Annotated in this window: 47 protein-coding genes, 3 tRNA genes and 3 rRNA genes (2 of these 53 only partly in view); 29 read left to right on the top strand and 24 right to left on the bottom strand. The window is 59.4% G+C overall.

The features are described from left to right. The 7 genes from folK to dksA all read right to left on the bottom strand — a co-directional run. Positions 1-383: the 5' portion of a 2-amino-4-hydroxy-6-hydroxymethyldihydropteridine diphosphokinase gene (folK, locus tag ACA041_RS27595; RefSeq protein WP_497438696.1), read on the bottom strand. The gene continues 103 nt to the left of window position 1, outside the view; 383 of the gene's 486 nt are visible here — the first part of the coding sequence; its start codon is at positions 381-383; the stop codon falls past the left edge of the window. A 3-nt stretch (positions 384-386) separates the two neighbouring features. Continuing rightward, positions 387-1,787, bottom strand: coding sequence for a polynucleotide adenylyltransferase PcnB (locus ACA041_RS27590; RefSeq protein ID WP_497438695.1), 1,401 nt, complete (start codon positions 1,785-1,787; stop codon positions 387-389). Between the two features lie 706 nt (positions 1,788-2,493). Further along, positions 2,494-3,930: a sigma-54-dependent transcriptional regulator gene (locus ACA041_RS27585; RefSeq protein WP_497438694.1), complete on the bottom strand. Its 1,437-nt coding sequence runs from the start codon at positions 3,928-3,930 to the stop codon at positions 2,494-2,496. A 22-nt stretch (positions 3,931-3,952) separates the two neighbouring features. Beyond that, positions 3,953-6,907: a sensor histidine kinase gene (locus ACA041_RS27580; protein WP_497438693.1), complete on the bottom strand. Its 2,955-nt coding sequence runs from the start codon at positions 6,905-6,907 to the stop codon at positions 3,953-3,955. Beyond that, positions 6,891-7,067, bottom strand: a complete 177-nt coding sequence (locus ACA041_RS27575; protein ID WP_003176118.1) for a hypothetical protein — start codon at positions 7,065-7,067, stop codon at positions 6,891-6,893. Before ACA041_RS27575 ends, ACA041_RS27580 begins: the two co-directional genes overlap by 17 nt. Before the next feature lie 77 nt (positions 7,068-7,144). Next, positions 7,145-8,041 carry a tRNA glutamyl-Q(34) synthetase GluQRS gene (gene gluQRS, locus ACA041_RS27570; RefSeq protein ID WP_497438692.1) on the bottom strand — a complete coding sequence of 299 codons (897 nt, stop codon included), beginning with the start codon at positions 8,039-8,041 and terminating at the stop codon, positions 7,145-7,147. Positions 8,042-8,254: 213 nt separating this feature from the next. Continuing rightward, positions 8,255-8,695, bottom strand: a complete 441-nt coding sequence (gene dksA / locus ACA041_RS27565) for an RNA polymerase-binding protein DksA (RefSeq protein WP_007902025.1) — start codon at positions 8,693-8,695, stop codon at positions 8,255-8,257. 332 nt (positions 8,696-9,027) lie between these two features. Here dksA and ACA041_RS27560 point away from each other — a divergent pair, with 332 nt between their 5' ends. After that, a complete protein-coding gene (locus tag ACA041_RS27560; RefSeq protein WP_497438691.1) occupies positions 9,028-10,200 on the top strand; it encodes a pyridoxal phosphate-dependent aminotransferase in 1,173 nt (390 codons plus the stop codon). Next, on the top strand, positions 10,200-10,913 hold the full coding sequence (sfsA, locus tag ACA041_RS27555; RefSeq protein WP_497438690.1) for a DNA/RNA nuclease SfsA: 714 nt from the start codon (positions 10,200-10,202) through the stop codon (positions 10,911-10,913). The genes ACA041_RS27560 and sfsA overlap by 1 nt, the downstream gene beginning before the upstream one ends. Here the strand turns inward: sfsA and ACA041_RS27550 are convergent. After that, a complete protein-coding gene (locus ACA041_RS27550; RefSeq protein ID WP_497438689.1) occupies positions 10,910-11,227 on the bottom strand; it encodes a Rieske (2Fe-2S) protein in 318 nt (105 codons plus the stop codon). The genes sfsA and ACA041_RS27550 overlap by 4 nt on opposite strands. Positions 11,228-11,395: 168 nt before the next feature. Here ACA041_RS27550 and ACA041_RS27545 point away from each other — a divergent pair, with 168 nt between their 5' ends. From ACA041_RS27545 to ACA041_RS27530, 4 genes are read left to right on the top strand one after another with little or no spacing between them, the layout of a single operon-like run. Beyond that, positions 11,396-12,268: a heme/hemin ABC transporter substrate-binding protein gene (locus tag ACA041_RS27545; RefSeq protein ID WP_497438688.1), complete on the top strand. Its 873-nt coding sequence runs from the start codon at positions 11,396-11,398 to the stop codon at positions 12,266-12,268. A 50-nt stretch (positions 12,269-12,318) separates the two neighbouring features. Next, positions 12,319-13,302, top strand: coding sequence for a FecCD family ABC transporter permease (locus tag ACA041_RS27540; protein ID WP_497442185.1), 984 nt, complete (start codon positions 12,319-12,321; stop codon positions 13,300-13,302). Then, entirely contained in the window at positions 13,302-14,069 is a 768-nt protein-coding gene (locus ACA041_RS27535) for a heme ABC transporter ATP-binding protein (protein ID WP_497438687.1), read from the top strand. Before ACA041_RS27540 ends, ACA041_RS27535 begins: the two co-directional genes overlap by 1 nt. Positions 14,070-14,089: 20 nt before the next feature. Then, positions 14,090-14,941 (top strand): ChaN family lipoprotein, encoded by an 852-nt coding sequence (locus tag ACA041_RS27530; protein WP_497438686.1) that lies wholly within the window; start codon positions 14,090-14,092, stop codon positions 14,939-14,941. Between the two features lie 243 nt (positions 14,942-15,184). On the opposite strand, the gene ACA041_RS27525 is transcribed toward ACA041_RS27530, so the two are convergent. From ACA041_RS27525 to ACA041_RS27515, 3 genes are all read right to left on the bottom strand, one after another. Then, entirely contained in the window at positions 15,185-15,457 is a 273-nt protein-coding gene (locus tag ACA041_RS27525; RefSeq protein WP_007971093.1) for a TfoX/Sxy family protein, read from the bottom strand. Positions 15,458-15,763: 306 nt separating this feature from the next. After that, complete coding sequence (locus ACA041_RS27520; protein WP_497438685.1) at positions 15,764-16,108, bottom strand: pentapeptide repeat-containing protein; 345 nt, start codon at positions 16,106-16,108, stop codon at positions 15,764-15,766. Between the two features lie 89 nt (positions 16,109-16,197). Then, positions 16,198-17,754, bottom strand: a complete 1,557-nt coding sequence (locus ACA041_RS27515) for a bifunctional aminoglycoside phosphotransferase/ATP-binding protein (protein ID WP_497438684.1) — start codon at positions 17,752-17,754, stop codon at positions 16,198-16,200. A 118-nt stretch (positions 17,755-17,872) separates the two neighbouring features. Here ACA041_RS27515 and mrcB point away from each other — a divergent pair, with 118 nt between their 5' ends. The 3 genes from mrcB to ACA041_RS27500 are packed head-to-tail and all read left to right on the top strand — an operon-like array spanning position 17,873 to position 21,283. Then, positions 17,873-20,197: a penicillin-binding protein 1B gene (gene mrcB / locus ACA041_RS27510; protein ID WP_497438683.1), complete on the top strand. Its 2,325-nt coding sequence runs from the start codon at positions 17,873-17,875 to the stop codon at positions 20,195-20,197. A gap of 16 nt (positions 20,198-20,213) precedes the next feature. Next, the gene (locus tag ACA041_RS27505) at positions 20,214-20,948 is read left to right on the top strand and encodes a tetratricopeptide repeat protein (RefSeq protein ID WP_497438682.1); all 735 of its coding nucleotides are present in this window, start codon (positions 20,214-20,216) and stop codon (positions 20,946-20,948) included. Further along, positions 20,948-21,283, top strand: a complete 336-nt coding sequence (locus ACA041_RS27500) for a YqcC family protein (protein ID WP_497438681.1) — start codon at positions 20,948-20,950, stop codon at positions 21,281-21,283. Before ACA041_RS27505 ends, ACA041_RS27500 begins: the two co-directional genes overlap by 1 nt. Before the next feature lie 5 nt (positions 21,284-21,288). On the opposite strand, the gene ACA041_RS27495 is transcribed toward ACA041_RS27500, so the two are convergent. Continuing rightward, complete coding sequence (locus tag ACA041_RS27495) at positions 21,289-21,711, bottom strand: DUF4124 domain-containing protein (RefSeq protein ID WP_497438680.1); 423 nt, start codon at positions 21,709-21,711, stop codon at positions 21,289-21,291. A 400-nt stretch (positions 21,712-22,111) separates the two neighbouring features. Here ACA041_RS27495 and ACA041_RS27490 point away from each other — a divergent pair, with 400 nt between their 5' ends. The 14 genes from ACA041_RS27490 (at position 22,112) to ACA041_RS27425 (ending at position 37,649) form a co-directional block, all read left to right on the top strand. Beyond that, the gene (locus tag ACA041_RS27490) at positions 22,112-23,836 is read left to right on the top strand and encodes an acetolactate synthase 3 large subunit (RefSeq protein WP_497438679.1); all 1,725 of its coding nucleotides are present in this window, start codon (positions 22,112-22,114) and stop codon (positions 23,834-23,836) included. A gap of 2 nt (positions 23,837-23,838) precedes the next feature. Beyond that, entirely contained in the window at positions 23,839-24,330 is a 492-nt protein-coding gene (gene ilvN / locus ACA041_RS27485; RefSeq protein ID WP_003176102.1) for an acetolactate synthase small subunit, read from the top strand. Between the two features lie 48 nt (positions 24,331-24,378). After that, positions 24,379-25,395: a ketol-acid reductoisomerase gene (gene ilvC / locus ACA041_RS27480; protein WP_007948647.1), complete on the top strand. Its 1,017-nt coding sequence runs from the start codon at positions 24,379-24,381 to the stop codon at positions 25,393-25,395. A 144-nt stretch (positions 25,396-25,539) separates the two neighbouring features. Beyond that, complete coding sequence (pssA, locus tag ACA041_RS27475) at positions 25,540-26,394, top strand: CDP-diacylglycerol--serine O-phosphatidyltransferase (protein WP_497438678.1); 855 nt, start codon at positions 25,540-25,542, stop codon at positions 26,392-26,394. Positions 26,395-26,452: 58 nt separating this feature from the next. Beyond that, entirely contained in the window at positions 26,453-27,466 is a 1,014-nt protein-coding gene (msrP, locus tag ACA041_RS27470; protein WP_497438677.1) for a protein-methionine-sulfoxide reductase catalytic subunit MsrP, read from the top strand. Further along, a complete protein-coding gene (gene msrQ / locus ACA041_RS27465) occupies positions 27,466-28,086 on the top strand; it encodes a protein-methionine-sulfoxide reductase heme-binding subunit MsrQ (protein WP_497438676.1) in 621 nt (206 codons plus the stop codon). The genes msrP and msrQ overlap by 1 nt, the downstream gene beginning before the upstream one ends. Positions 28,087-28,630: 544 nt before the next feature. Beyond that, positions 28,631-30,169: ribosomal RNA gene (locus ACA041_RS27460) — 16S ribosomal RNA — on the top strand. Between the two features lie 165 nt (positions 30,170-30,334). After that, a tRNA-Ile gene (locus ACA041_RS27455) sits at positions 30,335-30,411 on the top strand. 34 nt (positions 30,412-30,445) lie between these two features. After that, positions 30,446-30,521 (top strand) — tRNA-Ala (locus ACA041_RS27450). Positions 30,522-30,770: 249 nt separating this feature from the next. Further along, positions 30,771-33,662 (top strand): 23S ribosomal RNA (locus ACA041_RS27445). A 156-nt stretch (positions 33,663-33,818) separates the two neighbouring features. After that, positions 33,819-33,934, top strand: a 5S ribosomal RNA gene (gene rrf, locus ACA041_RS27440). The 16S, 23S and 5S rRNA genes sit together here with 2 tRNA genes alongside, the layout of an rRNA operon. A 149-nt stretch (positions 33,935-34,083) precedes the next feature. Then, complete coding sequence (locus tag ACA041_RS27435; RefSeq protein ID WP_497438675.1) at positions 34,084-34,743, top strand: paraquat-inducible protein A; 660 nt, start codon at positions 34,084-34,086, stop codon at positions 34,741-34,743. Then, positions 34,730-35,353, top strand: a complete 624-nt coding sequence (locus ACA041_RS27430) for a paraquat-inducible protein A (RefSeq protein WP_497438674.1) — start codon at positions 34,730-34,732, stop codon at positions 35,351-35,353. Before ACA041_RS27435 ends, ACA041_RS27430 begins: the two co-directional genes overlap by 14 nt. Beyond that, complete coding sequence (locus ACA041_RS27425) at positions 35,346-37,649, top strand: PqiB family protein (RefSeq protein WP_497438673.1); 2,304 nt, start codon at positions 35,346-35,348, stop codon at positions 37,647-37,649. Before ACA041_RS27430 ends, ACA041_RS27425 begins: the two co-directional genes overlap by 8 nt. A 223-nt stretch (positions 37,650-37,872) precedes the next feature. Here the strand turns inward: ACA041_RS27425 and mksF are convergent, their stop codons facing one another. From mksF to mksB, 3 genes are read right to left on the bottom strand one after another with little or no spacing between them, the layout of a single operon-like run. After that, entirely contained in the window at positions 37,873-40,713 is a 2,841-nt protein-coding gene (gene mksF / locus ACA041_RS27420) for an Mks condensin complex protein MksF (protein WP_497438672.1), read from the bottom strand. Further along, on the bottom strand, positions 40,710-41,411 hold the full coding sequence (gene mksE / locus ACA041_RS27415; protein ID WP_497438671.1) for an Mks condensin complex protein MksE: 702 nt from the start codon (positions 41,409-41,411) through the stop codon (positions 40,710-40,712). Before mksE ends, mksF begins: the two co-directional genes overlap by 4 nt. Then, positions 41,401-42,675, bottom strand: coding sequence for an Mks condensin complex protein MksB (gene mksB / locus ACA041_RS27410; protein WP_497438670.1), 1,275 nt, complete (start codon positions 42,673-42,675; stop codon positions 41,401-41,403). The genes mksE and mksB overlap by 11 nt, the downstream gene beginning before the upstream one ends. A 207-nt stretch (positions 42,676-42,882) precedes the next feature. On the opposite strand from mksB, the gene ACA041_RS27405 reads away from it, so the two are divergent. Beyond that, positions 42,883-43,623, top strand: a complete 741-nt coding sequence (locus ACA041_RS27405) for an energy transducer TonB (protein WP_497442184.1) — start codon at positions 42,883-42,885, stop codon at positions 43,621-43,623. After that, the gene (gene rimI / locus ACA041_RS27400; protein ID WP_157709556.1) at positions 43,616-44,068 is read left to right on the top strand and encodes a ribosomal protein S18-alanine N-acetyltransferase; all 453 of its coding nucleotides are present in this window, start codon (positions 43,616-43,618) and stop codon (positions 44,066-44,068) included. Before ACA041_RS27405 ends, rimI begins: the two co-directional genes overlap by 8 nt. Before the next feature lie 125 nt (positions 44,069-44,193). On the opposite strand, the gene ACA041_RS27395 is transcribed toward rimI, so the two are convergent. Next, positions 44,194-44,598 (bottom strand): serine kinase/phosphatase, encoded by a 405-nt coding sequence (locus ACA041_RS27395; RefSeq protein ID WP_497438669.1) that lies wholly within the window; start codon positions 44,596-44,598, stop codon positions 44,194-44,196. A 169-nt stretch (positions 44,599-44,767) separates the two neighbouring features. Between ACA041_RS27395 and can the strand changes: the two genes are divergently transcribed. Further along, positions 44,768-45,412 carry a carbonate dehydratase gene (can, locus tag ACA041_RS27390; protein ID WP_154855362.1) on the top strand — a complete coding sequence of 215 codons (645 nt, stop codon included), beginning with the start codon at positions 44,768-44,770 and terminating at the stop codon, positions 45,410-45,412. 6 nt (positions 45,413-45,418) lie between these two features. Here can and ACA041_RS27385 read toward each other — a convergent pair whose 3' ends face one another. The 3 genes from ACA041_RS27385 to ACA041_RS27375 form a co-directional block, all read right to left on the bottom strand. Continuing rightward, complete coding sequence (locus ACA041_RS27385; RefSeq protein WP_497438668.1) at positions 45,419-45,943, bottom strand: lysine methyltransferase; 525 nt, start codon at positions 45,941-45,943, stop codon at positions 45,419-45,421. A gap of 180 nt (positions 45,944-46,123) precedes the next feature. Next, positions 46,124-47,296: a hypothetical protein gene (locus ACA041_RS27380; RefSeq protein ID WP_497438667.1), complete on the bottom strand. Its 1,173-nt coding sequence runs from the start codon at positions 47,294-47,296 to the stop codon at positions 46,124-46,126. Between the two features lie 108 nt (positions 47,297-47,404). Then, a complete protein-coding gene (locus tag ACA041_RS27375; RefSeq protein ID WP_497438666.1) occupies positions 47,405-48,823 on the bottom strand; it encodes a short-chain fatty acid transporter in 1,419 nt (472 codons plus the stop codon). 201 nt (positions 48,824-49,024) lie between these two features. On the opposite strand from ACA041_RS27375, the gene ACA041_RS27370 reads away from it, so the two are divergent. Continuing rightward, entirely contained in the window at positions 49,025-50,362 is a 1,338-nt protein-coding gene (locus ACA041_RS27370) for an MFS transporter (RefSeq protein WP_497438665.1), read from the top strand. An 11-nt stretch (positions 50,363-50,373) separates the two neighbouring features. On the opposite strand, the gene ACA041_RS27365 is transcribed toward ACA041_RS27370, so the two are convergent. Continuing rightward, on the bottom strand, positions 50,374-50,742 hold the full coding sequence (locus ACA041_RS27365) for a cupin domain-containing protein (RefSeq protein WP_497438664.1): 369 nt from the start codon (positions 50,740-50,742) through the stop codon (positions 50,374-50,376). A gap of 76 nt (positions 50,743-50,818) precedes the next feature. Continuing rightward, a complete protein-coding gene (locus ACA041_RS27360; protein ID WP_497438663.1) occupies positions 50,819-51,628 on the bottom strand; it encodes an AraC family transcriptional regulator in 810 nt (269 codons plus the stop codon). Between the two features lie 149 nt (positions 51,629-51,777). Between ACA041_RS27360 and ddlA the strand changes: the two genes are divergently transcribed. Next, positions 51,778-52,872, top strand: coding sequence for a D-alanine--D-alanine ligase (ddlA, locus tag ACA041_RS27355; RefSeq protein WP_497438662.1), 1,095 nt, complete (start codon positions 51,778-51,780; stop codon positions 52,870-52,872). A 198-nt stretch (positions 52,873-53,070) separates the two neighbouring features. On the opposite strand, the gene ggt is transcribed toward ddlA, so the two are convergent. Together ggt and ACA041_RS27345 are read right to left on the bottom strand one after the other, a co-directional pair. Beyond that, positions 53,071-54,903: a gamma-glutamyltransferase gene (gene ggt / locus ACA041_RS27350; protein WP_497438661.1), complete on the bottom strand. Its 1,833-nt coding sequence runs from the start codon at positions 54,901-54,903 to the stop codon at positions 53,071-53,073. A gap of 248 nt (positions 54,904-55,151) precedes the next feature. Beyond that, positions 55,152-55,228 (bottom strand) — tRNA-Met (locus ACA041_RS27345). Between the two features lie 274 nt (positions 55,229-55,502). Between ACA041_RS27345 and ACA041_RS27340 the strand changes: the two genes are divergently transcribed. Further along, entirely contained in the window at positions 55,503-56,720 is a 1,218-nt protein-coding gene (locus tag ACA041_RS27340; RefSeq protein ID WP_497438660.1) for an MFS transporter, read from the top strand. Positions 56,721-56,909: 189 nt separating this feature from the next. Here ACA041_RS27340 and ychF read toward each other — a convergent pair whose 3' ends face one another. Further along, positions 56,910-57,671, bottom strand: the 3' portion of a protein-coding gene (gene ychF, locus ACA041_RS27335) for a redox-regulated ATPase YchF (RefSeq protein WP_134419017.1). Its footprint extends 339 nt past the window's final position; only the last 762 of its 1,101 coding nucleotides appear in the window; the start codon falls outside the window, past its right edge; the stop codon is at positions 56,910-56,912.

Genomic DNA, 57,671 nt, shown 5'->3' with positions numbered 1-57,671 from the left:
GCCAGCGGATACAGCACGAAGGCCCGTTCCTGCAGATGGTAATGAGGCACCTTGAGCCGAGGCTCGTCGATCAGTCGATCACCAAACAGCACGATGTCGAGATCCAGCGTACGCGGCCCCCAGCGTTCCAGGCGCTCGCGGCCCTGTCCATTTTCGATGGCTTGCAGCGCATCCAGCAGCTCCAGCGGTGGCAGCGTGCTGTCGAGGGCGGCGACCGCGTTGGTGTACCGCGGTTGTCCGGGCAGCAGCGAGTCACTCTGATAAAACCCGGAAACCGCGACCAGGTCGGTCTGCGGCAGCTGCGCCAGGGCTTCGACCGCGCTGCGCAATTGTTCGGCGGGGTCAGCCAGATTGCTGCCCATGCCGATGTAGATGCGTTCCATGGGTTACTCGCCCGTGGCGCTCGGCGCGCCGGCCGCGCGTTTGCGCTTGGCGCCACCGCTACGGCGACGTTTGCGCGGCGCACCGGTGCCGTCATCCTTGCCACTGAGGTCGCGGATCATGTCCCGACGTTCGCTGTCGTTGGCGTCCTGATAATCGGTCCACCATTCGCCCAGACCATCGGTCTGTTCGCCGGCGCTTTCGCGCAGCAGCAGGAAGTCGTAACCGGCGCGGAATCGCGGGTTGTCCAGCAACAGATCGGCGCGTTTGCCGCTGCGGCGGGGCAGGCGCTCCTGCATGTCCCAGATCTCGCGGATCGGCATGGTGAAGCGTTTGGGAATCGCGATCCGCTGGCACTGCTCGGCAATCAGCTCGTGTGCCGCTTCCTGCATCGCCGGAATCGGCGGCATGCCACGTTCTTGCAGACGCAGTACGCGGGCTGGCAGGGCAGGCCATAGCAGGGCTGCAAACAGGAACGCCGGGGTCACCGGTTTGTTCTGCTTGATGCGCAGGTCGGTGTTGATCAACGCTTCGCTGATCAAGGTGTGGGTATACGTCGGGTTGTATTCCAGCGCCTCGGCACTGGCCGGGAACAACGGATCAAACAGCTGCAGGTCGACCAGCATCTCGAAGGTGTCCGCGGCATGGCCGGAGAGGAACAACTTGAGTACTTCTTCGAACAGGCGGGCCGACGGGATCTCGCGCAGCATCGGTGCCAGGTCGCGAATCGGCGCGGCGCTGTGTTTTTCGATACCGAAATTCAGCTTGGCGGCGAAACGCACGGCCCGCAACATCCGTACCGGGTCTTCCTGGTAACGTTGCTTCGGATCGCCGATCAGGCGGATCAGGTGATTGCGAATGTCGTGTACGCCGTTGGCGTAGTCGAGGATGCGTTCACTGACCGGGTCGTAATACAGGGCGTTGATGGTGAAGTCGCGACGTTGCGCGTCTTCTTCCAGCGTGCCGTAGACGTTATCGCGCAGGATGCGCCCGCTCTCGTTGCGGGAAGACTGGTTGCTGTCTTCCTCCTCGTCGTTTTGCGGGTGGTTGGCACGGAAGGTCGCGACTTCGATGATTTCGCGGCCAAAGTGGATGTGTACCAGTTTGAAGCGACGGCCGATGATCCGCGCGTTGCGGAATTCGGCCCGGACCTGTTCGGGTGTGGCGCTGGTGGCGACATCGAAGTCTTTTGGCGTGATGCCCAGCAGCATGTCGCGCACGCAACCACCGACCAGGTAAGCCTGGTAACCGGCGTTCTGCAGGCGATCGACGATATTCACCGCATAACGGCTGAATTGCCCCTTTTGCAGCGAATGTTGGCCGCTGTTAAGCACTTCAGGCGTGCTGCGAATGTGTTGCGTATGACGCTTTGGAGAACGGAATGACTGGAACAGCTTCTTCAGCATGGGATGCACTGTTTGAAGGAATGTTCGGCCATAACGAAGAATGACCGCATGATGGGCGGGGATTCTAGCATTTAGTCAGGGGATGGTGTAGGACACAGCAGATATGAGCTGTAGGAGCGGGATTTCTCGAATCGTGGAAACTACAAGGGGAGCCGAAGCTCCCCAAGAAAGTAGTTGCGTGCTCTATTTTTATTTTTGATTCGGGCTTCTTGTTTTTGTTGAGTGCCCTCGCCATGAAGCTTTTCCTTCATGACCCTCCCAATCGGGAGCCAAGAGCAAACGGATTGCTTTGGTCGCTGTGTTGCAGTGATCTTGCGATCCAACCAGTTCAGGCTCTGTCTAGTGACAGTTTTTTGTTGTTCTCGGCCTGGTCGTGGGGCACGCCCCAAATACAACGCCTCTCCAAAAGAATCAGTTAGCTGCGCCTCTCGCCGTCTTGTTTTTATTGTGCGTGAGTCGATTCGTCTTATTTTTATTGTCTTGTGCATTGCTTGTTATTGTTCTTGTACCAAACATATAGCAGGGGGCGTGCCAACTTTTGTGAGACCCAGCAAAACAAGGGCTTGCGTGGTCAGAGCAGGTTTTTCGAGGCCAAAAAAAACCGGGGCTTCGTTACCGTAAGCCCCGGCATCTGTTACGTGAGAAAGCTGAGGTAACAGTTTCTTCACGATTGTCACGTGTTACCCGCACATCAGACAGCTGCGATTCAGCTCTCGCTGGCCACACCGGTCTTGCGCCGCGGAATGCCCAGGCGCTGGCGACGTTCCCACAGGCATTTGCGGCTGACCCCGAGTTTGCGGGCGAGCTCGGTTTCAGTCATGTGGTCCTGGTGTTCGAGAACGAAGTGCTGGAAGTAGTCTTCCAGCGACAGGTCTTCGGTCGGCTCATGGCTGTTGTTCCCGGCATTGTTACCCTGCTGAGGCGCCAGGCCGATGAAGTCGTCTTCTTCCAGATCGCTCAGCTCGATGTCGATACCCAGCAATTCGGCAGAAATCTCCGGGCTCTCGCACAGGATGACCGCACGCTCGACGGCGTTTTCCAGCTCTCGAACGTTACCCGGCCATGAGTAGTGGCGAATCGCCTGCTCGGCGTCCGCGGCGAACCTCAGGTCGGTGCGATTGACTCGCGCACTCTGCCGGGCCAGAAAGGCATTGGCAATTTCGTTGACGTCCGCACCGCGCTCGCGCAAGGCCGGCAGCTTCAGGGCGATCACGTGGAGGCGGTAATACAAGTCTTCACGGAACTGACCGATCTTCGCCAGGCTCTTGAGATCCCGGTGAGTCGCGGCAATCAGGCGTACATCGACCTTCTGCGATTGCACCGAGCCGACCCGGCGAATTTCACCTTCCTGCAACACGCGCAGCAGGCGGGCCTGGGCTTCCAGTGGCAGTTCGCCGATTTCGTCGAGGAACAGGGTGCCGCCATCGGCTGCTTCCACCAGACCGGCACGCCCGGCGCTGGCGCCAGTGAACGCGCCTTTTTCGTGGCCGAACAGTTCGGACTCGATCAGGCTTTCCGGAATGGCCGCGCAGTTCACCGAAATCATCGGTGCCTTGGCGCGCCTGGACAGGTTGTGCAAGGCGCGGGCAACCAGTTCCTTGCCGGTGCCGGACTCGCCCTGGATCAGCACATTGGAATCGGTCGGCGCGACTTTGCGGATCTTGCTGTACAGATCCTGCATCGGCGGGCACGAGCCGATGATGCCGATTTCGCCGTTGCTGTTGTCGATACCCGGTTTCGCCGCGCCATTGCTGGCCTTGCCGGCGACCGGTTCGCTGCTGACCTGTGCCGATTGCCGGTCACGCAGGATGCGCGAGACGGCCTGGAGCATTTCGTCGTGGTCGAACGGCTTGGCGATGTAATCCACCGCACCCATCTTCATCGAGTCGACCGCCGAACGCAGACTGGCGTAGCTGGTCATGATCAGCACCGGAGTGCCCTGACCAAGCTTGATCAGCTCGGTGCCCGGTGCGCCAGGCAGGCGCAGGTCACTGACGATCAGGTCGAACGTGGGAATGGTGAAGCGTTCTTGTGCTTCCTGCACTGAACCGGCTTCGCTGACCTGGTACTGGTTACGTTCCAGCAGGCGGCGCAAGGCGGAGCGGATAATTGTTTCGTCTTCGACGATCAAAATGTGCGGCATTGATTCGATACTCTCGACGGTCTCAGTTCACAGCGGACGTCGCTTCGACATGACGCGGCAAGGTCACCCGGATACGGGTGCCGCGTTGGCTTTGTACATCAGCCGGGCTGTCGATGGTGATTTGTCCATAATGCTCTTCAACGATGGAATAGACCAGTGCAAGGCCCAGACCGGTGCCTTCGCCAGGATCCTTGGTGGTGAAGAAAGGTTCGAACAGTCGGTCCATGATGCTCGAGGGAATACCGCTGCCTTCGTCTTCCACGATCAGGTCGACCGTGTGTTCGCCGGCTTCGCTCTTGACTCGCACCGCGCTGCCGGGAGGCGAGGCGTCGCGGGCGTTCGAGAGCAGGTTGATCAGTACTTGCGCCAGGCGCTGCGGGTCGCCTTCGACCCAATGGTCGGGGTCGCACAGATTGTAGAACTGCACTTCGAAATTGCGTCGGTTCAGGGCCAGCAGGCCTATCGCATCCTGGGCCACTTCGGCCAGACAGACGGGCTCGTCGCTGTGCTGATGACTGCCGGCATGGGCGAAGCTCATCAGCGATTGAACGATGCGCGACACGCGCTTGGTCTGTTCGAGGATCTGCCCGCTGATTTCCTTCAGTTCGCTGTCCTCTTCACGCTCTTCGCGTAGGTTCTGTGCCAGGCAGGCGATGCCGGTGATCGGGTTGCCGATTTCATGGGCGACGCCGGCGGCCAGGCGACCGATGCTGGCCAGACGCTCGGAGTGCACCAGTTTGTCTTCGAGCATCTGGGTTTCGGTCAGGTCTTCCACCAGCAGCACCAGGCCACTGTTTCCCGGTGCGAGGGGTTCATCGATCGCCGCTTTGTGCAGGTTAAGCCAGCGGGTCTGGCCGTCGAGGGCCAGGTGCTGCTTGTGCAAGTGCTCGTCCGGCAGATTGATGAAGCCTTGCAGCAGCGCCTTCCACGGATCGGCGATGGTGCTCAGGCGCGAACCGACCACACGTTGTGCGGCAATCCCGGTCAATTCCTCCATGGCTTTGTTCCACATGAGGATTTCCTGGTCCTTGGCCAGCGAGCAGACGCCCATGGGCAATTCCTGCAAGGTCTGGCGGTGGTAGCGGCGCAGGGCATCGAGTTCGGCGGCAAGGCCGGTCAGGCGCGAGTGGTAATCCTCGAGGCGACTTTCGATGAAGTGGATGTCTTCGGTGACGTAGTTTTCGCCGCCGGCCTTATAAGGCAGGAAGGTTTCGACCATGTCCTGAGCCACGCTCGGCCCCATCAGGCCGGACAGGTTGGCTTCGATCCGGTCACGTAAACGGCGCAGGGCGTACGGTCGGCGCTCGTCGAATGGCAGGTAAAGGTCGCGCAGCGCCTGCTCGACTTCTTTCTGCGCAGCCTTGGCGCCCAGGGGTTTGGCCAGCTGCGTGGCGAACTCCTGGGGCGAGGCGGCGTGCAGTTCGCGGCGTTGCGGGCGGCGCACGTTGTCCACGGCGCAGGCTTCGGCGGCACTGGCTTCTTCGGCGCTGGCGTTGGTGAACAGCGAGATCAGGGTGAACATCAGCACGTTCGCCGCCAGCGAGGCGATGGCTGCCATGTGCCAGCTGGTGTCGTCCAGCACATAAATCATGTTCAGCAGCGGAATGTAGAAGCCCTGCAGATTGCCGACCAACGGCAATAGCATCGTCACCAGCCACACCAGGATGCCCGCCAGTAAACCGGCGATGAAACCGCGGCGGTTGGCGGTCGGCCAGTACAGGACCGACAGCACGCCAGGAAGGAACTGCAGGGTCGCGACAAAGGCGACGATACCGAGGTTGGCCAAGTCCTGCTCGGCACCCAGCAACAGGTAGAAGCCGTAGCCGGCCATGATGATCGCGACAATCAGCGCCCGGCGGGTCCACTTCAGCCAGCGATAGATATTGCCTTCGGCCGGCGGCTGGTAAAGCGGCAGTACCAGGTGGTTCAAGGCCATTCCGGACAGTGCCAGGGTGGTGACGATGATCAGCCCGCTGGCCGCCGACAAGCCTCCGATGTACGCCAGCAGCGCCAGGGCTTTGCTATTGGCGGCGATACCGATGCCCAGGGTGAAATATTCCGGGTTGGTGGTGGCGCCCAGTTTCAGCCCGGCCCAGAGAATCAGCGGCACGGCCAGGCTCATCAACAGCAGGAACAGCGGCAGGCCCCAGCTGGCACTTACCAGTGAGCGCGGGTTGAGGTTCTCGGTAAAGGTCATGTGATACATGTGCGGCATCACGATCGCCGAGGCGAAGAACACCAGCAGCAATGTGCGCCATGGGCCTTCCTGTAGCGGTGTATGCAGGGCGGCGAGGGCGGTCTGGTTCTGCAGCAGCCACAATTCCAGCTGTTGCGGGCCGTCGAATACGCCATACAGCGCATACAGGCCGACGCCGCCAATGGCGATCAACTTGATCACCGACTCGAAGGCAATCGCGAACACCAGGCCCTCATGCTTCTCGCGAGTGGCGATATGGCGCGAGCCAAAGAAAATCGTGAACAGCGTGATCAGTGCGCAGAAGCTCAGGGCCACGCGATGCTGGACCGGTTCGCGGGTGAGAATGCCAATGGAGTCGGCCACCGCCTGGATCTGCAGGGCCAGCAGCGGCAGCACGCCGATCAGCATGAAGATGGTTGTCAGTGCGCCGGCCCAGGTGCTGCGGAAGCGGAAGGCGAACAAGTCGGCCAGCGATGACAGCTGATAGGTGCGGGTGATCTTCAGGATCGGATACAGCAACACCGGTGCCAGCAGGAATGCCCCGGAGACCCCGAGGTAACTGGACAGGAAACCGTAGCCGTACTGATAGGCCAGCCCCACCGTGCCGTAAAACGCCCAGGCACTGGCGTAGACACCCAGCGACAGGGTGTACGTCAGCGGGTGGCGAATGATCGCCCGGGGGATCATGCCCCGTTCGCTGACCCAGGCGACGCCGAACAGCACCGCCAGGTACGCGGCGCTGATCAGGATCATCTGGGTCAGGCTAAAGCTCATCGGCATCTTTTTGGCTCTGCAGGATGAAGGTCACGACGATCAGGATCAGCCAGAGCAGATAAGGGCGATACCAGGCGCCAGTGGCGTCGATCCACCAATCCATGATGGCCGGGGAAAACAGATAAATCCCCACTACCAAAAGCAGGACCAAGCGATAGATGTACATCCCGGCCTCTCTTTTTTACGCGCGTGCCCGAAAACGTGCGGCGATGGTAACGGATGGGCGCGCCACTGCAAGTGTGATCACTGTAGTTGCGCTTCGGGCAGGTTGGGAGTGCGCGGGATCTTCAATGCATCCCAGTGGGCAATGCCCCAGTCCAGCACTTCCCTTGGTGTGGCGTAAGCCAGTTCGGCTTCCGGAATTTGTCCGAGTGCGCGCAGCGCCCGCAGCAACAAGGGCGTCGCCTGATCTTCGGCCAGCGGCGGCGAACGGTAGGATTTGCCGAGTTTGTTGCCATCTGGTTGGGTAATCAGCGGAATATGCAGGTAACGCGGTTGTGGCAGGCCGAGCAACTCTTGCAGGTACAGCTGACGCGGTGTGGAGTCGAGAAGGTCGGCGCCACGGACGATATCGGTAATGCCTTGCCAGGCATCGTCCAGCACCACCGCCAGTTGATAGGCGTAGAGCCCGTCGCGGCGGCGGATCACGAAATCGCCGACTTCCCGGCCCAGGTGCTGGCGGAACTCCCCCTGGACCCGGTCGATAAAGTGGTATTCCAGCTCTGGCACGCGCAGGCGAATCGCGGCATCTTCGGTGCTGTGACCGGCGTTGCGACACAGTCCAGGATAAACACCGTGATACGGCGCAAGCTGTTTGCGCGAACAGGTGCAGGCATAGGCCAGGCCGTGGTTGAACAGGCGGTCGATGACCTCGGCGTAGGCCGCGTGTCGATCGCTTTGGCGGATCATCTCGCCATCCCATTCGAACCCATAGCTTTCCAGGGCCTTGAGAATGGCCGCTTGGGCGCCGGGTTCTTCCCGCGGGGGATCCAGGTCTTCCATGCGCATCAACCAACGACCGCCCACGGCGCGCGCGTCGAGGTACGACGCCAGCGCGGCGACCAGCGAACCGAAATGCAGGTGTCCGCTGGGCGTGGGGGCGAAGCGTCCGATGTAGGCGGGGGAAGTGATGGCAGTCATGGCTGGATATTACTTTGTTGGCGCCTGATAAGCGCACGGCTTGATACCGCTATCGCGAGCAAGCTCGCTCCCACATTTGATCTGCGGCGTTCACAAATCCAGTGTGGGAGCGAGCTTGCTCGCGATGGCGATCTTAAAGTCACAGCAGGTATCAGCAAATATCAGAAACAAAAAAGGAGCGTTCGCACGCTCCGTTCTTCATTCAACCCGACATTACTTGCCGACTTGTTTTTCCTTGATTTCCGCCAAGGTCTTGCAGTCGACACACATGTCGGCAGTAGGGCGGGCTTCCAGTCGCTTGACGCCGATTTCGACGCCGCAGGACTCGCACCAGCCATACTCTTCGTCTTCGATCAATTGCAGGGTCTTATCGATTTTCTTGATCAGCTTGCGCTCGCGATCACGGGCGCGCAATTCGAGGCTGAATTCTTCTTCCTGGCTGGCACGGTCTGCCGGATCCGGGAAGTTGGCCGCTTCGTCTTTCATGTGATCAACCGTACGGTCGACTTCCTGCATCAAGTCCTGTTTCCACTTATTCAGGATCTTGGTGAAGTGAGCGCGCATGGGCTTGCCCATGTATTCCTCGCCCTTCACTTCTTTGTAGGGTTCGAAACCGCTGATCGACTGATTTTGCTGCTTTGCTTGGGTGGGCATGAAATGGACCGCCTCTACTCTTGTAATCCATTGCGCAGGATTGCTCCATCACCGACACCTGCCGGCCCTGCGGCTGCAAGCGGGCGAACTTACCAGATCAAATCGGGCCGCGCTACTCCCGGATGTCGAGGTAGTGGCCTTTGGTGCTTGCAAATGTATGCGAAGCCTTGTCTGGTGGTGCTGGAGACCTGATCAAATATTGATTTTAGTCAAACCTGGGACACACGCTTGAGTCGTTTGAGACCAGAGTTATATGGCTCTGACCGCTTTAGGTTCTCGCTCGTTCCTGCGCTTGGGTAGAATCGATTTTTTTCCCTGTTGAAGGAAGGCTAATGGCTCAGCCCTACAGTGCCCGCAGTCGCGCGATCGAACCTTTCCATGTCATGGCGCTGCTGGCGCGGGCCAATGAACTGCAAGCCGCCGGCCACGACGTGATCCACCTGGAAATAGGCGAGCCGGACTTCATCACCGCCGAGCCGATCATCCAGGCCGGCCAGGCTGCACTGACGGCGGGCAAGACCCGATACACCGCTGCGCGCGGCATCCCTGAGTTGCGCGAGGCCATTTCGGGCTTCTACCAGCAGCGTTATGGGCTGAACATCGATCCGCAGCGAATCCTGATCACGCCCGGCGGTTCAGGCGCGCTGTTGCTGGCCAGCGCGTTGCTGGTGGACCCGGGCAAGCACTGGCTGCTGGCGGACCCGGGATACCCGTGCAACCGGCATTTCCTGCGGCTGGTGGAAGGCGCGGCGCAGCTTGTTCCTGTCGGTCCGGAGGTGCGTTATCAGCTGACGCCTGATCTGGTGGCCCGTCATTGGGACCGCGACAGTGTCGGTGCCCTGGTGGCGTCACCGGCCAACCCGACCGGGACCATCCTGACTCGCGACGAACTGGCGGGACTGTCCGACGCAATCAAGGCGCGCCACGGCCATCTGGTGGTGGACGAGATCTATCACGGCCTGACCTACGGCACAGATGCGGCCAGCGTGCTGGAAGTCGATGACAGCGCCTTTGTCCTGAATAGTTTTTCAAAGTATTTCGGCATGACCGGCTGGCGACTCGGCTGGCTGGTGGCACCCGAAGCCGCGGTCGGTGAGCTGGAAAAACTCGCCCAGAACCTCTACATCAGCGCCCCAAGCATGGCCCAGCACGCCGCGCTGGCGTGCTTTGAACCGGCAACCATCAGCATTCTGGAAGAGCGTCGCGCCGAATTTGGCCGGCGTCGGGATTTCCTGCTGCCGGCCCTGCGGGAATTGGGCTTCGGGATCGCCGTGGAACCGGAAGGGGCTTTCTATTTGTACGCCGATATCAGCAAGTTCGGCGGTGATGCCTTCGCGTTCTGCCGGCATTTCCTGGAAATCGAACATGTGGCGATCACCCCTGGGCTGGACTTCGGGCGTTATCAGGCCGGACATCACGTGCGCTTTGCCTACACCCAAAGCCTGCCGCGCTTGCAGGAAGCGGTGGAGCGGATCGCTCGCGGTTTGAAGAGCTGGCAAGGCTGATGCGCTTTCATCCTCCACTCGAAGAAGGTCGTCTGATCCGTCGCTACAAGCGTTTTCTCGCCGATATCGAGACCGTTGGCGGCGAGTTGCTGACTATTCACTGCCCGAACACGGGCTCGATGCTCAATTGCCAGGTCGAGGGCGGGCAGGTCTGGTTCAGTCGTTCCAATGACCCGAAACGCAAATTGCCCGGCACCTGGGAAGTTGGCGAGACCCCCCAGCGGCGGCTGTTTTGCGTGAACACCGGGCGGGCCAACGGCTTGATCGAGGAGGCGTTGCGCGCAGGCGTCATCACCGAACTGAACGGCTTTACCGAGCTGAAACGCGAAGTCGCCTATGGCCAGGAAAGCAGCCGCATCGATTTTCGCCTCGATTACCCGAGCGGACCGGCCTATGTGGAAGTCAAAAGTGTCACCCTGGGTTACGACGAATCGTTGGTGGCGGCATTTCCCGATGCCGTGACCCAGCGCGGCGCCAAGCATTTGCGCGAGTTGGCCCATCTGGCCCGGGACGGGATTCGCGCGGTGCAGTTGTACTGCGTGAACCTCACCGGGATCGAAGCGGTGCGTCCTGCCGAAGAAATCGATTCAGCCTACGCCGCCGCACTGCGTGAGGCCGTGGCCTGTGGGGTCGAGGTGCTGGCCTACGGCGTTCGGTTGACCCATGAAGAGATGGTGGTCGATCGACGACTGGAGGTGTTGCTCAACGGTTAAAGAGTGACCCAGATCCCCTGGTCGTCCTCGCGGCAGTCGACGCTGGCCAGGGATTGCCCGGCGCACGGGCCGGCGACGCATTCGCCGTCTTCGATCAGAAACAGTGCGCCGTGGGTGGCGCATTGGATCAGGCTGTTACTGGGGTCGAGAAACTGGTTGGGGGTCCATTCCAGTCCGACGCCACGGTGTGGACAGCGATTGATATAGACATAGACCCGGCCGCCCCGGCGCACGGCGAACAGCTTCTGGCCGTCGATCTCGAAACCGCGGCTGCTGTCATCGGCCAGCTCGAGGCCCGCGCAAAGAAACTTCATGTCTATCCTCAAGTGTCGCGTCTGGTGACCGGATATGTCCGAGCTTGACGTTCAAATGCAAACAATTATCAAATGGCCGCTTCACCCATTGGGCGGTGCTGGTGCCGGATGCCGAGGATACTTGGCCTGTCATCTCGATGCCTGGGAAAACTTTCAAGGAAGCTGTTTATGCGCCTGAGTACCCGTGTTGCTGCGCTCTGTGTCGGACTTCTGGTCAGTCATTGCGTCGCAGCGGCCGAGTTGCCACAACGCTGGGTCAGTGCCGGTGGCGCGCTGTCGGAGTGGGTCAGCGCCCTCGGTGGAGAATCAAAACTGGTCGGAGTCGATACCACGAGCCAGCACCCTGAATCCCTGAAGGCATTGCCCAGTATCGGTTATCAACGGCAATTGTCGGCGGAGGGTATTTTAAGCTTGCGCCCGCAGATCCTGATCGGCACCGAAGAAATGGGCCCGCCGCCGGTGCTTTCGCAGGTTCGCAGTGCTGGCGTGCAAGTCGAACTGTTCTCCGCCCAGCCGGATCTGCCGACCTTGCAGGGTAATCTGCAACACTTGGGCAAGTTGCTTGGCGCGCAAGACCGGGCGGCGCAACTGATTCAGGCGTATCAGCAGCAACTCGAACAGCAAAAGGTCCGGGTCACTCGCGCGCAGTTGAAGGAAAAATCGCCGGGCGTCCTGTTGTTGCTCGGCCACGCCGGTGGCAAACCGCTGATCGCCGGCAAGGACACTGCCGCCGACTGGTTGCTGCAAAAAGCCGGCGGGCACAATCTGGCAACACATACCGGCTACAAGCCTTTTTCTGTCGAATCGCTGGTCAGTCTTGATCCCGACGTGCTGGTGTTTGCCGATCGTGCGCTTTCAGGTGATGCGGCGAGGGCAGCCCTGTTCAAGGAAAATCCGATCCTGTCCTCGACCCGTGCGGCCAAGGATGGGCGAGTCATGGAGCTCGATCCCACCTTGCTGGTGGGTGGTCTCGGGCCGCGGTTGCCCGAGGCATTGAAGTCACTGTCTGGCGCCTTCTTCCCCGGTTCCGCCGGCCAATGACCATTCTGGTTAAACCGCGTGCGTTGTTTCTTGGCTTGAGCCTGCTGTGTTTGCTTGCGATATGGCTGTCGTTGGCGCTGGGGCCTGTCAGCTTGCCGCTGTTCGATACCTTGCGCGCGGCGTTGCGGCTGATCGGCTTGCCCATTGCGCCCGACGGGCTGGAGCAGGCCGAGCTGATCCTCGGACAGATTCGCCTGCCGCGAACCCTGTTGGGTTTGGCAGTGGGGGCCGTTTTGGCGTTGTCTGGCGTCGCGATGCAGGGACTGTTTCGTAACCCTCTGGCCGATCCGGGGCTGGTGGGGGTTTCCAGTGGCGCGGCGCTGGGCGCGGCGATTGCGATAGTCGGCGGTTCGATATTCGGCGGCCTGCCGGAATCCTTCGGGCCTTATCTGTTATCGCTGTGCGCATTTATTGGCGGGCTCGGCGTAACGGCGCTGGTGTATCGGCTGGGTCGGCGCAACGGGCAGACCCATGTCGCGACCATGCTATTGGCGGGTATTGCGTTAACGGCGCTGGCCGGTTCCGCCGTCGGGCTGTTTACCTATCTGGCCGACGACGCGACCCTGCGCACGCTGACGTTCTGGAACCTGGGCAGCCTGAACGGCGCCAGCTATGCGCGACTCTGGCCATTGCTGCTGATCACTGTCGGCGTCGCGCTGTGGCTGCCGCGCCGGGCCAAGGCCTTGAATGCGCTGCTGTTGGGCGAATCCGAAGCCGGTCACCTTGGGATCGATGTCGAAGGGCTCAAGCGCGAGCTGGTGTTCTGCACGGCGCTGGGCGTCGGCGCGGCGGTTGCGGCGGCGGGGATGATCGGCTTTGTCGGGCTGGTGGTGCCGCACCTGGTACGTCTGCTGGCCGGTCCTGATCATCGCGTGCTGTTGCCGGCGTCGCTGCTGGCGGGAGGCAGTCTCCTGTTGTTTGCCGATCTGGTCGCACGACTGGCGCTGGCGCCGGCCGAGTTGCCGATCGGCATCGTCACGGCCTTCATCGGTGCGCCGTTTTTTCTATATTTACTGCTCCGGGGGCGTGCCTGATGTTGCGAACGCAGAATCTGCAAATCCGTCGGGGGCGCAAGATCGTATTGACCGACGTCACGCTCGAGGTCAAGCCGGGCGAAGTCCTGGGTGTGCTGGGGCCCAATGGTGCCGGGAAAAGCACCTTGCTCGGTGCCTTGTGCGGCGAGTTGCAGGCTGATCAGGGCAGTGTCTGGCTTGAGGAGCGCGAGCTGAGCGACTGGGCGGGGGCGCTGCGAGCCCAGCGCCTGGCCGTGCTGCCGCAGGTATCGACCCTGGACTTCGCCTTTCGCGTCGAAGAAGTGGTCGGCATGGGCCGCTTGCCCCATCAGAGCGGCCGGGTCCGCGATGATGAAATCGTCGCCGCCGCCTTGCAGGCTGCCGATGCCGGGCATTTGACCGGCCGCAGCTACCTGGCCTTGTCCGGCGGCGAACGCCAGCGAGTGCATCTGGCGCGGGTACTGGCACAACTCTGGCCGGGCGAGGCGGGGCAGACCCTGTTGCTCGATGAGCCGACCTCGATGCTCGACCCGCTGCACCAGCACACCACCCTGCAAGCGGTGCGCGAATTTGCCGATCGCGGCGCGGCGGTATTGGTGATCCTGCATGATCTGAACCTGGCGGCGCGCTATTGTGATCGCCTGTTACTGCTCGAAGGCGGGCGCCCGGTGGCGCTCGATACACCGGAGCAGGTGTTGCGTCCGGAACCGCTCAAGGCGGTCTTCGGCCTGGAAGTGCTGGTGCAACAGCATCCGGAGCGTGGGCATCCGCTGATCATCGCCCGCTGAGTTTTCAAAGGAGTGGGTGCATGCGTGTCATGTTGATTCTGGCAATGCTGGTGCTGAGTGCTTGCCAGCATGTTTTGGCACCGCCCCCGGTCGTCGGTGAGATCCGCGACTTGCGCAGCGGTCAGAGCCTGACGCCACAGGAACTGGTTGCTCGCTTGGCCAAGCCTTCGCGACTGATCGTAGGTGAACAGCATGACAATCGCGACCACCATGCACTGCAACTGTGGTTGTTGCAGGCATTGGGTGAGCGCCGACCTCAAGGCAGCCTGCTGCTGGAAATGCTCACGCCGGACCAGCAGCCACGCGTCGATAAGGTTCGCCACGCTTCGGCACCCCCGGCGGATTTGCCCGCTGCGTTGGCCTGGCAGGATGGCTGGGACTGGGATTTGTACGGGCCGATCGTTCGCTTCGCCCTGTCCCAGCCGTATCCGCTGCTGTCCGCTAATCTGGCGACACCGCAAGTCCGGGCTATCTATACCAACCCTCCCACCTTGAGCGGCTCGCGCTCCAACGCGTCTTCGGTCAAGGACGAACTGCTGCAGCAAGTCAGCGATTCCCATTGCGGCCTGCTGCCCAAATCGCAGATGCCGGCAATGCTTGCCGTTCAGCAGCAACGCGACCGGCGCATGGCTGAACGTTTGCTCGCAGCACCGGAGCCTTCAGTGCTTTTTTCCGGAGCTTTCCATGCGCGCAAGGACGTCGGCGTGCCGATTCACCTGCTGGATCTGGGTGCAGCTGAGGCGCCGACGGTATTGATGCTGGCTCAGCAGGGCGGTGAGGTCACACCGGCGATGGCCGATTACGTCTGGTATACGCCTGTCACGCCAGCAACGGATTACTGCGCGCAGATGCGCAAACAGTTTGGAAAGTGATCGAGTGACTTTTCCACAGGCAAAAAAAGACCCGGCAAGAGCCGGGTCAAATAACCGTGATTAGCCTGATGAGGAGATATCTGAGAGTCCGAACCAAGGGCTTTTCAAATATCGACCAGTCTCGCGACCAGTTGTGATAATCATAGCGATTCTCATTACCAAGTCAACAGCTGATTTTTCATTTGCTTGAAATTAGTCTTCAGTTCGTTGGAGGGCCCCGTAATCATTGGGCCGCAGGTCCATTCAGTTTTTGTGACGGGATGAAATGGCTTCCAGTTGTTTATTCAGGGCTTCCTTGCGTTCGGCAGGAATATCGTTCCAGTGCACGTCCATCAAGGCGCCTTCGATCGCATACAACAACACCTTGGACGCCCGAAACCCGCGGGTGCGCACGGCCCGATAAGCGTCCACCGCCCCCAGGCGACGCAAGTCCGAGGCGCTGTGGATGCCCACGGCATGCAGCCACTGCGCTGACGTCTTGCCAAGATTCTTCAGGTGCTGCAGTTCATCATTCATCAAGCCTCCTTGCGACGGCCGAACGGTGCGTGGGCGAGCTTCTCAGGAGTGTAGCCATCAGCAGGAAAAGCGTGATTGTTTGCTTGGTTTCGATGCAAATGCTTCTAAGAGCGGGGCGCCTGGCGCTGAAGGAATGCAGGAGAGGAGGGCAACACAAAACACGGTGGGAGCCAGACCAGCTTGCCGGCGAAGAGGGTGTGTCAGTCAATGATGATGTTGCCTGACCCACCGCTTTCGTCGGAACGCCGCCCGGAGCAGGCTCGCTCCCACAGTGGATAGAGTCGTGTCAGGGAGGTGATGCGGGTCTCAGCGGATACGGTAGCGCAGGCGTGTGCCGAAATTCATCGACATCAGAATTTCATCCGCACTCAACTCTGGCGGGAAGTAGGCGCCGGAGATTTGCGCATGGGCCAGGCTTGCTCCTTCGAGGATCGAGTGGCTGAAGTCGATGCCGCGCAAGTCGGCGGAGCGGAAGTAGGCATTGCTGAAGTCGATGCGGTCGGCGTTCAGTTCACGCAGATCGAGCCCCCGGAAATCGCCACCGACCATGTCGATGATGCCTTCCACGGGGCGTTCTTTGTTGAAACCTGTGATGTCGTCTTTGTGCAGCAAGGCATAAAGCGGAGTGTCGAGAAGTCTGGGCTGGCTCATGTCACATCACCTGTTGGTTTATGACGCCAGTGTAGTGCCGCTATCTGACGGCCGTGAAGCCGGTGAGGGCTTCACGGTTCAAATACGTCCTACAGGCCCGGCAGGCGCTGGCGAATTTGCGCGACAACGGTGTCCAGGGTCCCGCTTTCGTTGGTCTGCACGCGTTTGCTGCAGAGGATCTCTGCTGGCGTCAACGCTTCGCGGCTGGCTTGCTGCGCTTCGATAATGGCCAGGTTGGCGTCGGAAGGGTCCGTGTTGTCTGCCTGACGCAGCGCCAGCCAGCCCTCGATCACTGCTTGCGGTGCATTGCAATCAAGGATCAGGAAGGGCGCACCGGTGGCCTCGGCGACTTTCGCTGCGCCGTCGCGCTGTTCGCGTTTGAGGTAAGTGGCATCGACTACCACCGGGAAGCCGGCATGCAGGATCACCGCGGCAATTTCATGCAGGCGGCTGTAGGTGGCGACGCTGGCGTCGGCACTATAGATGCCAGCCTGCGGGTCGTTGACGACGGTTTGCTCGCCGAACAGGCGTTTGCGTTCCACATCCGAGCGCAAGCGAATGGCGCCCAGTGCTTCTACCAGGCGCAAGGCCACTCGGCTCTTGCCGACCGCGGACACGCCGTGGGTAATCGCCATGAAGCGCGAAGGAATGGTGCTGTAGCTTTCCGCCAGGTTGGCGTAGTTGCGGTACTGGCGCAGGGTGGTGGCGCGTTGTACCGGGTCGGCCTCGGCCGGCATGCTGAACAGGCTGACCTTGGCGCGCACCAGTGCGCGGTAGGCTTTATAGAAGTTCAGCAGTTCGAGGCCCTGGTAATCGCCGGTCAGCTCCAGGTATTGGCTGATGAAGCGACGCGCCAGGCTTTTTAGGCCGCGGTCCTCGAGGTCCATCGCGAGGAAACCGGTGTCGGCATAAACGTCGGTGAAACGGAACGGTTCGTTGAACTCGATGCAGTCGAAGATCACGACCTTGTCGTCGATCACCGTGGCGTTGCCCAAGTGGATATCACCGTGGCATTCGCGAATGAAACCGTCCGCCTTGCGCTGGGCGAACAGTGGCTGGAGGCGGTCGAAGCTGCTTTCGGCCCAGGCTTGCAGGGCATCGAGTTGCAACAGGTCGGCCTTGTCGCGCAGGAACGGGCGTATCTGTTCGAAGTTCTGGCGCACCGGCGCCATGACGCTGTCCGGGGTGCCGGCTTCGTGTTCAGCGGGCACTTTCGGCGCATTGAGGTGGAACTGGGCGATCTGTGCGGCCATCTCGTCGATGTGCGTGGTGGTCAATTCGCCATTGGCCTGCAGCGTGCTGAGCAAACCGGATTGCGGGAACTGACGCATTTTCAGGGCGTAATCGACAACCGGGCCATCGCCGCCGAGCTGGGGGGCTTCGGCACTGCCGGTGATTGGTAACACTTCGAGATACAAATCGTTGGTCAGGCGCTGGTTCAAACGCAGCTCTTCACCGCAGAAATGCCCGCGAGCCTCGAGGCTGGTGAAGTCCAGAAAGCCGAAATTAACCGGCTTCTTCAATTTATAAGCAAAGGGGCCTGTGAGAATGACCCAGGAGATATGGGTCTCGATGACCTGGAACCCATCCACGGGATGCGGGTAGAGGGCGGGGTTTTGCAGGGCAGCGATCAGGGACTGGGTCACAGGCATTCCTTCAGAGTCTGGGGAAAATTCACGGCGGTCATTATGGCCGCAAGTCCGGCTGACGCAAACCTCGGAGGGCTTCTGTCGAGTATCAATAAAGTGCGTATAATCCGCCGCCATGACTCGTACTCGATCCCCCCGCACCCCCAAGAAACCACCTTCCAGAGGCCTGAGCCCCTGGCTGGGCTGGGCCCTTAAACTCAGTCTGGTCGGCCTCGTGGTGCTCGCCGGATTCGCGGTTTACCTCGACGCCGTGGTCCAGGAGAAGTTTTCCGGCAAGCGCTGGACCATCCCGGCCAAGGTGTACGCGCGCCCGCTCGAGCTGTTCGTCGGACAAAAGCTCAGCAAGGCTGACTTTCTGACCGAACTCGATGCCTTGGGCTATCGTCGTGAAAGCGTGAGCAACGGCCCCGGCGCTGCAGCGGTCAATGGCAACACCGTCGACTTGAATACCCGTGGCTTCCAGTTTTATGAAGGACTGGAGAGCGCCCAGCCTGTGCGTGTGCGATTCTCCGGCGACTATGTGGCTGAACTCTCGGGGGCCAAGGGTACGAAGGTTTCCGTGGTGCGGCTGGAGCCGCTCCTAATCGGCGGGATTTACCCCAAGAATCTCGAAGACCGCATTCTGATCAAGATCGATCAGGTCCCGCCATACCTGCTGGAAACCCTGGTTGCCGTGGAAGACCGGGACTTTTATAGCCATTGGGGCGTGTCGCCCAAGTCGATTGCCCGGGCCGTCTGGGTCAACACCTCTGGCGGCAAGATGACCCAGGGCGGCAGTACCCTGACGCAACAGCTGGTGAAAAATTTCTACCTGACCAGCGAACGCAGCCTGACCCGCAAGCTCACCGAAGCCATGATGGCGATGTTGCTTGAGCTGCATTACGACAAACGAGAAATTCTTGAGGCTTACCTCAACGAAGTGTTCGTCGGTCAGGATGGTCAGCGCGCCGTACACGGGTTCGGTCTGGCCAGCCAGTTCTTCTTCGGGCAGCCGTTGTCCGAACTGAAACTGCACCAGGTCGCCATGCTGGTGGCCATGGTCAAGGGACCTTCCTATTACAACCCGCGCCGCAACCCGGAGCGGGCGCTCGAGCGACGCAATTTGGTGCTCGATGTCCTTGAGCAACAAGGTGTCGCCACCGCCGAGCAGGTCGCGGCGGCGAAGAAAATGCCATTGGGCGTGACCACTCGCGGAAAATTGGCCGACAGCTCGTTCCCCGGTTTCCTCGACCTGGTCAAGCGTCAGCTGCGCCAAGACTATCGCGACGAAGACTTGACCGAAGAAGGCCTGCGGATTTTCACCAGCTTCGATCCGATCCTGCAGATGAAAGCCGAGGCCTCGGTCGATGACACCTTCAAGCGCCTGGCCGGGCGCAAGGGTTCGGATGAAGTCGAAGCGGCGATGGTCGTGACCAACCCGGAAACCGGCGAAGTCCAGGCCATGATCGGCAGTCGTCAGGCGGGCTTCGCCGGCTTCAACCGGGCGCTGGATGCGGTGCGACCGATCGGTTCGTTGATCAAGCCAGCGGTATATCTGACAGCCCTCGAGAAACCGAGCCAGTACACCTTGACCAGTTGGCTGTCGGACGACTCCTTCTCGGTCAAAGGGGCGGATGGCCAGGTCTGGAAGCCGCAGAACTATGATCGCCGTTCCCATGGCACGGTGTTCCTTTATCAAGGCCTGGCGCATTCCTACAACCTGTCGACCGCACGTCTCGGTTTGGCGGTGGGCGTGCCCAATGTCCTGAAGACCTTGGCACGTCTGGGGGTGAGTCGCGAGTTCCCGGCCTTCCCGTCGATGTTGCTGGGGGCTGGTGGCCTGACGCCGATCGAAGTGGCAACCATGTACCAGACCTTGGCCAACGGCGGCTTCAATACGCCAATGCGCGGGATTCGCAGCGTGCTGACGGCCGAAGGCGAGCCGCTCAAGCGTTATCCGTTCCAGATCCAGCAGCGCTTCGACCCGGCCTCCATTTACCTGGTCCAGAACGCAATGCAGCGGGTCATGCGTGAAGGCACCGGCAGTTCGGTTTATAACGTATTACCCAAGACCCTGACGCTGGCCGGCAAGACCGGTACCAGTAACGATTCGCGAGACAGCTGGTTCGCCGGTTTCAGCCAGGATCTGCTGGCCGTGGTCTGGCTGGGGCGTGATGACAACGGCAAGACGCCATTCACCGGTGCCACCGGTGCGTTGCAGGTCTGGACCAGTTTCATGCGCAAGGCCGATCCGCTGCCGCTGGACATGCCGCAGCCGGACAACATCGTTCAGGCCTGGGTTGATTCGCGAACTGGCCAAGGCTCTGATGCCAACTGCCCAGGCGCGGTGCAGATGCCGTATATTCGCGGCAGCGAACCGCCTCCCGGCGCCGCCTGCGGTGGTGAAAGCCCCGTGTCTGGCGAAACGGTGATGGATTGGGTCAAGGGCTGGATGAACTAAGCAAAGAGGGTTTCAAGTGAAAAAGTGGTTGATTCCAGCGGTTACCGCCGTGGCTTTGCTCAGCGGTTGCTCCACCGTACAGCGCGGTTCCATTCCGGTTGTGGATTCCGGCAGCGCCGTTTCCAATAGCGAACGGATTCAGGCGAATGGCGGTTACCGTCAAACGACGGTCCAGCGTCCCGCGCAAAACCAGACTCAGGCGATTCCGCAGGGCGATACTGGTGTGGTGGTGATGGTACCGGGTGGCGGTGCAGTGGCATCGGCACCGATCAGCACGACGCCGATTACTCCGGGGCCGATTACTCCCGGTCCGGTCAACACTGCGCCGGTTCAGTCCGCGCCGATCAATCAGGGCAGCTACAGCATGCCGTCGACGCCAAGCGGGATCCCGTCGTCAAGCTCGGGTGGCCTGTCCGCCGATGAGCAACTGGACGGCCCGGTACTGGCGTTGCTGACCACCGCTCAACAGCAACAGGCAGGCGGCGATCTCAATGGTGCGTCCTCCAGTCTTGAGCGCGCCCAGCGTGTTGCGCCGCGTGAGCCGCAGGTGCTTTATCGCCTGGCTCAGGTACGCATGGCCCAAGGCGATGCCGCGCAAGCCGAGCAATTTGCCCGTCGCGGCCTGACCTTTGCCAATGGTCGTCCGGCACTTCAGGCCAGCTTGTGGGAGTTGATCGCCCAGTCGCGTGAGAAGCAGGGCGATTCCGCCGGTGCTGCATTGGCCCGTCAAAAGGCCAAGGTTTCGTCGTGATGGATGCACGCTTTCCGAAGATTGCCGAGCAGCTACTGCTGATCGAGCGTGAGCTGCGGGTTCAGGGGTGGTGGGACGAGGTCCCACCCTCTGCTGAAGCGCTTTGCAGTGTCGAGCCGTTCTCGGTCGATACGCTGGATTTCGAGCAGTGGCTGCAATGGATCTTCCTGCCGCGAATGAAGGTCATCCTCGAACAGGATCTGCCATTGCCCAATGCATCGGGGATTCAGGAGATGGCGGAAATGGTCTTCGCCGCCCGTAATGTCCAGGGCAGGGATCGGCAGCTGCAGGTCTTGCTCAAGGAGTTCGACCTGCTGATAACTGCCTCCCGCTGACGCGCTTACTGGCAGTTATCGGCAATCTGTTTCTGTGTTTCGGTGATGCGTTCCTGGCGTGTCTGGTCGGTCAGGCGGCGCATCTCGCCGTCAATCTCTTCCCGTAGTCGTGGATTGTTCTGCAGTTGAGCGAGGTTGGTCCGTGCCTGCTCGCAGAATATCTTGAGCTGGGCTTGCTGCTCGGTCACCTGCTTTTTCACTGTCTTGTCGATGGCCTGCTGATCGCCGAGCACGTTGCTGCGCGCAGGTGCGGGCGGTTTGCCGGCGGGCGAGGCGGGCGTGACCACCGTGGTGGCTTGCTGCCCCTGAGGCGGCTGCGCACCGAAATGGGTAACACCCTGGGCGTCGACCCATTTGTAGATCTGGCCGGCCATGCACAAAGGGCTCACGCCGATCAGCAGGCCGATGGTCAGGAAAAACGTTCGCATGCCATTTCCTTGTCTTGGGTTGCGCAATTGAAGCTAACACAGTTGCTGTTTAGCGGTTTTTTCTTGCTTTCTCATGTACTTGGTTCAATAAAGCACATAGACGACTTGACTTGCAGGGGACGAAACAGAAGAATCCAAAGTCCGCTGTAGAGGGACTGCCAGAAGCAGACCCACTCGGTAGATCATGAGGCGCACATCCGCGCCGACCTGTTACACCCGCAACGCGTTACCTCGCGCTGGGTGGGAAAGGCCCGCAACACTTGGGACGATCCCAATACTTGCTCAGTCAGTGCTGACGTAGTCGGCGACCACCGTCGCTCATGCTCTGCCGAGAAGTAAACCTATTAAGACCCGTCCTCTTTCATGTGGGCGGTATTCTGGCGTTTTAGAGGTGAACAACGTGGAGCTTTTATCTGGCGGTGAGATGCTCGTCCGCTTTTTGCGTGACGAAGGCGTCAAGTACATCTACGGGTACCCGGGTGGTGCTCTTCTTCATGTCTACGATGCCCTGTTCAAAGAACCGGAAGTGACTCACATCCTGGTTCGTCACGAGCAGGCTGCGACCCATATGGCTGACGGTTATGCCCGTGCCACCGGTAAAGCCGGTGTGGTACTGGTGACCTCGGGCCCGGGCGCAACCAACGCCATCACCGGTATTGCCACGGCCTACATGGACTCCATTCCGATGGTGATCATTTCCGGCCAGGTGCCTAGCACCATGGTAGGTACCGATGCGTTCCAGGAAACCGACATGATCGGTATCTCCCGGCCGATCGTGAAGCACAGCTTCATGATCAAGCACGCTTCGGAAATCCCGGAAGTCATGAAGAAAGCGTTCTACCTGGCGCAATCCGGTCGTCCTGGTCCGGTCGTTGTCGATATTCCGAAAGACATGACCAACCCGGCCGAGAAGTTCGAATACATCTTCCCGAAAAAAGCCAAGCTGCGTTCATACAGCCCGGCCGTTCGCGGTCACTCCGGGCAAATCCGCAAGGCAGCCGAAATGCTCCTGGCGGCCAAGCGTCCTGTGATGTACGCAGGTGGCGGTGTGATCCTCGGTGGTGGCTCCGCGCCGCTGACCGAATTGGCGAAGATGCTCAACCTGCCCGTGACCAATACCCTGATGGGCCTGGGTGCCTACCCTGGCACCGACCGTCAGTTCATCGGCATGCTCGGCATGCACGGCAGCTACACCGCCAACCTGGCGATGCACCATGCCGACGTGATCCTTGCGGTCGGCGCGCGGTTTGACGACCGCGTGATCAATGGCGCGTCGAAGTTCTGCCCGAATGCCAAGATCATTCACATCGACATCGACCCGGCTTCGATTTCCAAGACCATCAAGGCAGACGTGCCAATCGTCGGTCCGGTCGAGAGCGTCCTGACCGAAATGGTCGCGATCCTCAAGGAAATCGGCGATACCCCGAACAAGGAGTCCGTTGCCAGCTGGTGGAAGCAAGTCGATGAGTGGCGCGGTGATCGTGGCCTGTTCCCTTATGACAAGGGCGACGGCAGCATCATCAAGCCGCAGACCGTGATCGAAACCCTGTGCGAAGTGACCAAGGGCGATGCCTTTGTGACCTCCGACGTGGGCCAGCACCAGATGTTCGCCGCGCAGTACTACAAGTTCAACAAGCCGAACCGCTGGATCAATTCCGGTGGTCTGGGCACCATGGGCTTCGGCTTCCCGGCGGCCATGGGCATCAAGTTGAGCTTTCCGGATGACGACGTCGCCTGCGTAACGGGCGAGGGCAGCATCCAGATGAACATTCAGGAACTGTCGACCTGCCTGCAATACGGTCTGCCGGTAAAAATCGTCATTCTGAACAACGGCGTGCTGGGTATGGTTCGCCAGTGGCAGGACATGAGTTACGGCAGCCGTCACTCGCACTCCTACATGGAATCGCTGCCCGACTTCGTCAAGCTGGCAGAGGCCTATGGTCACATCGGCGTGCGCATCACCGACTCCAAGGATCTGAAGTCGAAGATGGAAGAGGCATTCGCCATGAAGGATCGCCTGGTGGTGATCGATATTTCGGTCGACACCAGCGAGCACGTCTACCCGATGCAGATCAAAGACGGCTCGATGCGCGATATGTGGCTGAGCAAGACGGAGCGTACTTAATCATGCGGCACATTATTTCCTTGCTTCTGGAAAACGAACCGGGCGCCCTGTCTCGCGTAGTCGGCCTGTTCTCACAGCGCAACTACAACATCGAAAGCCTGACCGTGGCACCTACCGAAGACCCGACCCTGTCGCGTCTGACGCTGACCACGGTCGGGCACGATGAAGTCATCGAGCAGATCACCAAGAACCTGAACAAGCTGATCGAAGTGGTCAAATTGGTCGACCTGTCGGAGAGTGCTCACATCGAGCGCGAACTGATGCTGGTCAAGGTCAAGGCCACCGGCGCCCAGCGCGCCGAGATCAAGCGCACCACCGATATTTACCGTGGGCAGATCGTCGATGTCAGCGCAAGCGTGTATACCGTTCAACTGACCGGTACCAGCGACAAGCTCGACAGCTTCATTCAGTCCATTGGCACCGCATCGATCCTGGAAACCGTCCGCAGCGGCGTAACCGGTATTGCCCGCGGCGACAAAGTACTCAGCATCTAAACCAAATTAGCGAATGGCCTGAACGGCCTGGATATATAGGGGAATTTCATGAAAGTTTATTACGAGAAAGACTGCGACCTGTCGATCATCCAGGGCAAGAAAGTTGCCATCATCGGCTACGGTTCCCAGGGCCACGCCCAAGCGTGCAACCTGAAAGACTCCGGCGTTGACGTGACTGTTGGTCTGCGTAAAGGCTCGGCCACCGTTGCCAAAGCCGAAGCTCATGGCCTGAAAGTGACTGACGTTGCTTCCGCTGTAGCCGCTGCCGACCTGGTCATGATCCTGACCCCGGACGAGTTCCAGTCCGCGCTGTACAAGAACGAAATCGAGCCGAACATCAAGAAAGGCGCCACCCTGGCCTTCTCCCACGGCTTCGCGATCCACTACAACCAGGTTGTGCCGCGCGCTGACCTCGACGTGATCATGATCGCGCCGAAAGCACCGGGCCACACCGTGCGTTCCGAGTTCGTCAAAGGCGGCGGTATCCCTGACCTGATCGCTATCTACCAGGATGCTTCCGGCAACGCCAAAAACGTTGCGCTGTCCTACGCCGCTGGCGTGGGTGGCGGTCGTACCGGCATCATCGAAACCACCTTCAAGGACGAGACCGAAACCGACCTGTTCGGCGAACAAGCCGTTCTGTGCGGCGGTACCGTCGAGCTGGTCAAAGCCGGTTTCGAAACCCTGGTTGAAGCTGGCTACGCGCCGGAAATGGCCTACTTCGAGTGCCTGCACGAACTGAAGCTGATCGTTGACCTCATGTACGAAGGCGGTATCGCCAACATGAACTACTCGATCTCCAACAACGCCGAGTACGGCGAGTACGTGACCGGCCCGGAAGTGATCAACGCCGAATCCCGTCAGGCCATGCGCAACGCCCTGAAACGTATTCAGGACGGCGAATACGCCAAGATGTTCATCAGCGAAGGCGCCACCGGCTATCCTTCGATGACCGCCAAGCGTCGTAACAACGCCGCTCACGGTATCGAAATCATCGGCGAGCAACTGCGCTCCATGATGCCGTGGATCGGTGCCAACAAGATCGTCGACAAAGCCAAAAACTAAGTCGCGCACTTGTACGGAAAACGCGGCCTTGGCCGCGTTTTTTCGTTTGGCCGGCCGGTTCTGGTATAAAGCTGCATCGTTTGCGGCCGAACCCTCGTCCCAGACACCTGTCCAAACTTTCCACACCGTTGCAAGGTAATGTCCATGAGCGAACGTCCCGAAGAGCCAAACCAGGCTTCTGACGCCGAAAGCCTGCTGCCCATCGATGAACACATCGAGGAAGGGCATGACGCTGAAGGTCGTAAAGTCCGGCATCGTGGTATCTATCTTCTGCCGAATCTGTTCACCACTGCGAACCTGTTCGCAGGGTTTTATTCCATCATCAACTCGATGAGCGCCCAGAGCGCCTTGAGTGCCGGCGATGCTATTGGCGCGAGCAAGTATTTTGCGTTTGCCGCGATCGCGATTTTCGTCGCCATGGTGCTCGATGGTCTCGACGGTCGTGTGGCCCGCATGACCAATACCCAGAGCGCCTTCGGTGCCGAGTACGACTCGCTGTCGGACATGGTCGCCTTTGGTGTCGCGCCGGCGTTGCTGGCATTCGGCTGGGCCTTGGGCGACATGGGCAAGGTCGGCTGGATGGTCGCCTTCATTTATGTCGCGGGTGCCGCGCTACGTCTGGCGCGCTTCAACACCCAGGTCGGCACTGCCGATAAACGCTACTTCATCGGCCTGGCCAGTCCGGCTGCCGCGGGTGTAGTGGCGGGGATTGTCTGGGCGTTCAGCGATTACGGGATCCAGGGTTCGAAGATGTCTTTCCTGGTGGCGTTGATGGTGGCGGCGGCGGGCATGCTGATGGTTAGTAACATCAAGTACAACAGCTTCAAGGAGCTGGACTTGAAAGGGCGTGTGCCTTTCGTGGCAATCCTCGCCGTGGTCCTGGTGTTTGCCGTCGTGTTCAGTGATCCGCCGCGCATTCTGCTGCTGGTGTTCCTCGCCTATGCGGCCTCTGGTCCGGTGCAATATTTGCTACGACTTCGTCGGCACAAGAACGGCTGATTTTCCTTCATACTCCGCAGTCTATGGGTGCATCTGTCTTCCATGCTGCGGAGTTGCCATGCTGATCAATATTCCCAAGGCGTCTGACTGCCATGAGTCGGACGTCACGCCTGAAGCCCTCTATCTTTCTCGACGCCATGTAATAGGTGCGGCCGTTGCCGGTCTGGCCGTGAGCAGTCTGCCGCGCTGGGCGAATGCCGAGGATGCGGCGCGCTACGCCGATGTCGAGCCTGGCAAGGCGCCGCCCTGGTTTGCCGAAAAGCTTCCTGCTACCCGATGGGGGGCGGTCAACGTCAAGGATGAGGCGATCACGCCGTTCAAGGACGCGACCCACTACAACAACTTCTACGAGTTCGGCGCCGATAAAGGTGACCCGGCCGCCAACGCCGGGGCGCTGAAGACCGAACCCTGGAGCGTGGTGGTGGACGGTGAGGTGGGTAAGCCGGGGCGGTATGCGCTGGAGGACTTCATGAAGCCCTATCAGCTGGAAGAGCGCATATACCGCCTGCGCTGTGTGGAGGCCTGGTCGATGGTCATTCCATGGATCGGCTTCCCCCTGTCGGCTGTGCTCAAGGAGGTCGAGCCGACCTCCAGCGCCAGGTTCATTCGCTTCGAAACCCTGCAGGATCCCAAGACCATGCCCGGGCAGCGTTCCGGTTTCGCCTTGATCGACTGGCCTTATGTTGAAGGGCTGCGGCTGGACGAGGCGATGAACCCGCTGGCGATTCTTGCCGTGGGCATGTACGGGCGGGAGTTGCCGAATCAGAACGGTGCACCGCTGCGTCTGGTGGTGCCCTGGAAGTATGGCTTCAAGAGCATCAAATCCATCGTGCGTATCAGTCTGGTCAGCGAGCAGCCAAAAACTACCTGGCAGAGCATCGCCTCGGATGAGTATGGCTTCTATGCGAACGTCAATCCCACGGTCGACCACCCGCGCTGGACCCAGGCCCGTGAGCGACGTTTGCCGAGCGGTCTGTTCAAGCCCAATGTGCGTGACACGCAGATGTTCAACGGCTACTCGGATGAAGTCGCTTCTTTATATACAGGGCTCGATCTGCGGAAGAACTACTGATGCGCTATCCGTTCTGGCGCATCGGGGTCTTCATCGCCGCTGCGGTGTGGCCACTGCTTTGGTTGTATCAGGCCTGGGAGGATGTGCTGGGGCCTGATCCAGGCAAGGTGCTGGTCGACCGCCTGGGCCTGGGGACGCTGATACTGCTGCTGATTACCTTGAGCATGACACCTTTGCAAAAGCTCACTGGTTGGGCGGGGTGGATTGCTGTCCGGCGGCAACTGGGGTTGTGGTGTTTCGCCTATGTGGTGCTGCATCTGAGTGGTTATACGGCGTTCATCCTTGGCTTCGATTGGTCGCAGCTGGGTGTCGAGTTGCGCAAGCGCCCGTACATTATTGTCGGGGCACTGGGCTTTCTCTGTCTGCTGGCGTTGGCGGTGACCTCCAATCGTTACAGTCAGCGGCGCCTGGGGGCTCGCTGGAAGAAACTGCATCGGCTGGTCTATGTGATTCTCGGGCTGGGATTGCTGCATATGTTATGGATCGTGCGCGCCGATCTGAAGGAGTGGGCGATCTATGCCTCTATTGGCCTATTGCTGTTAGTACTGCGAATACCGCCCGTAGCCCGCCGAATCCCACGATTGGTTGCCAAAAAGACACCTTCTGCACGAAAGGCGTAATTAAAGGTTGACGGCAGAATCTGGAAGTCTATAATTCGCCCCACTTCCGGCGCAGTCGAAACGGAAAACTCCTTGGTAAACAAAGAGTTACGCAGTTTTCGACAGCGGTTACGCTTCAGGTCATCGAAGCCCAGAAGGAGTTGGTAGGGCAATGTGTTGTCGCCTTATTAACAATTCGATCTTCTCGATCGAAGCGGTGTAAAAGAGGTGTTGACAGCAGCGACTAACGCTGTAGAATTCGCCTCCCGCTAACGAGAGATCGGAAGCGCAAGTGGTTGAAGTTGCAAAGGAAACTTTGAAAACTTCTGAAAATAACCGCTTGACAGCAGCAGAGGAAAGCGTAGAATGCGCGCCTCGGTTGAGACGAAAGATCTTAACCAACCGCTCTTTAACAACTGAATCAAGCAATTCGTGTGGGTGCTTGTGGAGTCAGACTGATAGTCAACAAGATTATCAGCATCACAAGTTACTCCGCGAGAAATCAAAGATGTAACCAACGATTGCTGAGCCAAGTTTAGGGTTTCTTAAAAACCCAAAGATGTTTGAACTGAAGAGTTTGATCATGGCTCAGATTGAACGCTGGCGGCAGGCCTAACACATGCAAGTCGAGCGGCAGCACGGGTACTTGTACCTGGTGGCGAGCGGCGGACGGGTGAGTAATGCCTAGGAATCTGCCTGGTAGTGGGGGATAACGCTCGGAAACGGACGCTAATACCGCATACGTCCTACGGGAGAAAGCAGGGGACCTTCGGGCCTTGCGCTATCAGATGAGCCTAGGTCGGATTAGCTAGTTGGTGAGGTAATGGCTCACCAAGGCGACGATCCGTAACTGGTCTGAGAGGATGATCAGTCACACTGGAACTGAGACACGGTCCAGACTCCTACGGGAGGCAGCAGTGGGGAATATTGGACAATGGGCGAAAGCCTGATCCAGCCATGCCGCGTGTGTGAAGAAGGTCTTCGGATTGTAAAGCACTTTAAGTTGGGAGGAAGGGCAGTTACCTAATACGTATCTGTTTTGACGTTACCGACAGAATAAGCACCGGCTAACTCTGTGCCAGCAGCCGCGGTAATACAGAGGGTGCAAGCGTTAATCGGAATTACTGGGCGTAAAGCGCGCGTAGGTGGTTCGTTAAGTTGGATGTGAAATCCCCGGGCTCAACCTGGGAACTGCATTCAAAACTGACGAGCTAGAGTATGGTAGAGGGTGGTGGAATTTCCTGTGTAGCGGTGAAATGCGTAGATATAGGAAGGAACACCAGTGGCGAAGGCGACCACCTGGACTGATACTGACACTGAGGTGCGAAAGCGTGGGGAGCAAACAGGATTAGATACCCTGGTAGTCCACGCCGTAAACGATGTCAACTAGCCGTTGGGAGCCTTGAGCTCTTAGTGGCGCAGCTAACGCATTAAGTTGACCGCCTGGGGAGTACGGCCGCAAGGTTAAAACTCAAATGAATTGACGGGGGCCCGCACAAGCGGTGGAGCATGTGGTTTAATTCGAAGCAACGCGAAGAACCTTACCAGGCCTTGACATCCAATGAACTTTCCAGAGATGGATTGGTGCCTTCGGGAACATTGAGACAGGTGCTGCATGGCTGTCGTCAGCTCGTGTCGTGAGATGTTGGGTTAAGTCCCGTAACGAGCGCAACCCTTGTCCTTAGTTACCAGCACGTAATGGTGGGCACTCTAAGGAGACTGCCGGTGACAAACCGGAGGAAGGTGGGGATGACGTCAAGTCATCATGGCCCTTACGGCCTGGGCTACACACGTGCTACAATGGTCGGTACAGAGGGTTGCCAAGCCGCGAGGTGGAGCTAATCCCAGAAAACCGATCGTAGTCCGGATCGCAGTCTGCAACTCGACTGCGTGAAGTCGGAATCGCTAGTAATCGCGAATCAGAATGTCGCGGTGAATACGTTCCCGGGCCTTGTACACACCGCCCGTCACACCATGGGAGTGGGTTGCACCAGAAGTAGCTAGTCTAACCTTCGGGAGGACGGTTACCACGGTGTGATTCATGACTGGGGTGAAGTCGTAACAAGGTAGCCGTAGGGGAACCTGCGGCTGGATCACCTCCTTAATCGACGACATCAGCTGCTCCATAAGTTCCCACACGAATTGCTTGATTCATTGAAGAAGACGATTTAGAAGCAGCCCGAAATTGGGTTGTAGCTTGGTTGGTTAGAGCACACCCCATGCTTTGTGGTAAAGAGCAGGGTGAGGTCGGCCTGAGTAGCTCGAAATTGGGTCTGTAGCTCAGTTGGTTAGAGCGCACCCCTGATAAGGGTGAGGTCGGCAGTTCGAATCTGCCCAGACCCACCAATTTTGCTTGTGTGGGAAACGCCTGTAGAAATACGGGGCCATAGCTCAGCTGGGAGAGCGCCTGCCTTGCACGCAGGAGGTCAACGGTTCGATCCCGTTTGGCTCCACCACTACTGCTTCTGTTTGTTGAAAGCTTAGAAATGAGCATTCCACCAAGACGGTGATGAATGTTGATTTCTAGTCTTTGATTAGATCGTTCTTTAAAAATTTGGGTATGTGATAGAAAGATAGACTGAACGTTACTTTCACTGGTAACGGCTCAGGCTAAGGTAAAATTTGTGAGTTGCTCTTAATTGAGTATTATCGAATTTTCGGCGAATGTCGTCTTCACAGTATAACCAGATTGCTTGGGGTTATATGGTCAAGTGAAGAAGCGCATACGGTGGATGCCTTGGCAGTCAGAGGCGATGAAAGACGTGGTAGCCTGCGAAAAGCTTCGGGGAGTCGGCAAACAGACTTTGATCCGGAGATGTCTGAATGGGGGAACCCACCTAACATAAGTTAGGTATCTTAAGCTGAATACATAGGCTTAAGAAGCGAACCAGGGGAACTGAAACATCTAAGTACCCTGAGGAAAAGAAATCAACCGAGATTCCCTTAGTAGTGGCGAGCGAACGGGGACTAGCCCTTAAGTGGCTTTGAGATTAGCGGAACGCTCTGGAAAGTGCGGCCATAGTGGGTGATAGCCCTGTACGCGAAAATCTCTTAGTCATGAAATCGAGTAGGACGGAGCACGAGAAACTTTGTCTGAATATGGGGGGACCATCCTCCAAGGCTAAATACTACTGACTGACCGATAGTGAACTAGTACCGTGAGGGAAAGGCGAAAAGAACCCCGGAGAGGGGAGTGAAATAGATCCTGAAACCGTATGCGTACAAGCAGTGGGAGCCCACTTTGTTGGGTGACTGCGTACCTTTTGTATAATGGGTCAGCGACTTATTTTCAGTGGCGAGCTTAACCGAATAGGGGAGGCGTAGCGAAAGCGAGTCTTAATAGGGCGTCTAGTCGCTGGGAATAGACCCGAAACCGGGCGATCTATCCATGGGCAGGTTGAAGGTTGGGTAACACTAACTGGAGGACCGAACCGACTACCGTTGAAAAGTTAGCGGATGACCTGTGGATCGGAGTGAAAGGCTAATCAAGCTCGGAGATAGCTGGTTCTCCTCGAAAGCTATTTAGGTAGCGCCTCATGTATCACTGTAGGGGGTAGAGCACTGTTTCGGCTAGGGGGTCATCCCGACTTACCAAACCGATGCAAACTCCGAATACCTACAAGTGCCGAGCATGGGAGACACACGGCGGGTGCTAACGTCCGTCGTGAAAAGGGAAACAACCCAGACCGTCAGCTAAGGTCCCAAAGTTATGGTTAAGTGGGAAACGATGTGGGAAGGCTTAGACAGCTAGGAGGTTGGCTTAGAAGCAGCCACCCTTTAAAGAAAGCGTAATAGCTCACTAGTCGAGTCGGCCTGCGCGGAAGATGTAACGGGGCTCAAACCATACACCGAAGCTACGGGTATCACTTAGGTGATGCGGTAGAGGAGCGTTCTGTAAGCCTGTGAAGGTGAGTTGAGAAGCTTGCTGGAGGTATCAGAAGTGCGAATGCTGACATGAGTAACGACAATGGGTGTGAAAAACACCCACGCCGAAAGACCAAGGTTTCCTGCGCAACGTTAATCGACGCAGGGTTAGTCGGTCCCTAAGGCGAGGCTGAAAAGCGTAGTCGATGGAAAACAGGTTAATATTCCTGTACTTCTGGTTATTGCGATGGAGGGACGGAGAAGGCTAGGCCAGCTTGGCGTTGGTTGTCCAAGTTTAAGGTGGTAGGCTGAGATCTTAGGTAAATCCGGGATCTTAAGGCCGAGAGCTGATGACGAGTGTTCTTTTAGAACACGAAGTGGTTGATGCCATGCTTCCAAGAAAAGCTTCTAAGCTTCAGGTAACCAGGAACCGTACCCCAAACCGACACAGGTGGTTGGGTAGAGAATACCAAGGCGCTTGAGAGAACTCGGGTGAAGGAACTAGGCAAAATGGCACCGTAACTTCGGGAGAAGGTGCGCCGGTGAGGGTGAAGGACTTGCTCCGTAAGCTCATGCCGGTCGAAGATACCAGGCCGCTGCGACTGTTTATTAAAAACACAGCACTCTGCAAACACGAAAGTGGACGTATAGGGTGTGACGCCTGCCCGGTGCCGGAAGGTTAATTGATGGGGTTAGCTAACGCGAAGCTCTTGATCGAAGCCCCGGTAAACGGCGGCCGTAACTATAACGGTCCTAAGGTAGCGAAATTCCTTGTCGGGTAAGTTCCGACCTGCACGAATGGCGTAACGATGGCGGCGCTGTCTCCACCCGAGACTCAGTGAAATTGAAATCGCTGTGAAGATGCAGTGTATCCGCGGCTAGACGGAAAGACCCCGTGAACCTTTACTATAGCTTTGCACTGGACTTTGAATTTGCTTGTGTAGGATAGGTGGGAGGCTTTGAAGCGTGGACGCCAGTTCGCGTGGAGCCAACCTTGAAATACCACCCTGGCAACTTTGAGGTTCTAACTCAGGTCCGTTATCCGGATCGAGGACAGTGTATGGTGGGTAGTTTGACTGGGGCGGTCTCCTCCTAAAGAGTAACGGAGGAGTACGAAGGTGCGCTCAGACCGGTCGGAAATCGGTCGTAGAGTATAAAGGCAAAAGCGCGCTTGACTGCGAGACAGACACGTCGAGCAGGTACGAAAGTAGGTCTTAGTGATCCGGTGGTTCTGTATGGAAGGGCCATCGCTCAACGGATAAAAGGTACTCCGGGGATAACAGGCTGATACCGCCCAAGAGTTCATATCGACGGCGGTGTTTGGCACCTCGATGTCGGCTCATCACATCCTGGGGCTGAAGCCGGTCCCAAGGGTATGGCTGTTCGCCATTTAAAGTGGTACGCGAGCTGGGTTTAGAACGTCGTGAGACAGTTCGGTCCCTATCTGCCGTGGACGTTTGAGATTTGAGAGGGGCTGCTCCTAGTACGAGAGGACCGGAGTGGACGAACCTCTGGTGTTCCGGTTGTCACGCCAGTGGCATTGCCGGGTAGCTATGTTCGGAATAGATAACCGCTGAAAGCATCTAAGCGGGAAACTAGCCTCAAGATGAGATCTCACTGGGACCTTGAGTCCCCTGAAGGGCCGTCGAAGACTACGACGTTGATAGGTTGGGTGTGTAAGCGCTGTGAGGCGTTGAGCTAACCAATACTAATTGCCCGTGAGGCTTGACCATATAACACCCAAGCAATTTGACTACTCGAAAGAGCATCAGATTGCGGTGTGTGAAGACGAAATGAACCGAAAGTTCGAATCTTGCAAACACCGAAAGCTATCACATACCCAATTTGCTGAAGCGAGGCCAGCTGGTCGCGACTCAGTACCCGAATTTCTTGACGACCATAGAGCATTGGAACCACCTGATCCCATCCCGAACTCAGCAGTGAAACGATGCATCGCCGATGGTAGTGTGGGGTTTCCCCATGTGAGAGTAGGTCATCGTCAAGATTAAATTCCGAAACCCCTATCTGCGTATGCAGGTAGGGGTTTTGTTTTTGTCTGGAATAAACCGCGATTCGGCTACAGCACAAATTTGCACAGTTATTTTCGGTTCAGAACACTAGAATAGGTCCAACTTTTTCGGAGCCAGAGCCTTTATGCCAGATCCGGTTGACGCCCCCGGGCTGTCAGAATTACCGCTGGACGACTTGGTGGCGTGCCATGAGTGCGACTTGCTGATGCGCAAGCCCGAGCTCGCCCATGGCGAGAAAGCCCTGTGTCCGCGCTGCGGTTACGAGCTATACGCCCATCGGCACAACGTAGTGCAGCGTAGTCTGGCTTTAGTGATCGCCGCGCTGTTGTTGTTTGTCCCGGCGAACTTTTTACCCATCATGCAGCTCAATCTACTCGGACAATCGTCGAACGATACGGTCTGGACCGGCGTTGTCGGTCTTTTTGATTCCGGCATGCAGGGTGTTTCGGTGGTTGTGTTCCTGTGCAGCATGGGAATTCCCTTGCTCAAACTGCTCTGCCAGCTAGCCGTATTACTCAGTATTCGTTTTGATGTCGGCCGCAGCTACGGCTTGTTGCTTTACCGCATTTATCACCACCTGCGCGACTGGGGAATGCTCGAGGTCTACCTCATGGGCGTGCTGGTGGCGATCGTCAAACTGGCAGATATGGCAGCCGTGACCGTCGGCCTTGGCCTGGCGTGTTTTATCGGTTTGTTGTTGGTCCAGGTCTGGTTGGAGGTGGTGATGTCGCCCCATCAGGTCTGGCAGGCTTTATCAGGAGAGGATGCCCATGCGGGCGATTGATGCAGGTATTCTGATTTGCGCCGAATGCCATGAATTGAACAAGCAGGAAGCTGACACCGACGAGCAGGTCTGCACCCGTTGTGGTGCGCTGGTGCACGCACGCCGACCGAACAGTCTGATGCGCACCTGGGCGCTGCTGGTTACTGCCGCAGTTCTCTACATTCCGGCGAACGTGCTGCCGATCATGACCGTCACCTCCCTGGGCAAGGGCGATCCCAGCACCATCATGTCGGGTGTCATCCAGCTGGCTCAACACGGCATGATTCCCATTGCGGCCGTGGTTTTTATTGCCAGTATCCTGGTACCGACGTTCAAGTTGGTAGGCATCGCATTGTTGTTGTTTTCGGTGCAACGCCGCCAGCCGCTCTCGGCTCGCCAGCGGATCTGGATGTACCGCTTTATCGAGTTCATCGGCCGCTGGTCGATGCTGGATATCTTCGTGATCGCCATCCTGGTGGCGGTTGTGAATTTCGGACGGCTTGCCAGCGTCGAAGCCAATCTTGGCGCCATCGCTTTCGCCAGTGTGGTGATTCTGACGATGCTTGCCGCCGTTACTTTCGATCCCCGACTGATTTGGGATAACACGGAGTCGGATGACGACCATGACTGATTTGCCTACAGCAAAAACCCGACCGGCCTCGAACTGGTCCGCAATCTGGGTGTTGCCCCTGATCGCCTTGATCATCGGTGGCTGGCTTGGCTGGCGTGCCTACAACGAGACCGGCATCGAGATTCAAGTGCGTTTCGACAGCGGTGAAGGCATTCAGGCCAACAAAACCGAGGTCGTCTACAAAGGCATGTCCGTCGGTAAGGTGAAGACCCTGAAACTCGACGATGAAGGCGCCGCCAAGGGCGTGATCGCCACCGTCGAGATGAACAAGGACGTTGAGCAATACCTCAGGACCAGCACGCGCTTCTGGCTGATCAAGCCGAGCGTGACCCTGGCGGGTATCACCGGCCTGGAAACCCTGGTTTCGGGTAACTACGTCGCGATCAGTCCGGGAGAAGGCGAGCCGACTCGCAAGTTCAAGGCGCTCGCCGAAGAGCCACCGCTATCCGACGCCCAGCCCGGTCTGCACCTGACCATCAAGGCTGATCGTCTCGGCTCGCTGAACCGCGGCAGCCCGGTGTTCTACAAACAGATCAAGGTCGGCCAGGTCAAAAGCTACCTGCTATCCGAAGATCAAGGCACCGTAGAACTAAAAGTCTTCATCGAACCCACCTACGCCAAGCTGGTGCGCAAACATACGCGCTTCTGGAATGCCAGCGGCATCAGTATCGATGCCAACCTGTCGGGCGTGAAAGTGCGCAGCGAATCTCTTGCGAGCATCGTCGCTGGCGGCATCGCCTTCGCCACGCCGGAGAATCGCAAAGACAGCCCGGCCACCGATCCGAGCCTGCCGTTCCGTCTCTACGAAGATTTCGATGCCGCTGCCGCCGGTATTCGGGTCAAGGTCAAACTCAGTGACTTCGAGGGCCTGCAGGCCGGTCGCACGCCAGTGATGTACAAAGGCATTCAGGTCGGCACACTGAAAGCGCTGAAGATCGATCCTGACTTGTCCGCCGCCAGTGCCGAGTTGACCCTTGATCCCCTGGCCGAGGATTATCTGGTCGATGGCACTCAGTTCTGGGTGGTCAAACCGTCGATCTCCCTCGCCGGTATTACCGGCCTGGAAGCGCTGGTCAAAGGTAACTACATTGCCGTGCGCCCCGGCGACAAGGGGGCCGCACCGCAACGGGAATTCGTCGCCCGGCCCAAGGCGCCGCCGCTAGACTTGCGTTCCCCGGGGCTGCACTTGGTACTGTTTACCGAGAACCTGGGTTCGCTGGATGTCGGTAGCCCGATTCTCTACAAACAGGTCAAGGTCGGTTCGGTCCAGAGCTATCAATTCTCGCGGACCAAGAAGCAGTTGGTGATCGGCGTCCACATCGAGAAGGAATACGAAGGCCTGGTCAACGCTTCGACCAGGTTCTGGAATGCCAGCGGCATTACGCTCACGGGTGGACTGACCGGTGGAATCCAGGTCAAAAGTGAATCGCTGCAAAGCCTGATGGCGGGCGGCATCGCCTTCGAAACGCCGCTGGCTACAGCGCCATTGCAGAAGCGGATTCCGCGATTCCGTCTGCATGCAAATCGCGAAGAAGCCAATCAGAAAGGCACTGTGGTGACGATCAAGGTGGATCGCGCCGATGGTTTGCACAGCGGCACGCCGATTCGTTTCAAAGGTCTGGATGTCGGCAAGATTGAAGACGTCGACCTCAGTGACGACCTGCAATCAGTACTGCTGACGGCTCGTATTACTGAAGTGCCGGAGCGTATCGCCCGGGCTGGCAGTCAGTTCTGGGTGGTCAAGCCTGAACTGGGGCTGATCAAGACCTCCAACCTTGAAACCCTGGTCACCGGACAGTACATCGAGGTGCAGCCGGCGGCGAAAAACCTGGGGCCGCAAAAGAATTTCGTGGCCCTGGCCAATCCACCGGAAACCGCCAGACAGGAAGCCGGTTTGAGCCTGGTCTTGAGCGCTGCCCGCCGTGGTTCGCTGAAAACCGGTGTGCCGGTGACGTATCGCGAAATCACCGTGGGCAAAGTGACGGGGTATGAACTGGGCCAGACCGCTGATCGTGTGTTGGTGCGCATTCTGATCGAGCCCAAATATGCGCCGTTGGTGCGCAGCGGTACGCGTTTCTGGAATTCCAGTGGCTTCGGTTTCGACTACGGCTTGTTCAAAGGCGCGACGATGCGTACCGAATCGCTGGAGACGCTGATTCAGGGCGGTATCGCTTTCGCCACTCCGGACGGTGAGCGCATGGGCAGCCCGGCGCGACCCGAGCAGACGTTCCCGTTGTTCGACAACTTTGAAGAGGAATGGCTGACCTGGGCGCCGAAGATCGCGATCGGTAAGTAGCAGGCAATTATTTGGCTGTCTGTGATGCCGCCTTCGCGAGCAGGCTCGCTCCCACAAGGGGATATGCTGTGTACACAGTTACTGACCAGCACCGATCCAATGTGGGAGCGAGCCTGCTCGCGAAGAGGCCCTGAAGAACGCTGAAAGAACCTGCCAGACGACTATAAAAAAGGCCGCGATCCAATTGATCGCGGCCTTTTTTATTGCTTTCTATTAACCCGAATCAGACCGCATCCAGCTCCGGCTCATCGGCTTCGACAATAACCGTTGGCTTCACTTCATCATGCCGACGAATGTACTTCCAGTCCGCCTCGTCGATATAAATCCCGTTCGGCCCGCTGCCACCTTCCAGGTCGATGGCGACACTGGCGCAAACCTGCGGCTTCACACTGGCCAGGATCGGCACGAAGCCCAGTTGCAGGCTGGTTTCCAGCAAGGCGGCCTGGTTCTTCTCATCGATGTCCGCCGCCTCGTCGAGGTAGTACGGCAATCGCACACGACCGGCCTGGTCGCGGTCCATCAAGTGCAGCAACAAGTACATGTTGGTCAGTGCCTTGATGGTCATGGTGGTGCCGTTGGACGCCGCACCGTCGATGTCAGTGTGGATCACCGGCTGGCCGTTGACCTTGGTGATCTCGAACGCCAGCTCGAACAGATCCTTGAGCCCCAGCTGGTTGTGGTTCGCCGCCACCAGCCGCGCCAGGTATTCCTTGGCTTCTTCGTTCTTGTTGTCCTGATCGGCGCTTTGGTTCAGGTCGAAGACGGAAAGGGTTTCGCCTTCTTCGTACTGGCCGGCGCTGTGGATGATCTGGTCGATGTGCTTGAGCGCTTCCTTGTTCGGCGCGAGCACGATGCGGAAGCTCTGCAGGTTGGAGACCTGGCGCTTGTTGATCTCGCGGTTGAACAGTGCCAGTTGGTGCTCGAGGCTGTCGTAATCGCTGCGGATATTGCGCAGGGTCCGGGCGATGTCGGTGACCGCCGCGCGGCGGGCTTTGCCCAGGGTCAAGGCTTCGTCCGTGCGGTGCGCGTAGGCATTGATCAGCAATTGCAGGCGACGCTCCATGTCGTCTTCGCTGTCGAACTTGGCTACGCCCTTCAGGCGCACCTGGGCATACAGCGCCTCGATCTGCCCGTCGCTGCGCAGCAGGCCCTGCCAGCTGTCCTGATAATCGTTGAGCAGTGGCAGCAGGTTTTCCATGGAGTCGTCGACCGGGTCCATGAATGGCGTGCCGAACGGCAAGTCTGCCGGCAGTAACTGACGGCGGCGCAGAGCGTCGTCGAGGGTGCGTTGCTTGGCTTCCATGTCGCCGATCTGCCGGCCGACCAGTTGCAGTTTGGCCGACAGTTGCTGGACGCGTTCGGTGAAAGCATCGCTGGAGCGTTTCAACTCGTCCTGCGCGGCTTCCATCTGGGCGAGTTGCTCCAGCTTGTCGCCTTCTTCGGCGCTCAGGGTTTGCGAGCGACGGAAATCTTCCAGGGCTTTCTGCGCGTCCAGCACTTGCTGGTAAAGAGCTTCGGTCTGGGTCTTGCTCGCTGCGCGGTCGGCCGCTACCGCCGCTTGAGTTTTAAGTTGCTTGAGCTCTTTTTCCAGACGCTCTTTCTGATCGCGCAACGCCGCACGGTCAGCCAAGGCTTGCAGTGCGGGTGGCTCGATGTGCGAAATGTCGATGGACAGACCAGGCACTTCGAAGCGTTCGCCTTTAAAGCCATCGAGGATCAGCTCCATGGATTTGACCCACGCGCCGTCCTCATCCAGCGTGATGCCGTGCTCGCCCAACGGCAGGCTGAACAAGGCGCTGTTGAACAGGCGCATCAGTCGTTCGACATCCTGTTGCGAGAACTCTTCGCGCAGACGGGCGTAGCTGTTGTTGTCGGCGTGATCGAGTTGCTGTTTGACCGACTTCAGGCGTTTTTCCAGATCCCGCAGACGTTCCTCGAGGTCTTCAGCGCTGAACTGCCGAGACTGCGCCAGTGCGCCAGCGAGTTCATCGTGCGCGTCCTTGGCCGCGAGCAGCTGCTGCTCAAGGACTTTGACGTCATCGACCAGGGCGAAGCGATGCTTGAGCACCGACAATTCGCCGAGCCAGCGCTGGATGCCGGCGATTTCCCGCTCCAGGCGCATCAGCTCCTGAGTGCCGCCGCGCTGATCGTTTTGCAGGGCATCCTGCTCATGGCGGTAGTGCTCGGCCTGGATAGTCAGCTCTTCCTTGCGCGCACTGGCGTAATCCGACCAGGTGCCGAGCAGCGAGTCGAGCAAGGGCGACAGGCGATGCAGCTTGCCGCGCAGGATATTGCGCTGGGCCACACCGGACGCCAGTGCTTCGACCAGCGGGCCCGCGGTAACCAGCGAGTTGTAGTCCTGCTCCATGCGTCGTACATCGCGGAACGCTTCTTCGCACGCGGCGATGTAATCGACGCTGCCGGAACGCAGGCTGTGTTCGAAGGCATCGAGGAACAGCTGCTTGAGCTTGGCCGCAGTGATTTCGCGCATGTGCAGCAGGTTGATGAACAGTGCGCGGAAGGTCTTCAGGCTTTGCTCGCTGGTGGAGCGCAGCGGGATCAGCGTCAGGTCCAGCGGAATCGAAGTGTGACCGCCGACCAGCAAGCGCCGCAGTTCATCCGGCTTGAGCTCGTAGGCTTTCAGCCCTTCACGTTCAAGGTTGGTGAACAGTTCTTTCTGGCGCAGGCAGGTGTCGTTTTTCTGGTAATGGGCCAGATCCAGTTTGCCGGCGTAGGCAAAGAACTGGTGACCGAAACCGCCACCCGGGCCGCGGCCGACCACGCCGATCACGTGCGGGCCGTGGGGCAATGAGACTTCGACCAGGATGTAGCTGGTGTCCGAGGCGAAGTAGAAGCGCCGGGATTGTTCCAGGCTGTACTTGCCGAAACTCATGTCCGACATGCGCGCCAGGATCGGGAACTGCAGGGCGTTGATCGAAGCGGATTTACCGAGGTTGTTCGCGCCGTAAACCGACAGCGGCTCCTCCAGCGGGAACAGGCCGAGGCTATAACCGGCGGTGTTTAAAAGGGCAAAGCGGCGAATGCCGTAGCGTTCCTTGCTCATGCATCGGTCTCCTGTTCTTCGGCAATGGCGCGGGCCATGGCGTCTTCTTCGCTTTCTTCCTCGAAGTCGCTCAGGTCGAGCGGATCATCGGTTTGCAAAAGCTTTTCGTCGCTGTCGTCATCGATCAGCACCGGAGCCGGCAACGGCAGTACGCTGTGCAGGCTGGCCGCCAGATCGCGATCCTGTTGCACCGACAGGCATACATCAAGGAAACGGTGCATCGGCGGCAGGAAACGGTAGATGCCGTTTTCTTCGCCGGCAAAACCGAGCTGGGTCATGCGACGCATGATTTTTTCTTCAAGTTCTTCTACGGTCTGCACCTCGGCCTGAATGAACAGGTCGCGGTACTTTTCCAGCAGCGACGGCAATTCATCGCGACCGAGGCTGCCACCATCGAGCACGGCGACTGGATCACGGCCCTGATCGGCCAGGTGCTCGACGAGGATGAAGGTGAACAGCGCCAGCCGTTGCGCAGTCTTGTTCACCGCCGCTGCAGCCAGATCCGGCACGAAGTAGTAGAAGCCACGGGTGTCGCAGACCAGTTCAAAGCCCAACGCCCTGAACAGCGTGCGGTACTGGTCCTGGAAGTTCGACAACTGCGCGTACAACTCGGGATCGCGGCGGCTGACGTGATAGCCCTTGAACAGCTCGCGAAAGATCGGCGCCAGTTGGGACAGTTCGGATAGATCAAGATGCATGTGGGGTGCTCGCAGAAACCTCGGCGGCGTCGCGGGCCGAGAGCAGGGCGAAGGAGCGCAGGCTGACCTGGTGCTCATGAGTGTGGTAATCGCGGCGTTCCAGACGCTCGCGTTTGAAGCGTTTCTCCCGCGACAGGCGCGAGAACCAGTAGAGCAATTCGTCGGTGGCACCGTCCGGTTCCTGCTCCAGCAGCCAGGTCATCAGGTCCGGCATCGGCAGGGCGTCTTCGCAACGTTCGAGCATCTCCCGAACCGTGCGGGGCGCGCGCGGGGCTTCGTCTTTCTGGGTTTTGTGGGCCTTGGGGAAACGCGCCGGTTTCGGCTCGAAACGCGCCAGGGCGTACACGTAGGCTTCGACCTGACTGGCGCTGCCGAGGAAGGTGCTTTGCGGGCGAGTGAACATCGGCATCGCGGCTTGCGGCACCGCATCGATGCCTTTGCGCCGGATGGCCGCCAGGGCCAGTGCAGCGCCACGGGTCACGGCGTTATGCCGGCGGGCTTCTTCACGCAGCGGCAGCAGCAGTTCGCGGGCATGGCGCAAAGTCAGCTGGGCGCTGGTCTGCATTTCGAGGATGCGCGCGTGGGTGCGCAGCAACATGTCATCGTCGACCAGGTGCCCGAGGCGCTGCTGTTCGGTGAGCATCTTCAACAGGACGTTTTCGACCTTGCGCACACCTTGCTCGAAGGCGCCGTCGGCGTTCACCAACTGGATCATCGGCTCGACATATTCATCCCAGGTCGCCAGCACTTCAGCGTAACGCTGGCGCAGCGGGATCTGCCGGTCGCTGGTCTTGGCGCGCTCGGCGACGGCCACCAGGGCCTGTTCATCGTTGGCGAGCTTCTTCAAAACGTCCCGTACACGCATGTCGAGCAGGCGCAACTGGCGCGCCAGGTCGTTGCCGTCGCGGATGTCGAAGGCATCCTGGATATAGCCGGCCAGACGCTCGAGATGGCGCAGATAGGCTTCGATCTCCAGGCACAGGCCCAAGCGGTGTTCACGGCGCAGGTAAGCGAGGAAATCGTGAATCTGCGCGTTGAGCTCGAACCGGTTCGGGCTTTTGGCCACGGGAACCAGAATGTCGAGGCGAATCCACACGTCCAGCAGGCTGGTGATGTCCTGCGGCGTACTGTCCAGTTGCTGGGCGGCCAACTGCGAACGCAATTCGTTGAGGCTCAGGGTGCCTTGGTCGAAGTGCTCGCACAGTGGCTCCAGAAGTGCCCAGTGTTCAGCGAGGGCGCGCAAGACGCGCTTGGGTTCGATCATCGGGATGGCCGGCTGGTTGACGATTAAAGGTCGCGATTGTACTGCATCGGGGGCGATGCGATTCACTCTCGGGATGGGCTGTCGGTTTTCTCTCGATCAAGCGTGGGCGATCTTGAGCGAAGGGCGGTAGAATCACTGCACTTTCAGTTATTCACAAGTGGCCGACCTTTGCTTATCGAGTCCCGTCGCCGCGCTTATTTGGCCGCCATGCAGGTCGTCAACTGGCTGCCGCGCACCGAATTGCCCTTTGCTGCGCCTTCGCGGCCCGAGCTGCTGCAACCGCCCGCGCCGGTGGTCGTCGCCCCGGTTGCGCTGGCGCCATTGGCTGAGCCCCCCGTGGAAACGCCGGTCAAACCTGCCGACCGAGTGAAAATCGAGGTACCTCGGCCCTCGTTGGCCAGCACGCGCACGAACGCCAAGGTCGAAGAAGAGGCTGCCCCGGTTGCGATCAGGGCGCCGATCGTGCCGCCACCGCGTTTCGCCTTGCAATTGCTGCGGGCCGGTCGCTGCCTGTTGCTGGTGGAGTTACCCACAGGCGAAACATTCCAGGCCCGCGATCCTGCCTATCTGCTGCTCAAGGACATGCTGCGCGCCGCCGGTCTTCCGGACAGCCCGCAGATCGTCGGCGAGCCGGTACGCTGGCCGCTGCTGGCCCGCGGCACCATGGACCAGGGCCCGGAAGCCGCCCGTGATTTCGTCCAGGGATTTCTCTCGGCCCGCCTGGAAGACGCCCCGTGCGTCTGCCTGTGGCTGATCGGCCTGCCGGCGGTGCGTTTTGCCGGTGAAGCGAACGCCGAATCCTTCAATCGCGAACTCCAGGTCGAAGGCCTGGGCTCGGTCTGGGCCCTGCCGGGTCTGGAATTATTAATGGAAGAGCCACAGCGTAAGGCTGAAGTCTGGCAAGCCATGCGTCGGCTGATGGCGCGCTGGAAAGAATCAAATGAGTGACGCTGTATCGTTTCGCCCGATGACCGAGGCGGACCTGGACGCTGTACTGAAAATCGAATTCGCGGCCTACAGCCATCCCTGGACCCGCGGGATTTTTCTCGATGGCCTCGGCAAGTACCAGATCTGGCTGATGTTCGAAGGGCAGCAGCAGGTCGGTCATGGCGTGGTGCAGATCATTCTCGACGAAGCGCATCTGCTGAACATCACCGTCAAACCGGAGAATCAGGGCCGTGGCCTGGGGCTGACGCTGCTGGAGCATCTGATGTCGATTGCCTATAAGGCAGAGGCGCGGGAGTGTTTTCTGGAAGTGCGCGACAGTAATCGGTCGGCATTTCGGTTGTATGAGCGATATGGGTTTAATGAAATCGGCCGGCGGCGGGATTATTACCCGGCGGTAGGCGGGCGCGAAGATGCGGTGGTCATGGCCTGCACCTTGGTGGATTGAGCATTAAAAGCTTCGCGAGCAGGCTCGCTCCCACAATGGATCTGTCTCGTACACAATCTCTGTGACTGACATGACCCCTGTGGGAGCGAGCCTGCTCGCGAAGGCGTATTAACAGGCGAAGAAGATCACCGATTACCGTCCATCGGATCCCGCCGCGCCAGTTCCTCCTCATCCAGCCCATTGCCACCGCCAATGTCGTCTTCATCGACAATGCTCAAGTCCCAGTCGGCCCGACCATCTTCCCCAGCCTCATGAGCATCCCGTGCACCGTCTTCGCGGATCAATGTTTCCGGACTCATGTCATCGTCAGTGGATTCATGGTCATCGGTCGAGGCCCCGGTCATGCCTGCTTCCCGAGCCCGTTCCCGGGGCATCAGGCGCGCACGTTCCGCTTCCGGCAGCTCGTCGCCGATTTTGGCGCTGGGTTCTTCCTCGTCGAAATCCAGCTCATGCATCGAACCCATGCGGTCTTCGTTGTCGTCGATGGGCTCGGGTTGCACCGCATCGTACGGACGTCGTGTATCAGTCATGGTAATTCCTCATACTGTGGGCCTTACTTCGGTGGACCCACTGGGCTCCTCAGAATTCCACCGACCTGGAACACCGGTAATATGCATCATCGGCAATCTGCATCTCGCGCGTGACCCCGACGGGCGGTTGTCTGTCAAATCAGCGCATCATTCACGAGGCATTCACCGCATGAACGAATTACAAGATCTGATTGATAACAACGCACGCTGGGCCGATGCGATCAAGCAGGAAGATCCTGACTTCTTCGCCAAGCTGGCCCGCCAACAGACTCCGGAGTACCTGTGGATCGGCTGTTCCGATGCACGGGTGCCGGCCAACGAGATCGTCGGCATGTTGCCGGGCGATCTGTTCGTCCACCGGAACGTGGCCAATGTGGTATTGCACACTGACCTCAATTGCCTGTCAGTGATCCAGTACGCGGTCGACGTGCTCAAGGTCAAACACATCCTCGTCACCGGCCACTACGGCTGTGGCGGTGTGCGCGCCTCGATGCAGGATCGCCAGTTGGGCCTGATCGACGGCTGGCTGCGCTCGATTCGCGATCTGTACTACGAAAAACGCGAAGAACTGGCCGAGTTGCCGACCGAAGAAGAGCGGGTCGACCGCCTTTGCGAACTCAACGTGATCCAGCAAGTGGCCAATGTCGGGCATACCAGCATTGTGCAAAACGCCTGGCACCGAGGGCAGAAATTGTCGATCCACGGCTGCATCTATGGGATCAAGGACGGTCGCTGGAAAAGCCTGAACACGACTATCAGCGGTTTCGAGCAGTTGCCGCCGCAATACCGTCTGCGTCCGGTCGAGGCGTTGTAAAGGCCTTCAGCCAAGACGTGGTCGATGCCAGTGTTGGAGAAACTGCCGGCCATTGTCATTCGGCGACTCATCGTAGCCGATGATCCAGCCCCGGCAGCCGGGACAACCGCAGCGGCAGGCAAACTGCCGCTGCAGCTTGTCTTCCGTCGCGGCGAAATCCATCGTCAGCCGGTCACCCTTCTTGATGTCCTTGAGTGCCCATAACCACAGTTCGCTCAGGTCGAGAAAGACGTTGGGGTCGCAGCAATGACTCAACAGGCCACAGAAACGCGGGTCGTAGACATGGACTCCCGGGGCCAGCTGACGTGTGTGTCGGCAGCGATAGGGTAACAAGTGTCCGGAAACCCGGCAGATACGGCTGATGCGCGGGAACTCGCGCAGTGCCATGACCGCCAGTGCCGATCCCTGGGTGTTGTAGATGACTTCAAAGTCGTCCTTGGAGGGGAATCCAAGACGAAGCGGCAACTCTGCAAAGGGATAGATGCCATTGGAGGGTGGCGGGGGCATTGTGTGTTCGGCGGGGGCTCTCATAACGTTCCTTGTCGGCGGGGTGCTGCGACATCCGGCAGCTGACGTCCTGTCAGCTCTGCATCACATGGGTACGCCTCAAGCCTCTCGTAAAATAATCAACCGGTCTACTGTCATAACTGACAGGGGAAAAGCGCGCTTTTCCGCGTCAGCCATGGCTCACGCGGGAAAGCCGGCCATCGATTACAGATTCGGCGCTGGGCGCGTGCTCACAGGCGCGGGGGTCTTGAGCCGAGTCAGTTGAGACTTGATCGGGGGCGTCGCGCATTTGGCCACGGCTTGTTCCGGCGTCAGGCTGCGGATCGAGGTGTAGAACAGCTCACAGGTTTTTTCTTTGCGGGTCACCTGCCAGGTCTGGGTGCAGCTTTTGAGCTGAACGTTCGGGTCGCTGCCCGGTTTGCTGCCCATTCCCGCCTGCCAGCAGGCAGCGCTCAGATCCTGGCCCATGATTTTCAGCCCCGCGGCGTCGGCCTGGGCCTGGGGATCGTCGCCGGTGTAGCTGTCCGGGTTGGCGGCGTACCAAATGTAACTCGGGTGGTTTGAACCCAGCACCGGCACCTTGACCCCTTCGCCGGGGTCGATGGTCGCCAGCCCCAAAACGTTCACGGTCGGGCCATATTGCTGCTTGATCCAATTACGCACCGGCGCACCGAAGGCAACCATGGGCAATGCCGCGCCACTGGCGTTCTGGCTGACATCCTTGACCATGGTGGTCTGGTAGTCCCTGAAGTAGTCGTAGACGCCTTCCAGGTCCTTGCCGGCGCTGGACGGCGCGGCAATCGGCGCAATGTCGATGATGGTCTGGTAACCCGGGGTCTGTTCGGCGGGGATTCCATTGTCGGTGAGCAAGGTAGCCCAGCGATCGGTGGTGGCGGACCTCAGGTAGTCCTGGGCCTGGGTCAACGAGTAATCCGGCGGGAAGTGCAGCAGTTCGACGCTCTTGCGGTTTTCCAGGGCCATGCCCAATGGCAGGAACAGATTCCAGCTGAAGGCCCACTTGCCATCGGCATTCAACTTGCTGGCACCGGTGTAGGCCAGGTCGCCAGCGTCGAGCAGCGCCGCCAAGGGTTTCTCATAACCGTCGGGAACGCCGCTGATTTCGGCGTAGAGCTGATCGTTATCGGTTTTGACCCGCACTTTCGCCGCGCTGTAGCCGTCGCGCCGGACGCTTTGGCTCAGGTAATGCTCGACGGTTTGCTCCAGCGTCCAGTCACGAAAGCAGATGACGTTGCAGTTGTTGGGGTAAGCGAAAAGCCGGGTGACGCGTTCGGTGCTGCCCAGCTTCAGGTCGACATCGGCATGGGCGGCGGCGCTCAGGGTGAGGGTAGCGAGGGTGAGTCCTGCGAGTTTGAACATGCTCAGATCCTTTTCAGCGTGTGGGCCCTTGGCTTCGGGCGCCTACATACTGAAACAGACTGGGCTGAACAAAAAGTGGGCCGATGGCAATATCGGCCCTTTTTTGCGTCAAGGCATCACTGGCGGCGTGTAAGTCAGCGTCGTCCCCAGTGCCCACAGCAGCACCAGCACCAGCGGCGTGTGCACCAGCAGCTGCACGAACGAGAATCCTATCAAGTCCCTGGCCTTCAACCCCAGTACACCCAGCAGCGGCAGCATGTAGAACGGGTTGATCAGGTTGGGCAGGGCTTCGGCGGCGTTATAGATCTGCACGGCCCAGCCCAGGTGGTAGTTCAGGTCGTTGGCCACTTGCATCACGTAGGGCGCTTCGATGATCCACTTGCCGCCACCGGACGGGATGAAGAAGCCGAGGATTGCCGAGTACACCCCCATCAGCAGCGCATAGGTGTCGTGGGACGCGATGCTGACGAAAAAGGTCGAGATGTGGTGGGCCAGGGTCTGGGCGTCCGTGCCTTTGACGGTGGTCATCAGTGCGGCGATCGAGCCGTACAACGGAAACTGGATCAGTACGCCGGTGGTGGTTGGCACCGCGCGGGCCACGGCGTCGAGGAAGCTGCGCGGGCGCCAGTGCAGCAGGGCACCGAGCATGATGAACAGGAAGTTGTAGGTGTTCAGCCCGGAAATCGCACTGATCGCCGGTTTGGTCGAGAATTCGTGGAACAGCCACCCTGCCGCCAGCAACACCAGTAAAATCGTCAGCAACGGGCTGTGCTCCAGCCATTCGCCGGGGCGGGTGCGCGGTTGCAAGGGCGGCAGGTTGAAACTCGGGTCGATGCCGCACGCCGCGGCATCACGGGCGGAGTTCGGGCCGGGGGCGGTGGCATAGGCAATGATCAGCGAGATCACGATCAGCGCCAGCAACATCACGCCGGACTGCCAGAGAAAGATGGTCTGGGTGAACGGGATCACCCCGGTGATCGACAGGATCGACGGTGGCAGACTGCCCGGGTTGGCCTGCAATTGCGCCGCGGAGGACGACAGGCCCAGGGCCCATACCGCGCCGAGCCCCAGGTACGCGGCGGCTCCGGCAGCACGGTAATCCATTTTCAGGTCGGTCCGGCGGGCGAGGGCACGCACCAGCAATCCGCCAAACACCAGCGACAAGCCCCAGTTCAGCAACGAAGCAACCATGGAGATCAGGGCGACCCAGGCCACGGCAGAGCGGCCGTTTTTCGGGATGCGCGCCAGGCGGTCGATCAGTTTCACCGCCGGAGGCGAGCTGGCGACCACGTAACCGCCGATCACCACGAAGGCCATCTGCATGGTGAACGGGATCAGGCTCCAGAAACCGTCACCGAAGGCCATGGCGGCGTCGGTGGGTTTGGCGCCCATGGCCATGGTGGCCACGGCGACGATGATCACCGCCAGCGCGGCAAACACCCAGGAATCGGGGAACCAGCGTTCGGCAAAGCTTGAGCAGCGCAGGGCAAAGCGGGCGGAGCGGCTATCTTCGATATCAGCGGCCACGGGAGTACCTCGGATTTTTATGTTTTGTTGAGGGCTTCTGGGCCGCGCAGGCCCGTCTTGACAGCTGCTAACAGTAATTCAATCGATATTTTTTTGTGACGAAGTTTCCCCGGTATTGGACTTTGGTCTAACGGGTTGTCCGCTGGCGCGTTTACGTAGACCATGGGCGCCTTGGTTTTTACCCGTGCCAGAGTTCTGTTCATGACCGCCAATACCGATTCGCGCCCGGCGCCGTTCACTCGCTCCGACTACAGGACTCTGGGCCTTGCCGCCCTGGGTGGTGCGCTGGAAATCTACGACTTCATCATTTTCGTGTTTTTCGCGCTGACCCTCAGCCAGTTGTTCTTTCCGCCGGAAATGCCCGAATGGCTGCGCTTGCTGCAAAGTTTCGGAATTTTCGCCACCGGCTATCTGGCACGGCCTTTGGGCGGGATATTGATGGCGCATTTTGCCGACCGCCTGGGACGCAAGAAAGTCTTCAGCCTGAGCATTCTGATGATGGCGCTGCCGTGCCTGCTGATCGGCATCATGCCGACCTATGCGCAAATCGGCTATTTCGCGCCGCTGCTGCTGTTGGCCCTGCGAATCCTGCAGGGGGCCGCGGTCGGCGGGGAAGTGCCAAGCGCCTGGGTGTTCGTTGCCGAGCACGCACCGGTGGGCCATCGCGGTTATGCCCTCGGTTTCCTGCAGGCCGGCCTGACCTTCGGCTACCTGATCGGTGCCCTGACGGCGACCTTTCTCGCCCAGGCGTTCACCCCGGTGGAAATCCTCGATTACGCCTGGCGTTATCCGTTCCTGCTGGGCGGTGTGTTCGGTGTGGTTGGCGTCTGGTTGCGTCGCTGGCTCAGCGAGACCCCGGTGTTCATGGCCATGCAGGCCCAGCGCGATGCCGCGGTCGAACTGCCGCTGCGCACGGTCCTGCGTGAACACCGCCTGGCCATGCTACCGGCGATGCTCCTCACCTGCGTGCTGACCTCGGCCGTGGTGGTGTTTGTGGTCATCACCCCGACCATGATGCAGAAATCCTTCGGCATGACCGCCAGCCATACCTTCGCCCTGAGTGCATTGGGCATCGTTTTCCTGAACATCGGCTGTGTGCTGGCGGGGCTGCTCGTCGACCGTATCGGCGCCTGGCGCACGGTGATGCTCTACAGCCTGCTGCTGCCGTTGGGCATCGGCGTGCTCTACACCTGCCTGATCATGGGTGGAAACTGGATCGGCCTGGCGTACGCGATTGCCGGTTTGTGCTGCGGGGTAGTGGGCGCGGTGCCGTCGGTGATGATCAGCCTGTTTCCGGCGCGGATTCGCGTCTCGGGCATTTCCTTCACTTACAACATCGCCTACGCCGCGTGGGCGAGCATCACACCGTTGCTGTTGATCGGTCTGATGCCATGGAGCCCGTGGATCTGTGTGATTTTCAGCGCGGTGATGGGCGCGGTGGGCGTGAGCAGCGCGGCGTATTTCGGCGCACGGATGCCGCGAACCGGGAGTTGCCCGGCCGCGAGCAACCCGGTGGACGGCAAGACCGTGGAGGCGTAAGTCGTCTGGCTTTATACCCAGACGTCATTCTGCGCGGTGCGTTCGCCAGCCTCGTTGCCGGTATTCAACACACCCTTGGGTTCGATCAGCAGCAGTTTCACCTCCTGCTCGGCGAAGGGTTTGTGCTCGACACCCTTGGGTACCACATACATTTCGCCAGCGTTCACCAACACGTGACCATCGCGCAAGTCGATGCGCAACTGTCCTTCGAGAACGATAAAGGTCTCATCGGTATCCTGGTGGTCATGCCAGATGAAGTCCCCCAGCAGCTTCACCACCTTGAACTGATAGTCGTTCATTTCGGCGATGACCCGCGGGGTCCAATAGGGGGCGATCCGGGCGATTTTTTCAGCGAAGTTCAGGCTTTTGTAAGCTTTCATGACGCAGCTCTCTGGGTTGATCGTGACTCCACGATAACCAGGGCACCGAAGCGCTTCTTGTACGATTGTGCGTGGCTCAGCGGCGGTGCATTTTCATCCAGCGGGCCGGCGACAGGCCGTAGGTTTTGCTGAACTGACGCGTCATATGGCTCTGATCGGTGAAGCCGGCAAGCAGCGCGGCGCTGACCAGCGACTGGCCCTGGATCATCAGCGAGCGGGTCAGGTCCAGGCGGCGCATGGTCAGGTAGCGGTAAGGGCTGGTACCGAACAGCAGACGGAAATCCCGCGACAGACTCCAGCGATCCCGGCCGCTGTGATGCGCCAGTTCCTCCAGCGTCACGCTACGATCCAGGGCGCTGTGGATGTATTCCCGAGCGCGCTCCGCGGCCACGTAATCGAAGCTGGAACGCGTGGCCGTCACGCCGCCAACGTGATTCAGGGCTTGCGCCAGATCGAACAGCGCGTCCTGCTCCTCCAGCGGTTCAAGGGGGCAATCCAGGCTGCGCAGCAGCACTTGGGTCGCGGCGAACAAACGCGGATCGGTCGACAGCCCGTCCTTGATAAATGGCAGTGGCTGGCCGCCGAGGATCTGCTGGATCAGCGCCGGTTCGATGTACATCATCCGATACTGAAACCCGGAATCGGTACCGGCTTCGCCATCGTGGACTTCGTCCGGGTGCAGCACCATCGTCCCGCCCGGCAGGCTGTGCCGCCAGCTACCGCGATACTGATAACTCTGTACGCCGGCCAGGGTGTGGCCGATGGCGTAAGTGTCGTGGCGGTGAAGGTCGTAACCGTGGCCGGCAAAAAACGCCTCGAAACGCTGCAGCCCGCCAACATCGGGCGCTCGGTGGAACCAGTCGTTGCGGGGTGGGTGCTTGGCCATGGCTGCCGTTGTGTTGAGGCGTTACGGAACACGTTAACCCAGTCGTCCGCCACCTGTCTTGCGGGCCGATGACGCGCTCGAGCGGGTAGAAAACCGAGGGCAAATATCGCAATGTGTTGCACATCTGGTCAATCGCTGAGGAGTCTTGAATGAGCAAGCTGCGTGTGGGGATTATTTTCGGAGGCCGTTCGGCCGAGCACGAAGTGTCGCTGCAGTCGGCGAAAAATATCGTCGATGCACTGGATCGTTCGCGCTTTGAACCGGTGCTGATCGGCATCGACAAGCAGGGCCACTGGCACCTTAACGATCCGTCGAACTTCCTGCTCAACCAGGAAAATCCCGCCCTGATCGCCCTCAACCAGTCCAACCGCGAACTCGCCGTCGTGCCGGGCAAGGCCAGCCAGCAATTGGTGGAAACCTCCAGTCAGGAACTGCTGGGCCACGTCGATGTGATCTTTCCGATCGTCCACGGCACCCTGGGTGAAGACGGTTGCCTGCAAGGGTTGCTGCGCATGGCCGATCTGCCGTTTGTCGGCTCCGATGTGCTGGGTTCGGCGGTCTGCATGGACAAGGACATCAGCAAACGCCTGCTGCGCGATGCCGGGTTGGCGGTCACACCGTTCGTGACCCTGACCCGCGCCACGGCGACGCGCACCGGGTTTGCAGAGGTCCGGGGCAAGCTTGGCCTGCCACTGTTCGTCAAACCGGCGAACCAGGGCTCTTCTGTCGGCGTGAGCAAGGTAAACGACGAAGCGGAATATGCAGCGGCGATCGAATTAGCGTTGGGTTTCGATGAAAAAGTGCTGGTCGAGTCTGCCGTCAGCGGCCGCGAGATCGAGTGCGCCGTACTGGGCAACGAGAACGCCATCGCCAGCGGTTGTGGCGAGATCGTGGTGCGCAGCGGGTTCTATTCCTACGACAGTAAATACATCGACGATCAGGCGGCTGAAGTGGTGGTTCCGGCCAACATCAGCACTGAGGCCAGCGAACGCATTCGTGCCTTGGCCGTCGAGGCGTTTCAGGTGTTGGGCTGTTCCGGACTGGCGCGGGTCGATGTGTTCCTGACGGACAGCGGTGAAGTGCTGATCAACGAGATCAACTCGCTCCCCGGCTTCACCCGCATCAGCATGTACCCCAAGCTGTGGCAGGCCACCGGGATGACCTACAGCGAGCTGGTCAGCCGCCTGATCGAGCTGGCGCTGGAGAAGCACAAGGCACGACAGACGCTGAAGATCTCGCGTTAGGCGGTATGTGCCAGCCGGACTTCAGTTGAATGGCACCAGGTATCTCAACAGGAGCCAGGATGATCGTCCGGCTGTCGCGTGGTCAGGCCTGCTCCATTTGCGGGTAGGAAAAGGCTGCGCGAGCTGACCGATCAGGATTGGTTATCCATAAAAAAGGGCCTACCTCCCGGTAAGCCCTTTCGCGTTTCAGCGTACGACTCAATCCCCCAACGCTTCCCCCTCACGCCGCGGATCCGCCCCACCTGCCAACGCGGCTTTTCCCTGCGCATCCTTGACCCGCACAATCGCCTGGGTCCCGCTGGTCATGTCGATCTCGGTCACGCTGTGCCCTTTGTCCTTCAATGCCTGGATCAGTCCGGCGCTGAACTGTCCGCGTTCCAGCTCCGTCGGGCCATTGCGGCTGCCGAAGTTGGGCAGGTTGATGGCGGTTTGCGGGTCGAGATTCCAGTCGAGCAGGCCGATGGTGGATTTGGCGACGTATTCGATGATTTGCGAGCCGCCGGGGGAGCCGATGGTGGCGAGGAATTCGCCACTCTGGCGGTCGAAGATCAAGGTCGGTGCCATGGATGAGCGGGGGCGCTTGCCGGGCTCGACGCGGTTGGCGACCTTCTGGCCGTTCTCTTCGGGGATGAACGAGAAGTCGGTCATCTGGTTGTTGAGCAGGAAGCCCTGAACCATCAGGTGCGAGCCGAAGGCGGATTCGACGGTGGTGGTCATCGAAACCGCACCGCCCTGGTCATCGACCGCCACCACTTGCGAGGTGGAGATGCGCAGCGGCGAACGGTCCGGCGCGTAGGCCACCTGAATGCCCGGCGGGGTGCCGGGTTTGGCCGTGCCCATGCTGCGCTCGCCGATCAGGGCGGCGCGGCTGGCCAGATAGGTCGGGTCTATGAGGCCTTTGACGGGGACGGGCACGAAGTCCGTGTCGGCGACATACTGCGCGCGGTCGGCGTAGGCCAGGCGCTCGGCTTCGGCAATCAGGTGCACGGCGTCAGGGGCCGGTTCGAGGCCCGCTGGCTTGTCCGTCTTGAGTGGTTTCAAGGACGCCAGGGCCAAACGCGGATCGCGGGTTTCCAGGGCCTGCAAGGTGCCGAGGATCTGGGCCACGGCGATCCCGCCCGACGAAGGCGGCGGCATGCCGCAGACTTGCCAACGTTTGTAATCGGTGCACAGCGGCGCGCGTTCCTTGGCGCTGTAGCCTTGCAGATCGTTCAGCGACAGGCTGCCGGGGTTGGCGTGGCCCTGAACCTTGGCCACGATCTCTTGCGCGACGGCGCCTTTGTACAACGCATCGGGCCCTTCCTTGGCGATGCGTCCGTACACGGCGGCCAGCGCCGGATTTTTCAGTAGCGTGCCTGCGGCTTTCGGGCTGCTATCGGCGTTCAGAAAATACCCAGCCATCTCCGGCGAGCGCCTGATGGCCGAGTCCGAAGCGATCAGTCGGTGCAGGCGTGGCGAGATGGCGAAGCCTTGCTCGGCGAGTCTGATCGCCGGCTCGAACAACTGTGCCCATGGCAGGCGGCCGTGTTTCTGGTGCGCCAGTTCCAGTGCTCGCAACACGCCCGGCGTGCCCACGGATCGACCACCAATCTGCGCCTGGGTGAACGGCATCGGTTTGCCGTCGGGCTGCAGAAAAAGCTTCTCGCTGGCACCGGCCGGAGCGGTTTCGCGGCCGTCGTAAGTGCGCACGGTTTTGCCATCCCACAATACGATCAACGCGCCGCCACCGATGCCCGAAGATTGCGGCTCGACCAAGGTCAGCACCGCTTGCATCGCAATCGCGGCGTCGATCGCTGAACCGCCCCGGCGCAGCATCTCTCGCCCGGCTTCGGCTGCCAGTGGATTAGCCGCTGCCGCCATGTGTTTCGAGGCGTGCCGGGTGTGCAGGTCGGTGCGATAGCCCGAGGCGGCTTCCGGTGGGGTTGGCAAAGTCGAAGCGGGCGGGGCATGGCACGCTGCAAGGAGCGAAGCGGTGGCAATCAGCGAAAGCGCTGCCAGGCGATAGCGGCTCAAGTCAAAGGCTGAGAACACGCGGGGCACTCCGTCCGTGGGAAAAGATCCGAGGACTTTATCGGTCGACAGCGAGTGACGCAAACCATGGCCTACGGCTAAGACGCATTTTTCCTTCAGGCGTCAGCGAATCTTCTGTAGGAGCGATGGCAACAGACTGGCCAACATTCATGCCGGAGGAGAGCGAGCGCTCGGCGTTTCGTGGTTCGGGCCACTTTTCTCCAGGCATAAAAAAACGGCCTACCTTTCGGTAAGCCGTTTTTAGTACTTGGTGGCTACACAGGGACTTGAACCCCGGACCCCAGCATTATGAATGCTATGCTCTAACCAACTGAGCTATGTAGCCAAGTGGCGCGCATTATTCACCGCAAACGACAATGCGTCAAGCGTAAATATAAAATATTTCTCTGCGCTTTCAACCGCTTATCCACCTGAGCCGAAAAATCGGGCCAGGTAGGGGCATCAACTGAGCTGAAATCCTGCGACCGACCGGGCATCGCGTTGCGCTATCGCCTGCTTTCTGAGGTCGTTAGCAGGCTAAGGGGATGGCGCTTCCGCACTGAAAAATGGCACATTGATGCACCTGCCTGTGTGCACCCATCCGCTGTACGGAAATTCTCATGGCTATCAGCAACGTCCAGACCGGCGCCCAGCCGGCATCCGCGACTTCACAAAGCAGCCCATTGGTCATGCGCATCATCGGCGCCGTAGCCCTGGCGCATTTGATCAACGACCTGATTCAGTCGGTGCTGCCATCGATTTATCCGATGCTCAAGGCCAACTACGGCCTGACCTTCACCCAGGTCGGCCTGATCACCCTGACGTTTCAGCTGACGGCCTCGCTGCTGCAGCCGTGGGTCGGTTACCACACCGATCGCCATCCCAAACCCTGGCTGCTGCCGGCCGGTACGGTGTGCACGCTGATCGGCATTCTCATGATGTCGGTGGTCGGCACCTTCCCGTTGATACTGCTGGCAGCGGGGCTGATCGGCATCGGCTCATCGACTTTCCATCCGGAAGCGTCTCGCGTGGCGCGACTGGCTTCGGGTGGGCGTTTCGGCCTGGCGCAGTCGACCTTTCAGGTCGGTGGCAATGCGGGGTCGGCCTTTGGTCCGTTGCTCGCTGCAGCGATCATCATTCCTTTCGGTCAGGGCCATGTGGCCTGGTTCGGTTTGTTCGCGGTATTTGCGCTGTTCGTGCTCTATCGGATCAGTCGCTGGTACGCCAACCACTTAAGTCTGTTCAAGCTCAAGCAGGGGCAGGCGGCGACGCACGGCTTGTCGAAAAACCGGGTGATCAGTGCCTTGGTGGTGCTGGGGTTGCTGGTGTTCTCCAAGTATTTCTACATGTCCAGTCTGACCAGCTACTTCACCTTTTACCTGATCGAGAAATTCGACCTGTCGGTGGCCAGTTCACAGCTGCATCTGTTCCTGTTTCTCGGAGCGGTAGCGGCGGGGACCTTCTTCGGCGGGCCGATCGGCGACAAGATCGGGCGTAAGGCGGTGATCTGGTTCTCGATTCTTGGCGTGGCACCGTTCACCTTAATGCTGCCTCACGTCGACCTGTTCTGGACCAGCATTCTCAGCGTGGTGATCGGCTTCATCCTGGCTTCGGCATTCTCGGCCATCGTGGTGTACGCCCAAGAGCTGGTACCGGGCAATGTCGGGATGATTGCCGGGGTGTTCTTCGGGCTGATGTTCGGCTTTGGCGGGATTGGCGCTGCATTGCTGGGGTATTTGGCAGATGTTCACGGCATCGAGTACGTGTACTTCCTGTGTTCGTTCCTGCCGTTGTTTGGCGTGCTGGCGATCTTCCTGCCTCGAACCAAAAAAGCCTGACCCCGCACATCCCCTGTAGGAGCGAGCTTGCTCGCGATGGTGTATCAGACAACTAAGCGCTGACTGACACTCCATCGCGAGCAAGCTCGCTCCTACAGGGGATGTGGTGTGGCAGGCAATTATTTCAGGCACAAAAAAGCCGCGTATCAAACGCGGCTTTTTCTTGGGCGGCTGCTTCGTCCTGAAAACTTAGACGTTGAAACGGAAGTGCATCACATCGCCGTCTTTAACAATGTAGTCCTTGCCTTCCAGACGCCATTTACCAGCTTCCTTGGTGCCGGCTTCGCCCTTGTACTGGATGAAGTCGTCGTAGGCGATGACTTCGGCGCGGATGAAGCCTTTTTCGAAGTCGGTGTGGATCACGCCGGCGGCTTGGGGTGCGGTGGCACCGACGCGGACGGTCCAGGCGCGGACTTCTTCGACACCGGCGGTGAAGTAGGTCTGCAGGTGCAGCATTTCGTAGCCGGCGCGAATCACGCGGTTCAGGCCAGGTTCTTCGAGGCCCAGGGCTTCGAGGAACATGTCTTTCTCTTCGCCGTCATCCAGCTCGGCGATTTCGGCTTCGATCTTGTTGCAGACCGGAACAACCATGGCGCCTTCTTCTTCGGCGATGGCTTTGACGATGTCCAGCAGCGGGTTGTTCTCGAAACCGTCTTCAGCGACGTTGGCGATGTACATGACCGGCTTGGTGGTCAGCAGGTGGAAGCCACGAATCACCGCTTTGTCGTCGGCACCCATAGTCTTCATCAGGGTGCGCGCAGGCTTGCCGAGGGTGAAGTGAGCGATCAATTGCTCCAGCAGGCCTTTCTGGACTACTGCGTCTTTGTCACCGCCCTTGGCGTTGCGGGCGACTTTCTGCAGTTGCTTCTCGCAGCTGTCGAGGTCGGCGAAGATCAGTTCCAGGTCGATGATCTCGATGTCACGCTTGGGGTCGACGCTGTTGGAGACGTG

It is taken from the genome of Pseudomonas sp. LBUM1676 (assembly GCF_059695605.1).
The sequence above is the reverse complement of the archived record's forward strand: the minus strand, read 5'-3'. Positions and strand labels throughout refer to the sequence as shown.

Bases quoted from the DNA above. Each gene is read 5' to 3' on its own strand.
- ACA041_RS27590 (WP_497438695.1), bottom strand. From the start codon at position 1,787: ATGCTGAAGAAGCTGTTCCAGTCATTCCGTTCTCCAAAGCGTCATACG.
- ACA041_RS27425 (WP_497438673.1), top strand. From the start codon at position 35,346: ATGACTGATTTGCCTACAGCAAAAACCCGACCGGCCTCGAACTGGTCC.
- mksF (WP_497438672.1), bottom strand. From the start codon at position 40,713: ATGAGCAAGGAACGCTACGGCATTCGCCGCTTTGCCCTTTTAAACACC.
- ACA041_RS27575 (WP_003176118.1), bottom strand. From the start codon at position 7,067: ATGTACATCTATCGCTTGGTCCTGCTTTTGGTAGTGGGGATTTATCTG.
- rimI (WP_157709556.1), top strand. From the start codon at position 43,616: ATGAGTGACGCTGTATCGTTTCGCCCGATGACCGAGGCGGACCTGGAC.
- ilvC (WP_007948647.1), top strand. From the start codon at position 24,379: ATGAAAGTTTATTACGAGAAAGACTGCGACCTGTCGATCATCCAGGGC.
- gluQRS (WP_497438692.1), bottom strand. From the start codon at position 8,041: ATGACTGCCATCACTTCCCCCGCCTACATCGGACGCTTCGCCCCCACG.
- ACA041_RS27370 (WP_497438665.1), top strand. From the start codon at position 49,025: ATGACCGCCAATACCGATTCGCGCCCGGCGCCGTTCACTCGCTCCGAC.
- dksA (WP_007902025.1), bottom strand. From the start codon at position 8,695: ATGCCCACCCAAGCAAAGCAGCAAAATCAGTCGATCAGCGGTTTCGAA.
- ACA041_RS27435 (WP_497438675.1), top strand. From the start codon at position 34,084: ATGCCAGATCCGGTTGACGCCCCCGGGCTGTCAGAATTACCGCTGGAC.
- ACA041_RS27380 (WP_497438667.1), bottom strand. From the start codon at position 47,296: ATGTTCAAACTCGCAGGACTCACCCTCGCTACCCTCACCCTGAGCGCC.
- ACA041_RS27395 (WP_497438669.1), bottom strand. From the start codon at position 44,598: ATGACTGATACACGACGTCCGTACGATGCGGTGCAACCCGAGCCCATC.
- can (WP_154855362.1), top strand. From the start codon at position 44,768: ATGAACGAATTACAAGATCTGATTGATAACAACGCACGCTGGGCCGAT.
- ACA041_RS27545 (WP_497438688.1), top strand. From the start codon at position 11,396: ATGCGCCTGAGTACCCGTGTTGCTGCGCTCTGTGTCGGACTTCTGGTC.
- ACA041_RS27430 (WP_497438674.1), top strand. From the start codon at position 34,730: ATGCGGGCGATTGATGCAGGTATTCTGATTTGCGCCGAATGCCATGAA.
- ACA041_RS27365 (WP_497438664.1), bottom strand. From the start codon at position 50,742: ATGAAAGCTTACAAAAGCCTGAACTTCGCTGAAAAAATCGCCCGGATC.
- ACA041_RS27525 (WP_007971093.1), bottom strand. From the start codon at position 15,457: ATGAATGATGAACTGCAGCACCTGAAGAATCTTGGCAAGACGTCAGCG.
- ACA041_RS27585 (WP_497438694.1), bottom strand. From the start codon at position 3,930: ATGCCGCACATTTTGATCGTCGAAGACGAAACAATTATCCGCTCCGCC.
- ACA041_RS27520 (WP_497438685.1), bottom strand. From the start codon at position 16,108: ATGAGCCAGCCCAGACTTCTCGACACTCCGCTTTATGCCTTGCTGCAC.
- ddlA (WP_497438662.1), top strand. From the start codon at position 51,778: ATGAGCAAGCTGCGTGTGGGGATTATTTTCGGAGGCCGTTCGGCCGAG.
- ACA041_RS27405 (WP_497442184.1), top strand. From the start codon at position 42,883: ATGCAGGTCGTCAACTGGCTGCCGCGCACCGAATTGCCCTTTGCTGCG.
- mrcB (WP_497438683.1), top strand. From the start codon at position 17,873: ATGACTCGTACTCGATCCCCCCGCACCCCCAAGAAACCACCTTCCAGA.
- ilvN (WP_003176102.1), top strand. From the start codon at position 23,839: ATGCGGCACATTATTTCCTTGCTTCTGGAAAACGAACCGGGCGCCCTG.
- ACA041_RS27500 (WP_497438681.1), top strand. From the start codon at position 20,948: ATGGATGCACGCTTTCCGAAGATTGCCGAGCAGCTACTGCTGATCGAG.
- ACA041_RS27360 (WP_497438663.1), bottom strand. From the start codon at position 51,628: ATGGCCAAGCACCCACCCCGCAACGACTGGTTCCACCGAGCGCCCGAT.
- msrQ (WP_497438676.1), top strand. From the start codon at position 27,466: ATGCGCTATCCGTTCTGGCGCATCGGGGTCTTCATCGCCGCTGCGGTG.
- ACA041_RS27550 (WP_497438689.1), bottom strand. From the start codon at position 11,227: ATGAAGTTTCTTTGCGCGGGCCTCGAGCTGGCCGATGACAGCAGCCGC.
- msrP (WP_497438677.1), top strand. From the start codon at position 26,453: ATGCTGATCAATATTCCCAAGGCGTCTGACTGCCATGAGTCGGACGTC.
- ACA041_RS27385 (WP_497438668.1), bottom strand. From the start codon at position 45,943: ATGAGAGCCCCCGCCGAACACACAATGCCCCCGCCACCCTCCAATGGC.
- ACA041_RS27535 (WP_497438687.1), top strand. From the start codon at position 13,302: ATGTTGCGAACGCAGAATCTGCAAATCCGTCGGGGGCGCAAGATCGTA.
- mksB (WP_497438670.1), bottom strand. From the start codon at position 42,675: ATGATCGAACCCAAGCGCGTCTTGCGCGCCCTCGCTGAACACTGGGCA.
- mksE (WP_497438671.1), bottom strand. From the start codon at position 41,411: ATGCATCTTGATCTATCCGAACTGTCCCAACTGGCGCCGATCTTTCGC.
- pssA (WP_497438678.1), top strand. From the start codon at position 25,540: ATGAGCGAACGTCCCGAAGAGCCAAACCAGGCTTCTGACGCCGAAAGC.
- ACA041_RS27530 (WP_497438686.1), top strand. From the start codon at position 14,090: ATGCGTGTCATGTTGATTCTGGCAATGCTGGTGCTGAGTGCTTGCCAG.
- ACA041_RS27495 (WP_497438680.1), bottom strand. From the start codon at position 21,711: ATGCGAACGTTTTTCCTGACCATCGGCCTGCTGATCGGCGTGAGCCCT.
- ACA041_RS27580 (WP_497438693.1), bottom strand. From the start codon at position 6,907: ATGCCGATGAGCTTTAGCCTGACCCAGATGATCCTGATCAGCGCCGCG.
- sfsA (WP_497438690.1), top strand. From the start codon at position 10,200: ATGCGCTTTCATCCTCCACTCGAAGAAGGTCGTCTGATCCGTCGCTAC.
- ACA041_RS27560 (WP_497438691.1), top strand. From the start codon at position 9,028: ATGGCTCAGCCCTACAGTGCCCGCAGTCGCGCGATCGAACCTTTCCAT.
- ACA041_RS27340 (WP_497438660.1), top strand. From the start codon at position 55,503: ATGGCTATCAGCAACGTCCAGACCGGCGCCCAGCCGGCATCCGCGACT.